This is a genomic window from Microbulbifer maximicatervae (SeqCode) (assembly GCF_056231245.1).
The window spans coordinates 2,152,312-2,209,982 of record NZ_CP174334.1 but is presented as its reverse complement, the minus strand read 5'-3'; the positions used below and the strand labels follow the sequence as shown (position 1 = coordinate 2,209,982).

Below are 57,671 nucleotides of genomic sequence, written 5' to 3'. Positions count from 1 at the left end.
AAATTCAAAGCGCCGCGTGCCTCCGTCATTAAGGAAGTACATGGAAGAGTTCGCGTTTGTAGATGAGATATACATCCGCCAATCATAGGCATCAGTTTCAGAATCACCTCCACTATGGAAGTCCAAGTAGCGTCCAATATCAGTCACACCACTGGAGCTTGTCCATACGACAACATTGTAATTGTTACCACTAGACCAAAGAGAGAGCCCGCCAAGCTTACTTGAATCAGCGGCTGTAGATGACTTTCCTAAATAGTTTGAGGGGGTGAAGTTTCCTGCATGCCAGATATCACTATTCTTATATGTGAAGCTGTTGGAATCGCAGTTGAAAGTAGACCCGCTACTCCCAACTTGAAGCGCTCCATCCGTCCTCAACAAACTTGAGCCACAATAAATACCTGAAGAGAAATCCCCTGACGGGTTTAAACGCAGCCAAGTATCGTTGCCTTGTAGAACATGCTTATTATCAGAACCTGCGTAGACACTACCAGCTACAGTGGACAGGTTATTCCGCGCAGCAACGTCATACCCTTCAATATTGTTGGAACCAACTGTACTTAACTTGCCATCAACACTTACATCGCCGGTAAAGGCCGCACCTGAAAGCAGTGCGTAGGATGTGCTTGCCTTACCACCTAGCTTCCCAGCATCCAGCTCACTACCAGCACCACCATTACCTGAATGCCATACCGTATAAGTTCCAGTGCCATCCTGTAAGTCAATCGCACTGCCTCGCAAGGCCAAGCGCAAAGATGTTTTGCCAACCAATACAGTATCGGTTTGTAGGATTCCAAGAATCGCATGAGCTGCACCAGAACTATCTTCGGCTTGTAGATACCGCGTATTTCCAAGCTTGATTACACCCCCATCGCCAACAGTCAGCAATGCACTCAGAGTGGAATTTTCACTGGAGGAGAGGCCACCAAGATCCGTTAATGAAAGATCTACATCCCCATCCTTACCGTTGATACTGCGGACCCTAGCTCCTCGCGGAACCCGATACCAAGCCTGCTCATCAATGCTCCAATAGATCTCATCACCAGCGTTATAAGTATCGCTGCCAATATCACCATCAATCGTCACATGGTAAAACCAGGACTTACTTGTATCGTCAGGGGTTGGGGGTGAACTTGTAGAAGACCACTCACCCAGCGGGATAGGGTCATTTGTCAGCGCTGACTGCATCTGGCTGACATTCTGCTCCATTGTAGCTACACGACTTTCAGCAGCCTCAGCAGCACTTTTAGCGGACTCAGCATCAGTTTTCGCTGAATTAGCATCGTCCTTGTAGCCTTCTGCTGTATCAACCTGTTGGTCAATATGCTGTCGGTCTGATGCAACCGCCGAGCGGTCAGTTGACACCTGACTACCAAGCGCATCAGCATCGTCTTTAATTTGCTCAATGTCAGACTTGTAACCAGCGATGGTCTGCTTATCAGCAGCGGCCTGAGTAGCGGCATTAACCGTATCTTGCTTCTTACTGGTTACATCACTTTGAATAGCCAGCAGGTCAGTCTCAATGGACTGCATATTGCCGTGAATTGTATCTATCGCGCCTTTAACATTGGCAACATACGCAGTGTCATCCTCAACGGTGTCGTACCACGTATTAATAGTGTCGTATTTGTCTCGTATCTCACTCAGATACTGCTGGAAGAGCAAATCTTTAGCATCTAGCTGCTCTTTATTTACAGCATCTCCGGCATCTACACCGGCTGCTAGGTTGTATATGTAGCGCCCTTCCATATCAATGGAACGGTCTGAGGTGAGGGCAACGATATCGTGTGTAAGGTCAATTGCCTCTTGGGCAACGTGAAAAACCTGTAAAGCAGATGTGTCTAAGTCATTCTCAGTGAGTATCGTAGCGTTCTCAAAATCTACGATGCGGTTCTGCACTGGGGTGATACGCCGCACCATTACAAACGCATTCTGAACTGAGTCATCAAGCTCAACTGTATTGCTGCTGAGCCATGAGAAAGGAACTTGCTCGCCATCTACTTCGCAGAATATGTGCTCAGGATCTATGTAATCAAAAGAGATACTGAGCGGACCAGTACCCGTGAAATTTGGGTACTCGTTACGTGCATAAAACTCGGTCATTTATTCCTTTTTTATTCCTCTGGAAGAGGTGTGTTATCAACTAGATTCCTCAACATCCCATCAATGAATGGAGCATTCTGCATAATCATCAGCCTCTTCAGTGTCATTAAGTCTTTCTCTGTGAATTCCTTATCATCACTTACAGCTGCCTCACCTATTGAGCTGGCAAGCTTTACCGCATTAGTGGCCCAGGCACCTGCTGGTGATTGCATAGGATTTAGTAAGGAGTTTTCTAGCCCGGTATAGCGCTGATTGAAGAGTGGTTCACCAAAGAAGTCTGCGCCTGTGTCAGCAAATGCTGGGAGCAGTGCAGCCCAACTAGCCCTTGCAAAGCCCGCCTTAATAACTTCCTCATTGGTTAGCTTTTCTTTTAGGTACTCTTCTCTATCTGGCCTACCAACGGCAGCTGTGTGTGTCCTCGCGATATAGCCCAGCGAAGCGAATAAGGAGCCGTACAACATCTTTGTAACTCCAAACCCGATATCACCATCCCTCAGCTGGTTGGCTGTGTTTAGCAGCTGCTTTGAATGGGCCGAAATAACGAACGTGCGAAATTGGAGTAAGAGCTTGGAAAGGGGTGAATCAAATGGGAGTAAATCACCTATGTCGTTCACCTGAACAGAACGCTCCCCCCACTTCCTAAGCAGGGTTGCAAACGCTTCTGCTGTTTCAGGTTCCCAGCTTTCCCAGTTCAGTTTATGAACATTCTCAGCCCCTTTGGCATGTTTACTCATCTCGCGCTTAATCGCAGAGAACTCCTCGGGGGTTATCCCGTATTCTCTCAACTGCCTTTCAGATAGAGCTGGGATGTTGCTGTGAATCTCCTTCCAAACTCTGTCCACCTGCCCCTTTACAGCCAGTCGCTGACTGAATGTAGTAATCAGGTTCATCCCTGAAATTGTTGCTACCCCACGATTCGCCTTATCCAAGCCCCTCTCAACTTTCCCTAATAAGCCATCGCCAATAGAGTCCATCATCTCTGGGTCGTAGTTAGTAGCCCTAGTAAGGAAGGCTTGTGAACCATAACCACCAGTAAATTCTTCCAGTTCAGCGGCAAGGTCATTACTTAGCTCACCATTCCGGGCTCTGAGCAGAATGCTTTTCCATTCTGGTATGGACTTGAAGAAGCCTTTAAAGCCCATGGTGGCTACCACGTTGCCAATCTCAGCTATCTGAGCGAATCCAACCATTCCCATCACATTACCAAAGGCCATCTTTCGCCCCAGTCGTGATGTGGTTGCTAAGAGGCTTTGACCATCGTGATTAGGTATTCCTAAGATGTGATTCAGGGATTTTTGGAAGGCGTCCATCTCGGCTTTCATGCGCCAATCAGCGCGCTTACCAGAGGCTCCTACGGCGTGGTACTGCTCTTCCAGTCTTTTGCGGAGAGCTGCTATCTCTGAGTCCCCGACAAGACCATGCCTTGCCAATGCCACTTTGCCCAACTGGCGGTTCATATAGGAGCGGAGTAAAACATCTGCATTACGCTGGAACAGCTCAGTAATAGCCGTGCCATCATCCAGGCGCGCATTCATATCCAAGTTGATTCGCTGCTTCCAGACTGACTCTTTCCCTGCCTTGCCTTCCTTCCTGTTTGCGCTTAGCTGTAGGTCTTTAGCCAACTCATCAATGGTCCTGCCATCAATGCCAGCCTCTTCCAAGTGGTACCGGAAGTCCTCTGCATCCATTTCAAACCACCTCCTCCAATCCTGCCCAGCGGTTTGGTATCGTCTGGAGGTGATAATCTTGACTACGTTCTTTGCGATACGCTGAGCAACGTCCTCAGTGACACCTGCAATCCCTCTTACCAACAGTTCTTGGGCCTTCCCTCTGCCCATACGCTCAATTCGCATATCGTCGTAAACATGTGGAAGGTACTTTGCATTCGCTTCAAAGTTCTCGGCACCGCGAACAGCAGCACCTCTCCCACCCTCCCTCTTCAAGGGATTCTTCTGTAGTTCACCAAGCTCCCTATAGATCCGGGCATGAACATCCCCCACGGCTTTAACCGCTGGGTGATAGTCACCTCCCACGCCTTCAATGTAATCAGAAACCTCCCGGTAGAATTTATTGCGGGCTTGGGTCTCCTTCATTGCACCAAAGCCATGTTCCTTCTTCCAGGCATTGAAGTGGGTGTGCTCAGCCTTGGCTATCTGTAACTCAAAGCTGCTTTGCTGGTGCCTTTTCCAGCCGCTTGCAGACCAGGCAGAAGTTGTCCCTCGCTTTGACCAGCCTGTTGAGATATCAACTAACTTGCTAGACCAGTGGCGTAGCAGTGAATTATCGGAACCAGCCATTAGCGAACCAATCGTGTAGTTCACCTTTGAGCCAAATGCCTTATCACTGTACTCATGCCCGTTAGAGGCAATATCCACTCTTTCAGTGGCTCCAATCTCAGTGGGCGTTGTTGCTGAGCTGGTTGAACTATGTCCGGGGTTGTCTAAGTCCAGCGGCTGCTCAACATCTTCAAAGCTCTTTCTACCCTCTTCAGTGAACTCACCAGCTTCCTTCAGCTGCTTGGCCTCTACTTCTCTGCTTACTTTTCCATAAGCTTTTGCGAGGTCTGGAGATACCTTTCCAAGGGAGCCTATCAGTCCCCCTAAACTCCCCGCTGTTGCAGTTGCTATAAGAACATCTTCATCATCCATCACAGGATCTATAGCATTTACCAAGCTCTCTATAGTTCCAACTTCGCCAGCTGTTATCGCACCAGCTGTAAACGCTCTCTTCACCCTACTAACCCGCGAGCCCCACATTGCTGCGGTCCCAACGCCACCAGTGAGAGTACCGGCAACAAGTGAAGTGGGATCTACAAGGTTCGCTAGTATCCTTGCTGACAGTGCGCTATCGCTCTGCATGAGTACTTGTTCTAGCTTTTGAGTAGCCAGTAACTCCTCACGCATATTCTCTGCATGTTCTAGGCTAGTGGCCTCTACCAGACTTGCCTTATGCTCATCTGCCAAGCCATCACCAAGCCTATGAAAATCACTTTGGGAGAGCGTGAAATCTCCCCCCTCTTCATACCCATCCAACTCACTCCAACGAGCAAGCCTACTGTGCGTCCAGTCCAGTTCAGCCGCCGTGCCAAAGGCTTCTATAAATCCTACTGAGTTTTCTTCAGCGGGCTCAGGCACTTCTAATGACTGCTCTTGCTCGGGAGTAAGTAAGGTAGGGTTCTGGCCAATGCTTACTGCATCTTTCTGTCTCTGCTTTGAAATTGCATCAGAGACTATTTCCTTTCCTACCAAATCCACTTTAAGTCTCTTTAAGTTGTTGCTTCAGCTGCTCCAGCTCACGTCGCTTGCGCTCAACTACCGCTGCGTCCACATTCATTCTGATATCACTCTCAATCTCAGCCTGCTTAGCAGCGATACTGTGTGAAAGTCCTGACTTCTTAATGCCACCTTTAACCGTATTTATTACCGGCTTCACAACACCACCAATAGCACCAGCAACGGCCTTAGTAGGCTTAACAAAGCTCTCATTAAATGCCTTAGCAGCACGCCTGCCGGTATCGCCTGCATCATGTTCTGCAAGTGCCTGGGTGTACTCATGCTCATCCATCAAGGCAGCTACTTCCGGTCTTCCGAAGTCATAGAGGTTTGCTATCGGGGCGTTATTCGCAATGAGTGGGCGGGCAATCATGGCGGTTTTTCGGTTTATCGCGAGTAGGTTGTTATCGGTTGGGTTATAGAAGAGAGCAATATCCTCTGGCTCCACCTCTTCCCCATCACCACGCATCTGCTCTGCATAACTTTCGCGAAGGAATTGGAAAGCGGCTTCAGGTGTTCTTCCCGTTTCCTGTTGAAAGCGAATCACCTCATCTTTCCGAATAGCCACTCCACTGACTTGAGTGAACTCATCTTCAACTTTGTTGTAAGCCATCTCTAAAGCGCGGTCTTGAGACACTCCCATCTGCATCAGGTAGGACGCTTCGCGCTCAATCAGTCCAATTACTGGCTTACTGTTGAAGTCCGTATCAAGATCTTTTGTCCAGCTGAACCAACCCTCACCAAACTTCTTGCTCAGGAATTCATCACGGCTTGCTACGGATTCTTTGCTCCACATAACCTTGGGAGGTGGCTGTGTAAGGTCCGTACTATTGATTCGCTGAAGGGCTTGGAGAGGTGTTTCATCAAGCAGCTGATGCTCATTGAAGGCCATTACCTTGCGCCTAGTATCATCAGGCAACATTCCCACATAGCCTGTATCCATAGCCATTGGTAAAACCTGTAGCATCTGCTTAGTTATAGGAGCCAGCTCTTTCGGGTCACTTACCTTTTCATCAAATGCTGCAAAGCCACCTGAGAAAACTTGATCCAGTGGCTTATAGCGCTCACCATTCTTTTTCAGGGCATTGAAGAAAGTCTTCATACCCACATCGCCTTGCCGTAAGAAGTGGTTGTAAGCGAGCCTTAAGGTATCCCCTTTTAATGTGCCTTCGCCCCTCTCCCACTGCTGCGCCGCAACTGGAAGTTCCTTGTTTAAGGTGCCTTCAAGGAATGCGTTTAGCAGGTAGTGCTTAGCAGTATCCCCTCCAGCTTTAACGCGCTCGCTGTTTATCATGTCCAGCAAAGAGTCTGCTTCAGAGCCAGTGATAACGCCTTTCTCAATGACACCCCCAAAGTAGTCGTATCCGGGTTCTGCCATCTGACCTGAAAGCACTGCTGGTATTACTTGGGTTTCCCAGTCATGTATAAAAGCCAGCTTAGCTTCCTGCTTCTGCTTAGTATTGAGGTCTAGGGTTCTCTGGCGAGCAGCTTTCATCCTTTGCTGAAGTGCATCACCACCAATCAAGCGACCTTGCGAATCCTTCCTGTCCAATACCAAGTCCGCTAACACGGTAGCTTGGAAGTCATTGTCAGTAATCTCTGGCATTGCTTGCACATCAGCCACAAGCTCCAAGAAATCCTGCTCACTTAATCCATCACTTAAAGCCAGCTGCTTTAGGGAACCAAGAGCAAAGTCCGCATCGTCAGGGGAATTATTGAAAGTCTGCTGTAACTCAGGGATTGAGCGGAGCACATAGTCCTTGTAGATCCCCTTCTTATCTTCATACCGTTTTGACTCACGCATCTGAAGCGCCTGCTGACGCGATTGCGCTCCCCAGGTCCGCTTAAGGCGGGTGGCATAGTCAGGGTTATGGACTCGGGAAGTATCTAAAAAATCAGCAGCCTGTTTTGAAAGTTCATCTGGCTCTAGATCCAACAGGGATGGATCGCGCTCAACAGCCTTTCTAAAGCTCTGCTCAGCGTCCTTGTAAGCCATTTCAGAAGCTAGGTAGCTCTCTGCATCCAGCTCCTTGTTGTATTTATCAGCCCAGCTATCCATGGCTACACCGCCCAATGAAATCAGCTGGTCCACTGTATCCGCCCCACTCTGTTTAGGGGCTACTGGTGTTGTCATAGTTGCGTAGTCAGCAACTTTTCTTTTAGTTCCTTGCCTACCGACTACTGCATCTAGTGTAACTCTGGCTATGTCGTACCTCCCCCGGAAGTTCCGGTAGAAGTCCCTCCAGAAGTACTACCCCATTGGACAGCACGACCAGAACCTCCATCGCTTGTGTAAGAACCAGCTCCAGCAATAGCAATATCCAGTAGGTTCTGCTTCCATCCTTTTGGCTGCTGGAGTTGGTTAATAAGATCCACCACACTGCGGTTCTCATTCCGCTTATTAATCATCAAGCGCGCACGGCTATCGTCCAAGTTTCTATCAATGTTGCGGACGTTCTGGTTGCCTTGTCCTTCAACAAATGACCTCAGACGGAAGATTGAGAGACCTCCCACTCCATTCTCAGCAGCGCTTAAAGAGACCTTATCTGCTTGACGCAGCATGGTGAGCTTTGCCTGCAACTTATCGTCAACAGACTTTTCTTGCTCAGTCTGAAATACACGGTTCATTTCCCGTATATTCAACGATGCACTTTCAACGGCAGCATCTCTCCGCTTTCTATTCTCTTTAGCTAACTTCTTGTCATTGCGATTAGCAATCAACATGTCAGCTACAACTGCGGCAGCAATTGCATACGGATTGCCCGTACTAGCAGCCGCAGAAGTTAATTCACCGGCCATTTAACCACCTGTATAAAACTGTGTTTGGACCCATTGAAGTTGGCTACCAATTCACATTCAGAAAAGCCTAATGCCCTCACATATCGGAGAGCTGATGTATTCTCTTCATGGATGTAGTTGTAGAGCAGTTCAGAGGAGTAATCAGCAAGCTTTTCGCGAGACTCCTGCATGAAGGCCCTAATATTTGACGGCCTCTCAGATGTTGGAACCATCCAAGGCAGTACGCCATGTTGGCCATGACGGAATCCAGAAAGCCCTATAAGCCTTCCGCCATCCCAGATAGAAAAGGCTTCGCCACTGCTCTCAACACACCTAGTCAACATCCCTGCAAAGCGGCTTCCAAATACCTCCAACTCGACTCTATATTGGGGGTGAACATCAGCCGCTACTTCCTCAACATCTCTATCTACTACGGGCTTCAAGTCATACATCACTACAATCGCCGTGCTCTGTATGAGTAGAACGCCTCCCATTGAGCAGACAGGAATACCGCATCAAAGGGGCTCCAATTAGAGATATGAATTCTCAGCCTATCTGCCTGCCCCATTACCGGGAAAGTAAGCTCACCCACCGCCACAGGTATCTCCCCAATGATGTTGTCAGCTGAGCCGATTACCCTTGCATTGAATTCCTGAGCGCGTATATCGCTTCTACCAGTAACTTCAGCAGCCACTACAAAGTGACTTGTATCTGCATAGTTCAAAATGATGCGACGGGCCTGGGTGCGTCCACCTACTAGAGGTGTTCCTGAGCTATCCCTGATTGACAGGCGAGAGAAAACATATCGCTGCTCATAAGGGAAACCTACAAAAGCGCGATCTTGGAATTGAAAAACAACCCGGCCATCCCAGTCCTCTAAATCCGAGCTACCAATCCCTAAGCCAGTGACTTCCTCGCGCCTATCAAGTAAGACAGGGTGGCCTAGTTCTTCTGCTAAGGGATCGTATGAGAGATTCATCCCCTCGTAGTAGTAAATGTAGGTGGGAGCTTCCATATCACCACCCTCGTTATATCTGGTCAGCAGTCGTAAGTAATTTGCCTCCAGAACTATATCAAGCACCTCAGCTGAAAATTCCCATTTCTGCCAAGCACTTTGAACTCTCTCATCCCTCTGCTCAGCCCAGTTGTAGACGTACATGAAGCCAATCGTATCCTCATGTGACAAGCGAGGAAGTACGAACAGAGTGTCTTGCGTAGAGTTACCAGCAAGTCTATGAACAAACCCTTCAATATAATTAGGGACATGCTTAGTAATATCAAAAGCACGCCATTTATCCCCTTCATAAACGTACTCCCAAATTGCGTTAAAGTTCCTCTTTCTGCTACAGAAGAAAATCTTATCTCCCACCCTGATTGGAGCCACATTCACATCAATTCTGTATCCCGTTGTTGGGACTACCTGAACCGTTTCCGCACTGAATATTTCACCCCCACTACAGCTGTATTGCTGATTTTCTGAGAAGAGAATTAACTCCTTTTCATAGGGGATCATGTGCTGAATCGGAGTGACTTTATTGTTGGATATCGCAATATCTATTGAGTCAGATTCAAGCGGCTGAATAACGGTGGTGGGAAAGAATCTAAAATGATTGCCAGCCTCACTAAACACCAAGTTCTCATCCGTTGCGAAAACGAGGCGATTCTTGAAATAGGACATACTTGTAATCGTGCGGATTGCTGAAAGCTGGCCATCTGAATTGATAGAGCTAGTAAAACTCGGGAAAGGCGCCGTTGCGTAGTCCCCTACTTCTCGCGCTGACCAAGGTGCATGAGAAAACTCAAAGTAAATTCCGTAAGGATTATCTTCATCCACATACTGAGCATCTTGCTTACGTGTCAGCAGATGAGGCATGGTATTTCGGTCCAACTGGTTAATCAGACCAGGGGCTACCGTTTCTTCCCAAGTACCCGTAGTTACTCCACCTTCCTTGTTGTAGACAACATGGTAAGCCTCACTTTCAGCATCAGGCTCCGGTAGTATCTTCAGACGGAACCCATCAGGCGCATCAGGAGGTAAGTCGGAAAAGTTTTGTGCCTTGTGTTTAAAGGCAAAGAAAGCCTTACCACCAAGGGAGTCAACAGCCTCAATGGTATAAGTATCTGCTGAGTGGACCGTTAAATACGTTCCATAGCTAGTAGCCGTACAACCGTGAGAGCCTGTCTTAGAGTTTATCGCTGAGACTATTGAACTGGTGATTACCTCAGTTGCCAGCCCTGCACGCGCCCTATCGGTGTCAGCTTCGGGCGTTTCGTATGAGCAGGAGTAGCCATTCAGCTTCAAGGTATATTTTGTTGCGTAGTCGGCTTGCTTCACATAACAAAGCGACCGATTATCCTCAAGGTAGCCCTCTTCAATGGAAGAGTTGTCAGTAGTATCCCAAGCGCCGAAGCCAAGACCAGCATCAGCAATCTCAGTAGATATTTCACCCGGCTCATAATCCCTTGTAGTAATTACAATTGAGTCAATGCTTTTCGTAGGTACTTTTGAACAATCAACACTCATGGTATATATGTCCTGATAAATGAATTCCTTGCACTGCTCCTGTAATACTTCCCGTATACACCACGGTCATCCAAGCCGGGTGGTCTTTGCCAAGTATTTGAATTCGTGTTCCCTAGCTTCTTTCTCTTCTGAACGCTGTTCTCAGTGATATCTAAATCACTACCGCGAGGGCGTATGATTGAAACCGTAGAACCTTTTACATGCACGGTGTATGACGGGTAATAGGTGCGTAATGATTCGCCTAGTGAACGCGCACACTTCTCAGCTGTAAGACTTTCATCAATATCCAAAGTCACTACTTCAGGGGAACTTAGCCCAACGATGTACTCAATCTTATTCATATCAGTACCACCGCACGCATGATGGGTCAGTGCTGCTGAAACAAAGCTGGGGATTGTTACTTCAATCGTTGTCAGTACATTTGAGGAGGCCATTAAGTTGTCTCCCGAACGTATGCCTGCTCAACCGGAACCTGCTTATTTAGGATGATTGAGGTATCTGCTGTTGTGAGCACCTGAAACTGATTCTGCACGTTCTCTTTAGACCTGTGCCGCAAGTACTCTTTATTAGCTTGTGCATTATCTACAACGGGATACTCAACCCCTGTGTCTGTGTTAAAAACACGTACTGAGCCATCTGTGATAACCATGATGTACCGCTCATTGGCATCACGCTCAATAAAATGAACACTCGCATCAGACGTATCAAGGTTTGTTAGTGTGCTTATAAGCTCAGTGGAAGGCCGCTTACCCATCCCATCAACGAGTGAGTTCCTACAATTTATCTGGTCCTCACATTGAGTTTCACTACGGAGCTTTTCTTCCTGCTGACTTACCCCACCAATCAGGTTTCTAATTGATTGACTTAGTAAAGACATTACTACCCCCAGCAAGAGTACATAGAAGCCAGGTAAGCATCAGCACCGCTAGTAGTCGTGCTACCACCACGCAACAGGCTCTGCATAAACTCTGAGTTCTCTTTGAGGTTGTGATGAGCGTTTTCTGACTCACTCTGTAAGAGAGAGATGTGAGCGGTACGTTCGGCTTCTTGGAGAAAGCTATCCAGCTGTTTAGATCCAACAGTAGCTTGCTGGAAACGGCGTGTAGCGGAAGTTAGAACAGCCATCATGGCTTCATGGGGAAGCTCTTCAAAGTCAATTTCAAGCACCAAGTGAACAACCAAATCCGACTGGAATTTCTTGGTCTTGTTCACGTTGTCGTATAGATAGAGCCCGCGTTGAACAACATCGGTAGAACCTGTATCCACACTGAGCGTCCCTTTGGGAAGCTTTAACTCTGTATAGAAGTTACGCGATAGCTTGTAGTTATTCTCTGTATTGAAATACCAACCCTTAGCCTGAACTGTGGTATTAGTCTGACTGAGGATTGTTTCGGCTATACGGGCATCTGCAAATGCCTCTCCAAGTTGGTTAACAGGGGCCTCCCCTATTCCGACCAACATGTAATTTACAGCATCTAATTTGGTCATTTAATCCTCTAAAAAAAAGGGAGTCTCCTAAGAGACCCCCAATTGAGCTAACAATAAATTATGCTTTCAGCAGCGGGATGGAACACTCAGGACGTAGAATGTCGTGGCCCAGTGCTTGAGTAGCCAGGATGGTATGACCAAGGCGCAGAGGCTCTTCCACTACCTTAGTGTTGATCCCCCAAAGCTCAGTAGTCGCAACTGCTGAACTAGAGAAAACCAAGCCAACTACGTTTGAGTAGTCACCGCGATATTTCGCTTCATTACCGGAACCAACAGTGACATCTGCCAGCGGCTCTGGGTCGCTGATACCTGCGCTTTCATCAGTGCTGGGAATATGGTTAGACTCATAGATTGGAGCACCGGCAACTTTCGGAACATAGCCTTCAGCAACGCTACCGGTACCACCTACATCACGGTTCAACCACACGGCATTGGCAACGGAAGGTACAGTCAGGAGGGCTGCATACTGGTCAGGAGGAAGTACTACTACTGGCTTCTCTTTAATATTCTTTTTACGAAACTCAGTAACAGCTTTCACAATAGCTTCATAGATCTTGGTGCCATCCAAATGGTCACTCGCACCAGACATTTGAATTGGCTGGGTATACTCTTGACCTGTAATCGCAGTCAAGCCAGCAGCAGTCATTGCAGTTTGGTCAGTAATCAAGCCTGCTTGTGTCACCATACGGAATACATTACGGTCAACAAGCTCGCCTAGTTGAGAGCCACACTCCATTGAATATTCAGAGCGAGTGTCAAAGTGGAGAATCTTCTCATCAATATCAGCAATAAATACTGGAGAGATAGCAACGTCATCAATAGTTACTGTACGTTCTACAGTCGGGATTTTTGATGCTTCAATCAACTTACCAGGGGTATGGTAAGAGGCGTTACCGCGCCCAAACAAAGGGAACTGGGCGGACTTACCGGATTTAATAGTTCTTTTACGGGTAAGCTTAAGTGCAATATTATTTGCGTGCCACGCACTCAAAACCTCACCTGAGAAAAGCTTCAGGCCCAGTGCGCGAGCATCCCCAGCGTTGTTTACCTGCAAGGGATTTGATACATTTTGGTCAGTAGGAAATGCCATTAAAAAATTTATTACCTTCTTATAGACATAGGAATCCCCTACACAGCTAAGTGCATTAGATTTATGTAGAGGACTTACTAGATTTTGTTAATTAATTGGGGAGGTTTTTAGAATGTGGAGAGAGCTACACGATGCTCCACTTCTTCCCTGTAAGCTGAGTCACTGTAATAACGCGGATCTGCAATAGCCTGATTCAACTCTGCTTGAGAGCGATAACCGCTCATGCCTTTAGCATTGTTTCCAAAGTTCAGAACCGGCTCTTGATCCATTGTGTTTTGATGGATAGCTTGCAGAGCACGTACAGCGAACAACATGCCTTCCTGATTACCTGAAGCCATCACATCGTTGAATGCTTTAACCTCACCTTCAGGTAGATTTTCTGAGGCCCAGTCAGTCAACTGGCTGTACTTATCTTCACCACCAACAGCTTTGAAAATTTCACCAGTGGTCAGGCGGTTTTGAAGGTCGCTTACCTGTGACTTAAGGTCATCACCATCGTTATCACTACCCTTTTCATCACCCTTAGGTGTGGTTTCAGGGCTCTGCTCTTGAGACCCCTTAAGTTGGGTATAAGCAGTTGCCAGCTCCTCAACAGAACTGAAACCCTCTGGTAATTGAGGCGTAGTGCTGTTGTTGTCACCCGCTGGTGTGGCTTGCTGAGCGGGATTGTTACCGCCATTATTGTTATTGCTCTGGGGGTCAGAACTTACCGTAACCCCAGTATTGCCTTCGGCCATTTAAGTCGTTTCTCCTTGAAACTGTTTCATTAAGTCTGGCGACATTTGTTGTAGCATCTGACTTAGTGCTTCCTGCTGTTCGGCTTTCTTTATCTGCTCAGTTGTTTTAACCAAGTCATTGGTATCCAGATGCAAAGCAGCTCCAATGCGCTTCACAAACTCATCAACATGGGTATATTTCTGTACTAGCTCAGGAGATAGAGCCTGCATAAAGCTCTGTAGGACACGCAGCTTTTCTAGTTCCTGTGACCGGCCAAGCGCCTCAATACCAGTTAAGACCTGTGGCTCAATGTCACCTTTCTTTATTTGCGGCAGCCGTCCTTTTCGCTTAAGTCTCTCCATAATGATTGAGACAAGAGGCAGCTGAAGCTCCAGTGCTAGTAACGTATAAACCCCACCAATGGCTTGCTCTAACTCAGCAGCCATAAAGCGGATTTCCTCAGCGGTCACACGCTCAGCGTTACGTTGAACAGAAGTGTTTAATAGGAATGCGTTAGAAAGCTCCCTATTGATTTGGCTAATCGTTTCGGAAGCGATTCTAAAATCGTGGAATTTGTCTAGCTGAATGGTAGTCACATCCTCTTTCTTACCCCTGAGAATGTCCATATTGCGTGCTTTCTTAAACGCATCGGGTGATAGTATTGATCCCTGCTCAATCAGGAATATCACCCTTGCAGCTGCTTGTGAGCCGTCCACGATTGCTTGTGAGAGCTTTTCAAGGGACACTAAATCCCCTAGATGCTCTTCTACATAGGAGCGTCCGTAGTCCTCACCATCTACCCTTATCATCCGTAGGGGCAACCAGGGCAAAGTATCTTCTGAATACTTACCACGGGATTCAGGTACAACAACGCCTTTGATTTCTTGGTAGACCCTGAAGCGCTTTCCAGCACGCCTAATAACTGTGTATTGATTAAGCTCTTTTTCTGGGTCGGGATTAATCTGAGTTGGGCCTAGCACAGCGTCTCTGACTGAAGCTGGTATGTCATCAGGAGTGATAACTTCTTTGATAATGCACTCACTAATGCGACCCAAACCGTCACGCTTCAGTACATACTTGTCTAGCCTATAGCCCTTCACACCCTCTGGACCGAAGTACAGAAGATAATTTCCAGCCACCATTAGTTGTCTTATGGCTTCATATAACCGGCTTCTAAGCTGGCTGGATTCAATCTCTTTCTTGATGATTGATTCCATCATTGAAAGAGCTTTATCAACCTCCCCTTTCGTACCTTCAGCATCTACTTCTTCAGATAGAAGCAGCTGAAAGAAGGGAGTATTAGGTGGCAATAACGCCATTACTAATTTGTTTGTTAGATGCTTTACACCACGACTACCAAGGCCCTGATAAGGAGTTTGCAGTGTTTCTGCGTTCCCATTAACAGGGAATAGCGAGGGTATTGTCAGCCCTGCACACTGCTCAGCACGTTTGATATACGCACTGCGAGTTGATTCAAGCCTTCGGTATCGTGATTCGGCATCAAGACTTCTACTTGATTTGTTTTCCATTAACTCTTTGTCGGGATATTAAGACCCGCACCACCAGCCTGCGCCCCATTGATATTCAGCGCACTCAAATCCTTACGCAGACCCGCCTTATTAGACTTACGACGCTGGCGCGCAGTCTTTCGCTTCTCAGCTACTGCTTTAATCTTTAAGTCGGGTGCGTTCTGAGGTGGGGGTGCGGGAGGAGGCGGAGGTGGCGGTGACTCGGGTGGGTCGTCACTCATGCACACTAGGTAAGTGGTCCTCTTGCTTTGGTTCTAAAAGGTTTTCTATGTACTCAAGGAGTTCAATCTTCCCTATCCTACGACCATGCTCAAAAGGGTCTATAGGTCGTCTAGGGATCTTCTGGTCAATCTCCTTTCGTAGCACTGTCAGTAAATCTTCCATGCTTATGCCTTAAGGCAACAAAATTAGCGGACGGGAATTACTTCCATTAAGCGAAAAGCCTTCCAACTGAATCCCGTAGGAAGCTTCCCAGTTGAAGGAGCTTGTACACAAACACGGTCCAAAAGCTTTTCGCCCGACTCATTACACGGGATGTAAACGACTGCTGCTTTGACTGGAGATTCTTTAGAAGATCCCTTAGTCTGCTTTGAGCTGTCCTTTGTCTCGCCGCTCTTCTTGCGTGGGCGGCCCTTCTTTTTATCCGCTGCTTCATCCGAAACATTGCCCTGCGTTTGTGCAGGGGTTTCTGCTTGTTCTTTTTCATCAGCAATTTCTTCCTGCTCTACCGGATCTTTGTCATCGGGCATACCTGTTAATCCTTGAGTTGTTTTAAGGCTGGCTTACAAACTATTCGCCGATAGCAGCCTTAAAGGTTGATATGTATTTGCTCACCGTACTGGTGGAAACTTTTACTTCCTTCGCGATCTTGCCCTGAGAAACACCCTCTTTATGGAGGCGTTCAATATGCTTAATCTTGTAAAGAGGTAGTCTGGTTTTCTTCACGGTCATCACCTTTATGTGAAGTGTTGGTTGTTAAATTTGAGAGAGGCTTACATCAGCAGGTAAGGGACAATTACCAGGGAGAAAAGGAGTATTACCAAGGTCGTTGCAAGGACTCCAACACCTACCACCAGCAATCTCCAGCCACCCGTTTCAATTGAAATACTCACCCAGCCTTTTTGATTTGACAGTATTAGGAAATAGATAATGCCTAAGAGGCATGATGCAAAACCTGATACTGCCGCTAGAAAATCCATAGTTACTCCATGGCATTTACTACCCACTCAGCATCCTCCTCCAGCCAAATTCAAGGCGAGCGAAGGCAGCCTGAAAGATATAACTTTCAAGTGAATAAGGAGGTTTAGGAGGATTTTCTGAGTAGGTAGAGGGGGCTTTAAAGAGGACTGAAAAGAAGGTTATGAATCTGCTTCTTCCAGGTCTACTTCAATTTCTGGGGTATCGTCAGAGGACTCTGCCCGCTTTTCATTTAACTCAAGACAAATATCATGGGAGCTACTACGAAGTTTCTCACGTACAGCATCAGATTCTGTAAACCTATCTAAAAGCTTATGTAGCAAAGGGCTTACAAGAAATTGAGGTGTTCCCGCATCTAATGCCCCAAGAACAACATGAGCGATCATTGTTGACGTAGTAACGAAGTCAGGAGAACTCTCTCCTTCAGCTGTTAAATGGACCGCATCAGCATCATACTTACCTTCATCTATCGCAATACCCCGATCTCTACCAGCCTCAAACAGGTTCGTTGCATCATCTTTGGTATCTGTCGCGTCATAACAAACATTAGATACTGCCTGCCTAGCAAGGGCCATGGGCATCCCCATGTCCTTCATAACAAGAAGGGCATGGGCAATAACAGTAACCATGACTTCGCACATAGCAATTTCAGCTTTATCTTGAGACATTTTGAAAGTCCTCTTTAAAGGTTTAGAGATAATGCTCCCCAGGAATAAGGGAACAAGGTTTGGCAGATCTCATCCAACTTATTAGAAACCTGCCGAGATTCTTTGGAACAGTCACTCACTGGAAATGTGTGATGCCTTACATAGGCCATGAACTCACTAACATCACCTGTCCATAACCACGTCTTACTCTGTGATGCTTCCGAGGAGTTGAGTCGGGTCATAATGCCCATACCAAGCTCTAAACAACTCACATACACATCAGGGGGTGCGGTTACAATAACGCTCAGCATTGTGTGTCCGAATACCCCCCATTTCTTATTATCAGCGGCATCAGCTATACGATCTCTTCCAGCATCACCTAAAACGGGGGTCAAAATTGGCTTATCTGGGGCGTATACCCAATCCTCCAAACAGTTCCAGAACTCAGGTTCAAGTTGCGTAGGACCAGCGGCATTAGCAACCGTTAAGTCTGTTCCCATGTGATGTACATATTTCACTTCAATGTTCATTGATAGGCTCCCATAGGATTACTTTTTTGTTGTCAAAGTCGTAGTCAGATGCGCGTAAAATCCTCGCAACCTGTGCTTGTGATAGTGCATATTCCTCAGTTAAACCTTGCTTCGCATAACAGCTAACAACGCCTTCCCAAAGATCTTCACAAGGTATCTTTCGCCAGCGCTCTTCAGTCTTTCCTTTCCTAGGCCCAGACTTGAAGGTATGTTCGTATTGCTCCCACTGATAAGGCTCAGCAATCAGCTCTTCAGCACCTGATAAGCCCATTCCAGGGCAGCCGGTATAACCATCCGTAACATCACCAGCAATGGACTGAGCCATGTGCCAGCTGTCAGCCTCCTCCTCAGTAATCAGACGAGGCTTAGTGTCCTTATCAGGGTTGAAAACAAGTGCAGGGATGGTCCGAAGGTCTTTATCTTCACTGACAATAATCTTCTTGAACTTGGGTTTATAACCGGCATGAGTAGCGAGAATTCCCATCACGTCATCAGCCTCCAGGCCGGGGCGTAGAAAGGACTCATACTGCTCACAGAGAGCTACCTTCACCTCAGGCAGCTTCATGGGTTTGCGAGTCCCTATACGGTTTCGCTTATAGGTAGGTAGAACGTCTTTTCGCCAGTTGTCGTCATCAGTCAGGCAGAGCACGACTTCATCAGCCTTTAAGCGCTCGCGAATAGATTCAATACGCTCAACAGCGTTATTGAGAGCCACCTCAAAGTTTGTTGCTAGGAATGTCCAATCACCAAAGTCACATTCAAACTCAGCCTTTGCACATGCCTTGTATGCAACAATATCGGTATCAATCAGGAGCAGTTTCTTCATGCTGGGAACCGCCCTGTTCTTAAGAGGTAAACATTGCGTTCACCACGTTCCCCAACCTGCCTATACCAGCGGGAGTCTTTAGCCTGTTCAGCAGCCTCTTCCCAATCATGTGCTTTAGCAGCAGCAATCATCTTCTTGAAGCCTTTAAAGCGTCCATACCCCAGGTTGTACGCCATATCCAATAGCGCACAGTAGCGGCCATACTGATTCTCTTTTAAGTCAGAAATGAAGATCCAACCAAAGATATGGAAGAGGTCTTTCTCAGCGAGTTCAATTGCAATATCTAGCAACCGCTCAGCAATCTCTTCAGGAATGCCGTTATCTTCTATGTTCCAGCCAAAACCAATAGTCCACTTATCACCAGTACACTTATACAGTGTTAAAGACTTCCCCTCGCCTAACTTGATATTTTCCCTATGATTCATCATTAATGCGTATCCGCCCAGCTCTTGCCGATATTGAAGTCGGTATCTAGCTGGCAGTTAAATTTGAAAAATTCTTGGGTGATTCTCATAGCCTTCTGAGAGAATTCACCTGCCTTCTCGGCGATTTCTTTTGTTCTGCAAGCAACCTGAATCTCATCATGTACCCAGGCAGACAATACAAAGTCCCCTTCCCAGCCCAGCTTGTATCCAGCTGACTCCATCAGCTCCATGAATACACATAGCCATTTCTTGCACACCAGGGCTCCATCAGATTGGAGTAATAGATTCACCGCACTGTGCTCACTACGCGAGTGAAGCCAGCGGCCATCAAGCCCTTTAATCTTTTGTTTAAATTTAGTGCGCTGCCCTGCAACGGATTTACGGAGGGCTGTAATGGCTGGGATAGCTTTTAAGAAGCGTGCTTTAGTCGCTGCTCCAATTTTCTTCTGTTGGTTCGGGCTTGCAGCGGGAGCTAGTAGTGCCCCGATTCCTTGGTCGCCGGACCCATATAGAAAGGCGTATATAAATGTCTTTGCTTCATCCCGCGTCTTAAGCCCAGCAGCTTGCTGGTTAGCGGTATGTATATCGCCTTTTAAAATCTCTTGAACGTATGCCCCACCATCCCAGTGGAAAATACGATTGGCTAGACAACGCAGTTCCAAACCTGATGCGTCGCTGCCCATCAAATACCAGCCATCAGGGACAGTAAAAAGGGTTCTTGACTCCTTCCCCTTATATGCCCGCAAGCTCGGCACTTGAGCTAAATTCGGTTTACTATGACTTGCCCTGTGACTTACAGTCCCCAAGGCGTTTACGTGGCAGTGAAGCCGCCCTTCTCTCTCCAGCTTTAGCCACGCATTGTCGCCCTCTGCAAGCTGACCCAGGAGCTTATTGTTGCGGAGATACTGAGCTGCTAGATGCGCCTCCTCATAAGGAAGAGCCTCCAGCACAGTCTCATCAACAGTTATATTTCCTTTGTCAGTAAATACCTGAGGTTCCCATCCATACCGCTCAATAAGCCCTTTAGCGATGTGGTCACGGCTCCCAGGATTGAACTTGATTATCTCTATCTTGGTGTAAGTCGCCCCCGCAGTACGGTCTGCTTGCAAGGGGTTCTTACGATAGTTAATCGTCTTCTTGGGAGTTACTTCTTTGCCGCGTTTAACAAAGCTTCCGAAGGTGCTTATCAGCTGCTGCTCAAGTTCATACTTCTCCTGAACAAGCTCAGCGTAAAGCTCAGATGCACCGGCCACATTGAATGTGAAACCGTACTGCTCAATCTCAGCCATACGCCAAGCTACTTCATGCTCCAGGTCTAAAGCCTTCTGAGTAGTGCGTTTAAACTGGATACTCTTAAGCAGCTTTATCGTTACCTTCACATCCTGAATACAGTAATCCAGCATCTCCTGTGAGAATGGAATTGTGAGCCACGTATGGGGTTCACCAGTTTCTGGATTGGTATAGTTTTCAGGTTTGAAGTCACCCTTATAGTTGCCAAGACGGTGGCCCCACGCCTCTAATGAGTGCCTGCCAAGGAGCTTCTTAGGCAGTAACCCACGCTGAGCGAGCTTTATATCTTCTTCTAAGGGGTCGTTATAGATAAGCTGAGTACAGACAAGAGTATCCAGTACCGCCTTACGGTCTGGCTTAAAGTCTGGGAATAGCTTTTGGATTGCGGGAACATCAAAGTTAATACCGTTGTGAGCGACTAAAAGCTCCGCTCTTGAAAGCATCTCTACGCCCTGCTCAATAGCTGAGCCTGTGTAGATGTACTCCTTTCCGGTATCTATGCAGATTGCAACAATGCAATGGATTTTGGTGAGCTGATGAAGAAGGCCATTTGTTTCAATATCAAAGGCCAGTCTCAAAACTTACAATGCTTCTCCATATTTCTCTTGAGCCAGAAGTTCAAGGGTGTGGCGAGCCTTGCGAAGGTCTGCAATACCGGCCTTGTCCTCATGGCGAGTTACATATTTAACGATGGTGTGCTGACAGGCATCCAGGCCATTAGCCATGGAATACTGCATGGGCTGAATAGCTAACTTCTTGTAGTGCGAGCCGCCTTCCTGAACAACATAAGCATCACTTGAGGTATCACTTGAAGCGTCACTTTCAGGAGAAGGTGCAGATTCAATACCACGTACAGAACGTGAAGCTGTATCCCACTCCTCTGGAGAGCAGTCATCAAGGGTTTTGCAAGGTGCTGGAGTAGGTTCAGGGGAGGCTTCAGTGGCAGTGACCAGTTCCAAGCAATGGCTAGGAAACCAACCTATATTCAAGCGGACGGTAGAGTCGTCATCATCAATTCCTGCCACTACATAGGGCTTATCATCCCCAACCATTGACTCTTTTACGCTGTCCCAAAGCCAGTAACCCTCCCCAGAACGTACTACCTTAACTTCATCACCAGCCTTGAACTCGGGCTTAGGAACCTCTTCCACTACCTCCTCAGCGACCAGCTCCAAACACTCTGCCGGGTAGTTCTTACCAAAGGGAGTTAAGTGAAAGTCTCCATCCCGATTCACCCTATTAATAGTGCCCTCACGACCAATTGTTTCATCCATGCAGGACACCCAGCGGTCGCCATACCATTCAAGCACTTTATGGGTAACACGTACCTTGTCACCGACTTTGAAAGCAAGCTTCTCAGCTACTTCCTCAAGGACTTCTGATACAACCTCGGCATCGTCTTGAACCAACTCAAAGCACTCTGCGGGAAAGTCATAACAGGAACCTTCCACCCGGTATCCACCGCGACCGTGAGACTTTACTGAGGTTGTTTTGCCTATCATGGAATCCATATCAAACACCCAGCAATTTCCCACCCAGCGAGGGACTTTATGGGTAATACGAACCTTGTCACCGACTTTAAACTCAGGCTTAGGAACCTCTTCAACCAATTCCAAGCAATGGCTAGGGAACCACCCCCTCTCCAAGCGAACAGCTGGTTCATTATCATCAATTTGTTCCACTACATAGGGCTTGTCATTCCCTACTAGCTCTTCTTTTTCACACCCCCAAAGAATGCAACCCTTCCCAGAACGTACAACCTTAACTTCATCACCTTTATTAAAACGCATAACGCGGTTCCTCTTCCTCAGTGCTAGTAGATGGCTCTGTAAAAGTTTCCTGCTCATACAGAAGGCCGGTTTCAAAATCGTATCCAAGCTTTATCGTTACCCCGGCAGCGCGCCCGGTATAACGGTCCTTCAAAATTCTGAACGTCGTTGTCTGACGCTCTTCTTCATCAGCGGCTTGCTGATTCCTTTCCAGGCCGAACATAAAGTGAGCCCAAAAACCGATTGCCCGTGACCCTTTAAATTGCCTGATAGTCACGCGCGCGCCTTCCTCATGAGAACCATGCTCTGGTGTTGTGAGGTGGCTAATAACATGGAGGATTAGGCCGTAGCGTTTCGCCAGCATGGCCATATCAGCAGTGACTCGCTCTAGCTCTTCTTTTTCACTTTTCTCAGAGCCGGTCGCCAAGGCAGTTAGATGGTCTATGTAAAATAGTTTTACGCCCTGACTAGCGAGATAAACGATGTGCTGCTTAATGCTGTCCCACTCGGTCACTCCGAATGAGTCAAAAAGAGTTACCCTGTTTTTTAGTGAGGGCTGTTGGATCGTTTCAACCAGCTCCTCTTGAGTCCATCCTGTATCAGGGATATGGAAGGTTTTCTTAGCAACTTTCCCAGCAATTCTTCTAGCGGCTTCAACTGTGCCCATTTCCAGATAGAACACGCCAACTGGTTTATTCAGCGTCTCAACATCAAAAGCCATTTGCTGAGTGAACAGGTCAGTCTTACCCATGCCTGTCCCTGCGCCAAAGAAGTACACCTCACCTGGGCGGCGTCCGTAGGTGTGTTTGGTGAGTGTTGGGAGGAACCAATCAAGACCGACTTCAACGGGCTTAATAACATCCTCAACCAGTGAATCTAATGTGACCAGACCATCTGGCCTGTAAGGTTCAGCATTCCATACTGCCCTTACCAGCTCCTGTACTAGCCCCTTCTTAAGCATTTCGTTGGGGTCTTTCTCAGGGAGATTCATAACCCTGACGTTGTGATCCATGAGCATCAAAGCAGCTTCAGCCACTGCATCTCGCCCAGGCTCATCCATATCAAAACAGAGAACCACTTCTTCAAAGTTGGCGAGGTATTGAAGGTTGTTGCCAATGGCTTTCTTAACGGACTTAACACCATTTGGAAGAGACACTACAGGGTATTTATTCCCCTGCACCTGACTTAGAGTCAGCATGTCTATTTCACCTTCAGTGATGATGATTTTCTTACCGCCGCTGAAAAGGTGGGCACCTATAAGGGACTCAACTACTCCCTTACCAAGGGTTTTGAATTCCTTGTCCTTGAGCCTTATCTTCTGTCCTATAAGGTTCCTATTAGGGTCTTTTACATCACAAATCTGAGCGGGCTGCCCATCGTAATACCCGACTCTATACCCGTACTTTCTGCATGTATCTGCTTGGATTCCACGGGCTTCAAGAAATATGTAGTCGCCTTGAATAGGCGTGATAGTGGAGGCTGCTGAGCCCCCTTTTGACTTGGCTGGGGATGCCTGACCTGAAAGCTCTTCCTCACTGAAGTAGCTATCGCATTTGAAACAAAACCCAGACTCATCTTCATAAATTTGCAGCGCGTCACTGGAGTCACCACAAGGGCACGGCTCCTTCCTTACGCACTCACCCATCACCGACCTCCCTAGCCCAGGTCAACGCATTCCGTAGGGCTTCAGTCAGTGCTGCTACAACATCTCTCGGGCATGAAGCTGTCTGTATTCCTTTGCTACAGGATTCGCTGAGCTGCTTCTTAACAGCCTTGAATCTCTCTTCAGGGTCAGCTTCATACCTTGCAAAGCCGCTTTTCACTGTGCCGTCATAGACAGCTTTCATTGCGTGCTCTGTTCCTTTCAACTCATGGATGACTGCTGCCAGCCGTGTGATTCCAAATAGTTGAAATGCTTTGTGAGAATCAATTGATCCCCACTTTTCTACGAACTCAATAACTTGTTCTTTCTGGCTCATCCACATCCACCATGAATGCAGGCCCAGCCTCTGGAAACTTTTCCTGAAGGTAATCCACCAGTCCGTTTACAGCGCCCGCTTGAGCCTTTGTGAATTTATCTGTGCCCACTAGCAGGATTAAAATTGATTCCTTATCTACTTGGTGCTCGCCTGTGCAGCACACCTCATCAATCTCTCTACCCTTCTCAACATCACCGTTACGTCTGATGATGTAGTGAGACCTGATTCCCAGCGCACCTTTACTTCTATCAATGCCTTCCATGTCCCACGCTGATTTGTCTTCTGAGTTAGGCGTGAAAGTGGCATCAACCAAAATTGCTCTGGTTACTTTTCTTTTTCCGAACATATTTCTGCGATATGTACTACGACACATCCTCCCAATTCCTTTTCAATCCCCGCCTTAACCAAGCGGAGGTCCGTTACCAAATCATCGTCAACCCAAATTCCAGCAGCCGTTAAAGCATCCAGAAGAGCTTTATTAATGTTGTCTATATCTCTCTTGCGGCGGTCAGGGAGGAAAACTTCAATCCAAACTCTGAGCTTTCCTTGAAGGGGCTGGAGGTTATAGGGAGCAAGGGCAGCTTGAACGGTAGCCCTAAACTCCTTACCGGGCTTTTTGATGTAGACCGAACCAGTGCGGGTGCGGCCATAGTAGTTATTTACTGAGGGTGGGTAAGGCAACTTAAAGGAAACGATATGCGTAGCGTCTTGCTTGTATCCTTTAAAAGTTGAAATTAGGCGCACCCTCATCAGAACCTGAAGGTTCACCCCCAGCGTCATCACTAGCTGAGTCAGGAGTTGACTCATCAGAACTGGCAGCGCCTTTAAAGCCGTCTTCAAATACACCAAAGGCATCAAGAGCGGAGTGCCCGGTTGCTAGTTCATGGATCTGCACAGCTTCTATGTAGCAAGTGAGGTAAAGCTTGCCTTGCACCATTGAGACATTTGGGCGGAACGCTACAACCAGCTTGGAACCGGTATAGAAATCTCCTGTTTTCACAGGGTTCTTAGCAGTATCAATCAAAGGCAATGAACGCTTCTTCATCTCCCCTGTTTTCTTTTCCTTATACAAGGAGTACTGCTTCATCTTCAGAACAAAGTTACCGTTAGGGGTATAGGTTTGCTCCTCACCTTCTCCCTCAACATCGTAATCTTCTTCAATAGGGAGGATTACTTCTGCTTTCTTAGCCTGTGCAGCGGGCTTGCCTCCCTTCTTAACAATCTCTGCACGGAAGTCTTCAACAAGCTTTGCACCCTGCTCACGGAAACGCTCAAGCCAAGCAACATGCTCATCATTCTCCATGTCAAAGACTTGCTTGGTTTCGTAAGTCGGATTCTCCTTGTTGAAGTGGTCATTAGGGGTTACAAGGTGCGGAAATTTCGCCGCTGTAACCGGTGTTAGAATAGTCTTAGCCACTCTTTTTATTACCTGTCATTGTGAATTGAGAAACATTGATACCCGCCTTCATAGCGCGCTTTAAAACTTCAGCGGGGATAGGCAGGCCCTTATCAATGAAGTGTGTGTAAATAGCCGTAAGTGGTTTCATAGAGTCACCTGTTGGTTCAGCTAAATTTTTCTGTGCCTAAGGGCAACAAATCTGCGGGGCACTAAACTTCTGTGCCTAAGGGCAACAAAACACCCCGCTTGTATCGCTTAGTAGACCTGCTAGGCAAAAGCATAGGCGGACTTGTGGATTGCTTCTAAATCCAGACTCCCTTCTTCTGGTAGTTCCGGTACATCCTCTCTGTATTTAGGGGCAACCTGGGCAGTAAGCTGCTCTTTAAGTCGCACTAAGTAGTTCTCGCGGTAAAGCTCAACGAAAGCACGGCGGATTAACCCGAAGAGCTTATCGGTATCTGCTGCATGTGTTCCAAAGGAGTCGTGGATGAGTGCAAAGCTGTTGATACCCTCTTGAGCTGACAGCCCTACCACCATCATCAGGTGACTTGCATCTAGGCTATGTACTACGTTCGGTGAGATGGCGTTTGCTGAAGCGCGTGTATCGGGTTTATCAGTTGCCTCTGCAAGCCTTGGCCAATACGTCTCACCACAAAGAGTTGTGCGTATCCTCCTCTCTTTCATTTCAAAGTATCTTTGCTGAACCGGGAAGCCTAAAGGAGTGGTCCAACTTATGGTGCGACCAGACTTAGTAACCAAGCGAGCTGTCTGCTGCATCCAATCCATAGCCTCAGCGGCTTTCACAACTGTCGCAGTTACCGCAGAGTAAATCTCATCAGCAAGAACATTAGCTGCTAAGTGCCCTCTCCCAGTGAAAGGCCATTGCTCTTCATATTCCTGCTGTGTGATTTCACCCTGCTGAAGTTTGGTGGAAAGCTCCCTGTAAGTTGGGATAAGAATGTCCTCCATAAGCTGCTCTTTAAAACCGAACTTCTTGGAGCCATAAGGAAAAGTCATCACGGCTCGCTTAGTAGTCTTGCGAGTGATACCAAACTTCAGCCAAGCCCATCCTTCCACGACACGGTGATAAATGCTTCGCATCTCCTTGGAAGCCTCACTCAACTTATCTCGCGGGCAATCACTAATCGCTTTCTCTATGGCATTAGTCATTCTCTTGGGGGTGGTGATGCCGTGGTCAGCTGCAATTAGTTTCATCAGCTCCTTAGCTGCTTTTATCGCTGCCTCCTTGTCGCACTTAGTAGGGCTGACGGACGCAATAGACGCAATTACCCTGTCTGCAACCTTCTGGTAGATATCAGCGGGCTTATCAGCAGGCAGTAAGTTTACCTCCCTACCCGTGTCTTCACACCGCAAACAAGCTCCCAGGTTCTGGAGCCCTGAACAAGATCCATCCAAAGCGACTGGTATCCGGCTGGCAAAGCCCACTCCCTCTCTATCCACCCCCACCAGTTCAAAGCAGACTGCCAGTGCTTGCCAAGGTTTATCAGCCTCAGTCCAAAGCAGGTTTGCCAGTGGATCTTGACCGCACCTTATGAACTCACCCCAGTTCTCATTAACGTAAGCAACCCGCTCATCAAAGCTCACTTTATCCACCCCCATAAGATTCGCCATGTGAACCTTAAGCCAGTACAGACCACGCTCACCCAAAGGCTTAGCCTCTGCAAAGTGCAACAGCCCCTTACTGAAGTCAGCCCCTTGCGGTGACAGCGAGCCATTAGTAACTGAGTAAAGACGCCCTCTGAAGTCCAGTTGGTAAGGAAAGTAGATATTCTCAAACCCCCTGTAGCGCTGGGCACATGTGAGCGTCCCCACAAACTGAATGCGGCGGCCTTTGTTAGCCCTGATGCGTTGGAACTGATTGCGACGGTCCTGCCTGTACTCATCAACTTCTTCTTCAGTGGCATTCTCACGGGGCCTTGGAATCGGGTCTTCATCTATCCGCAAAGGCAGCTCAGCCATACCATTGTTCAGTTCATAAGCCTTCTCCATGATTTCCAACACACCCAGGTTAATCTTCCAAGGGGTTTCCTGAGCCGCGTTCAAAGCTGCTCTTATCTCCTTCAACTCCATGTGCGCGAGGTCTGAGAGGTAGGCTTCATTCCGTGTCTTGACCATGTGCAACGGCTTAATCCAGGGAGAGATATAACCACCTCCCTTTGCACTGCCCTCTTCCCATTTATTAGGCGGTACAACCATGGGCTGGTAGCTCACACAAATCTCACTCATCATTTCCACATGGTTCTCAATGGCATCCAAGCAGGCTTTAGTGGGCAGCAGGTACTTGCAGGACTTGTGCCTCTCTCTAGTGTTCTGGATGTAGAAGAGTCCAGTCTTCTCAATGATGATGCTAATCATCTTCGCACCCACAACCACTTGAGTGTCGGTATCCCAACGGTCAGTCTTAAAGTCCTCAGCACTGTTCTGGAAAGTTCTGAAGAGTTCGCGTCTGTAGGTATACCCAATACGCTTTGCAGCCTGAGCTTGCAGCTTCTTGCCAGTCTCCTTGAACTGCTCCCGGTAAGCCTGCCCATTGACCTCATCCATAACGGCTTGGCCAATTTGCCTGCACAGTGTCTGAAGCTGTCTTCCAGCGCTGATGCCATTGAAGAGGAAGCGCATTGCAATGAATATGAGGGGCCTTAGCTCACCCTTCCTGAGATATTTCAGAGCCTTGTTGTGCCTACCAACAGCACTACTATCACGCTCCATCTCCTCCTTTAGAGCCTCTTCACAAATAAGTAGTGAGCGCTTGATGAGAGTCTTGCCGTAACTCGTGTCAGCCTCCTCACCATGCTGCTTGCGGCGCTCAATGGCTTTCAAGTATCGGTGGACACCGTACTCTCTCATTCCCTTTTCAAGCTGCTCTTGCACAAGCACCAAGTCTTCCATAGTAGTTCTCCAGGCAAAGGGGTGGCCGGGTCGCTATTGACCAAGCTTTAAAATCTGTTGGGGGTGTTAGCTAGCTGGGCAGAAGAGCCCGCTTAGAAGTGTCGTGTTGTCATGGCCTGCATCCTTTCTTGAAAGTCCGTGCCTAAGGGCAACATAACTACCCTTGTCTCTCTTATCAGGTCTACTTTATGCGACCTGAAAGGGAAAATAAAGCCCACTGGTGGCGATTGTGGGCGTCATTCCTTTGGTACACGGAACATATTTCGGTACAGTACCGAATCAGGCTTGGCCAAAATGGCAGGATTGAATGACCCTAGAGTGGCCAGAATACCCACCAAAAAATAGAAATCCCTTATGTATCAATGAGTTATAAGAGACTTAAAATCTCCCGGCTTCACGGCCGTGCCGGTTCAAGTCCGGCCCCGGGCACCAATCAGATCTTTGAAATCAATAAGCAACTCCCCACTTCGTGCAAATCTGGCGCACCCCATTTTTAAAGTTAAATTTCTTCCACTGATACACTAGTAGTTACCGTCCCGCTTGCGCCACCAATCAAGCTACACCGAGCTTTGTCGCTAGATAGCTTGAGATCCATCGACCCTCAAGTTTCATTTATAGAGCTACTGAGCCACTAAGCATCAGCACCACCTGGTTGATTATTTCGCGAACATGCAAGACGAAAGAGTGCATGGCTGAAATAAGCTTTAAAGGGCGCGAGGTCTGCAATCTGGTAGTCACCGGAGGAGTCGCACTCTATAACAATCAGGCCGGCTGCTTTTTACCTACCTTCGTTACAGCACCTCTCATTATCGGGATACCCTCTTAGCAGCCAACGGCTTAGCCTTTGAGCTTCTCATGCCTTGGCGCTCAAAGGTGGCACCCCAGCATTTTAAATAAAATACTTATCCACGATGCAGTGAAAATGTGTATGTAGCCAGAACTCCCTGACCTCACCTTTAGTCACCGTCGCAGCTGAAGAGGCTAACCCCACATTATTGGAAACCTATAGGGCAACTAAGAATGTTTTAAAATGGAATTCATTTATAACGAGAGCAGCAGCCTCGAGCTTCCCAGCACCTTCCTTAACAGCCTGAAAAATAGCAACTTACTTAGTCAATATTGGCTGACTTGCAAGTAAATCGCCATTACTACCGATGCAGCAAAGAGAAAAACTCATTGCGTGTAGCTTGGTTACTGCGAAAGGTACCGAGCATAGCCAATGTTCTCATCATTGAATTTTGCTTTTGAGGCCCGCGCATCATCATGCATGTGTGCCCGGCCTCAATAACTACAGCAACTCCGGTAGCACCAATGACACCTTGCAGGGTCTCAGCAATTTGAGTAGTAAGCCTTTCCTGGATTTGCAAGCGACGCGCAAACATATCAACAATACGCGCTAACTTGGAAACACCTAAAATCTTGCCATTAGGGATATAAGCCACATGACTGTGACCTATAAATGGTAGCAAGTGATGCTCACATAAGGAATAAAGCTCGATATCCTTAACTAGCACTATCTCATTGCTATCGAAAGGAAAAATCGCATTGTTGACTACATCTTCGATAGTTTGATCATAACCACGGGTTAGGTATTTCATAGCAGTGGCGGCGCGGTCGGGCGTGTCCTTGAGACCTGGGCGCTGTGGATCCTCACCTATTTCTTCAATAATTCGTGCGTAGTGTTCTTTCATACCATTTCCGCAACATCTTCCAGTCAAGTATGTATTAAAGCTACCACCCACCCTGCTCACTCACAGCCCGGTATCAAGAACCACATAACTCCTGATAAAACCGCCTATACTTAAGGATAGACTCTTTCAAAAAAACTAAAATATAACTGGAATTTACACTGCTTTGGAGAACAACAAACCAACTAGATTATAAATAATCCGCTATCTGAACAATCAAAAGTATATCCCTTAATCATGTTTACCCTCAGACCCCAAGTCGATTAAACAATTTGAAAACAGACCTTTGCCAACTGCATAAACCACACCTAATAAAACTTAATTTTTCATCAGAAAAAATTGAGCAGAGTAATTTTCACTCGAATTCGGGCAGGAAATACAAGAAGAATGAAAAACCACCAGAATCGAAATAATATAAGAATTGTTGTGGTCAACTCCAACCGGACACTTCTTTAAGCACATTTCTCAAATTCGATAGGGGCTAGGTCTCCCAGTGTTGTATGTATTCTGCGTGAGTTGTAATAAGCAATATAGGCTCTTACATCTGCTACCGCATCCTCCCTTGTCGGATAAAGGTTTCCCGTTACCCACTCCCGCTTCAGGCTGCTGAAGAAACGTTCAGTCGGTGCGTTGTCCCAACAATTTCCCTTACGGCTCATTGAACACACCATCCCATGCTGACTCAATAACGTTTGGTAGGTATGGCTGGCATACTGACTGCCACGATCAGAGTGATGCAGGAGACCTTTTGGGGGCGAACGCAAATTGACAGCCATCATCAACGCACGAGTTACCAGGGCCGTTTCCATCTTGCGATCTAGATGCCAACCAATAATCCGGCGCGAATAGAGATCAATCACTACCGCCAAGTACAACCAGCCCTGCGAAGTCCAAATATATGTAATATCAGTCGTCCAAACTTGATTTTTAGCGCTCGGTGAGAACTCCCTATTCAGAAGGTTCTCTGCGACCGGCAGGTGATGTTTACTGTCTGTCGTCAGTGTAAATCGCTTCTTACGCTTTACTGCCAAGCCTAGCTTTTTCATGAGCTTGCGGACTCGATAGCGCCCGACTTCAAAGCCTTCTTTACGTAACAGCTTCATTAACCGACGACTTCCCAGGCTCTGTCTAGATTCTGCAAATAGGGCCTTCAAACGATGGCATAGTTGCCATGTTTGAGCATCTATTGAGCTATTACCACGGCAACACCAATCGTAATAACCAGTTTTACTTACTTGCATTACCCGGCAGAGCACCCTAACAGGAAAGCTGCCTTGCTGTTTTTCAATAAAGCTGTACTTTATTTCATTTCTTTCGCAAAGAAGGCGCTGGCCTTTTTTAGGATTTCTTTCTCCATCCGCAACTGCTTATTTTCACGTCGTAATCGCTCTAATTCTGCGCGCTCACCTACATCCAACCTCACACCGTCTTCTTCCTGCTTCAGTTCCTTTATCCAGCGTCGCAGGTTATTGGCTGTTGTTCCTACAACCTCTGCTGCTTTAGAAATTGAATACCCTTGCTCAGAGACTAGCGCTACGGCGTCTTTCTTAAATTCCGGCTTGAAATGCCGACGTGTACCTTTTGTTGTCATACTTCACCTCGCTTGGTAGTTTTACCATCTTAGCGAAGTGTCCGGAAGGATTAGACCACTACAAATTACAACAAATAACAGATCGCATTTATTCTCAGCAATTTAAAACTCGATTTACGATATAGAATATAATCATTAAGTACACTTTATTTTTTTGTTGTTTTTTATGGTCAGCCTTATATTAGGAATAGCTATATGGCATATCAAATCACAAAAACATTTAAGTTAGACATGGGCCATCGAACATGGAATCAGGACATGCGCAAAGGACGCGGCAAAGAGTTCTACTCTGATGATATGCCGTATCCTTATAACAAATGCGCAAATCTACATGGCCACTCATTGTTAGTTTCAGTGACCTTATCTAGTGAAACAGTAGATCGCCAGAACTTTGTCATGGATACAGACCTGTTTAAGGCACCTTTTCAAAAGATTATTGATCAAATGGATCATTCATTTATTGTTGATAAAAATGACCCACTATACCCAGACATAAAAAAATTGTGGAGAAGGACAACTTAAGATTATATGTTGTCGACTTTTCCCCTAGCTTTGAGGCTTTGGCCAAATACTTTTATGGGTGTATGAAGGATATTATTGGCAAAACTGAACACGCGGGAGAAATTGAAGTACGCGAGGTAACAGTTACTGGTGAGCATATGACGGTAGAAGCAAGATACGGTATTAGTTAAAATTTTTGGAATTTCATAGCGCCCCTGCTATTTCTATAGACACAGAAATACCAGTCACTGCAATGATACTTTAACCCACCCTCTAAAGGGGCCGAAACATACACCAAAGATACAAACCAATATCCGAATCAATCCTACCATTTCGGTAGCTCCAGTATCCGAGCCAACACTTCCGGAAGGGAGAATTTGAGGCAATACATCTCCCCTATCACCATAACTTTAATTCCGACCTTTATTGGACGACCAGAGGTTCTAAGCAGCACCTCCATGCCTGTACACCCAAAAGCACAGAAAAAAGAATCAAGCCTACCCCCTCAATGGCCAATGTATGCCATACGCTCATTTAACTACCCTAAACTAGAAATGAAATAAACCGACCAAGGAAGAATAAAAAAAACCGGCTTGGGGGCCGGTTCAAGAAAGGATGGTTGCTGCATGAAAACCAAAGCAGCTGTGAATATATTACCCCTCATACTAGAGAGCTGCCAATATATACAGCTGTATGAATATACAGCATTGGATGACATGCACGCCAATTTGAGAATCAGGCTTTGAAGCATTTAGTTTCGAGCGTTTCCGTTCTTTTGATGGTTGCTTAAAGAGGGGCATATCACTTCCCTAATTGAGTACTCAAGTTTAGCCAAGATCCTAGCAAATCTATATTTCTACAACGACATGTGTGTGTTGGTTTCAATTAAAAGAGATCGGTCCACTCAACACAACGCTTAAGCTCGATTGGCTTAGGGAGAGAATAGCGCACCCGAATAGCAGCGCTACCGAGCCAGTCATTCCAGAGTACTATTGTTCAATAATCCAGCAATGTTAAAAGTGGCACTCAGGTAAGCAATGGGATTAAGCTGCTCATAATACAAGAAAACTCTCGCATTCATCGCTGTCGCCAATGCGTATAAATTAGATACAAATTGCAGGTATAATCACCACCCAATATACCCTTTAGTACCTTAATTCAATTAGCTCGCTCCAGCTGGTTATACTCAACTAAAGCGAAGGTGGTTACTCAAAAGTTCCAATACACACTTGCTCCAAAAACCCATCTAAGTTTTTTGAGGTAATCACCAAGAACAAAAAGTGATCGACCGCAAGATACACAGGCCCCAGCTTTTATGAAAAACTTACAAAAAAAGATTCCAATGAAGATAAAGACATCACCTATAAACGCATTAATTTCTGCACTTTTCACTATTACGCTTTCCAGCTTCAGCCATGCAAAGGAGGCTGAGCAGGTTGAATTTCTGAACCCAACAGGATCAGCCTCTAAGCTACCGTTTTCAGAGGCTGTAAAAGTTGGCAACCAGCTATTTCTATCTGGCCAAATAGGGCTTTCACCGGAGACTAAGCGGTTAGCCCAAGGGGGATTCGCTGCGGAGACCAAACAGACTCTAGACAACATAAAGCAAACTCTAGAGCGCTACGACTACGAAATGAAAGATGTCGTTAAATGCATGGTCATTTTAACAGATATCAAGAATTTCCCTGAATTCAACAACATCTACCAGAAAGCTTTTGCCTCCCCCTACCCTGCAAGGACTACCTTTGCAGTGGAGTCCCTAGCGCTGGACGCCCAAATTGAAATTGAGTGCATCGCTGCCAAGTAGCTATTAGTTGAGATCTGAGGTGGTAAAATCATCCACCTCGGATAGTTCGCGTTTAATTCCGAAGGTGTTTGAGGCAAGCCATATAGCGCCTTCATCAAGCCTGATTAGCCACGCGTAAGCTCAATTGTTTCCAAAATTCTTTTAAAGCTCTCTGTTATCCTGGCCATATCTTCATTCGTGGAATTAACAATAAGCCAATAAGCATCTTTCCTTCCAACAACAAGGCTCAACATTTGAACGGATTTATCCCCTTCACTAAACCATTCTACAGTCTTGTAGCTCACCTTTAACCCTGACTTTGTTGTCAACTCCCCTTCATTTGAAGTTTTTACTTTTTTTTGGCCCGAAGACTTCTGGAACTCCTTTAATATCATTCGCCAATATAGTTCATGCTTCTGCCCTCCTCGCTCACGATCAGTAACAACCAGGTAGTCCAGCTCATCGCCATTCCAGCTCAGAAGAATTTCTTCATCAGGACTATAATCAGGCACAACCTGAAAAGTTAGATCCATCTCTGAAGGTGGGTTAACTTTAATATACTCTGCAATTTTCAGCTCTTCCGCTTGAGACGCATAGGAAGTAATACAAAACAATACAGCAATGAATATCCGCTTCACCAAATTTACCCTAAACAAATGTAAAACCACACCGTATATCTATGACAATACAGTTACCTTCTATGAGCTTAATTATTAAAAATAAAGGAATCAACTTCTTTGCGCACGGAGCCACTCATTTGTGATTACATCATACATCCGTAACTCTGACACCCCCTCGCAAATGGTACGATATAAATATCACAGGGTCGCCTAAACGACCCTGTGATACCTCAGGAAATCAACAACCCGGCTTACTTATCTAAAAGTTGAAATCATCCAGCTTCCACCAGCAGTGCCCATCGCCAGGTATATCAAAGCCAGCTGATGTAATTCGGCCTTAAAGCGGTTGTATCCGTTAAATACAAAGGAACCAAAATTGGGGTCAAAAAGTCTCCAGGTATTACCATTCTGTACTTGAATTGCAATTGCATGGCCGCTGTTGGGGCCCAGGAATCCTATCAATGCAAAGCCTTGATTAAGGCGGGCCATCCCCTGCCGTATCCATCGCAAAAATGTGGAAAAAGGCTCAAACGGGTTCAACTGATGCCCACGGGCGATACAGTGCTCGGTATACCCATCTGTCCGACAAATCGTCCTTAACCCTGACGATATACCCATCACATTTCCCTGGATCTGCTGCTGTGCGGAAATTGCCCTTTGCATTGTATAGATAGGCTGCCCAAAGGTGGTGGTCGACCCGCCAACAGCCCTTAAAAACATACCTGGAGCTGCTCTGTTGAGGGCGTTTCCAATTCCCGTATTATGGTAACGCTGTTGCAGTCCTGCCTGGAGGTGCATATTTATATGGCCGCCGGGTTGCAAGCCGAGTCTCACCCACATGTAGGATAATGCGTAACAAACTCCGCGCCTTACGTCATTGTGGACACCGGGTTGGATGTAATTTGCTTGATCCAATAGAAATTCTGTTTCTGTTAGTTTCGGATTGAACATGGAGGTCTCCCTATTCTTTAGAGATAGTGGACTTTTGCCTATCCGCGGTATCGCGGCCCATGTTCTATTTTTCTCACCTACAGTTTTATCTCTATCAATTTTCTTGTGGCTCTTTTAGCTTTAAGACATTTTAAAAAGTAAACCGGAATTTGATTACACTTAATTTCAATTAGCTTTTCAGGATGTTAAGGTCAAAATATGATACAAATTTCCATTTTAAACTGCGTTTGGATAAGTGCAGAAAGTAAATTTAGTTTAATCATATGCGTGTGCAAGTATTGCGCTGGTAATAACAAACCCATCAGAACAGTGAGCTATCAAATACCAGCGCTAATATATCTGTTGAGAAGGCTGCAGAATCTAAATTCAACCTTCCTATATGATATTAACTGGGAAGTTGAGTAAGGAAGAAATCTCTCAGGTTCTCACCCATTACTTTTCGGATCTCTTCTTCAGTAAACCCTTGCCGAAGCATTTCTGCGGTAAGCACGCCCAGTTCACTTACGTCAAATGCAACCTTTACACTGCCGTCATAATCTGACCCCAATGCGACATGATCCACGCCCAGTGTATCAATGGCATAACGAATGGATTTAACAATGCTCTTGGGGCTTGTATCGCAGACAGCACCAGGCCAGAAACCAATTCCAACCAAGCCTCCTTTACCCGCTATCTCCTTCATTAGCTCGTCACTGATATTCCGGCGTGAGTTACACGCCCCTTGAAGCCCGGTATGGGAAACAATCACTGGGCGCTCGGCAATATCCAAAACTTCGCGGACGACCTGCTCGGAGGAGTGGGCGACGTCAATCACAATAGAGCGCCTTTCCATCTCCTGCACTGCTTCCCGGCCAAATGCGCTCAAACCCTGCCCGCTTTCTCCATGCAGGGAGCCACCCAGCTCATTGTCAAAAAAGTGTTGCAACCCCATCACCCGGAAACCAGCATCGTATAGGTGGCCGATGTTTTCGATCTTCCCTTCCAAAGGATGGGCACCTTCAGTGCCAAGGAGTGCAGCCAAAACCTCTTCGCCCTGCTTCCTTGCTGCAAGCACCTGTTGTAAATCTGCCGCACTTTTGACGATACGTATTTGGTCAGGCGCAGATTGCTGTAGCGCATTAACACGCTCTGCATGATAGAGCGCCCGTTCATACAAGCTGCCCCACGCCTTTACTGGCCACGCCTGAGCAATGGCCAATAAGGTTATATTATCGCCAGCTTTGCTGGAATTCTTTTGATAGTTCTGCCCCCGGGGAGACTTGGTAACTGATGTGAAGACCTGGATACCCAGGTTACCTTCTCGCGCCCGGGGAAGGTCCAGATGACCATAGTCGGCTCGCTTCCTCAAATCCCTGGCCCACAGGAAACTATCTGCGTGGAGATCACCTACCAATAGACTTTGGTGTAGTGCTTTAGCCTCAGGTGACAGCGCTGCAATTTTGCCAGGCTCTACTTTGTTCATCGACTTTTCAATAGCCGGAAGCAAAAGCCATTTCCAGCTGGCGAACAATATCACCACCATTGTTGTCAGAAGAATGAACCACTTGCTCATCTATTGTCTCCATTAGTAGAAATCCATGGGAAAGTTTGCACAGAGGCAACAACCTTCTTCGATCCATCAGGATCGCAGAATGAAGCAATTCGAGGGGCTGCTCAATAAGCAAGCAAGAGAAATAAAACTGTGGTGGTCGTGGAATAAGCGCTGGGACACCAACCTCGTATTTATCAGAAGAGAGAAAAATGAAGGACAAGCAGTGATCAAACTTTTACAACTGAACTTACTCGTATTATTCGCTCTATTCATGGGTGGTTGCGCCGCTTTATCGCCCAATTTTCAGCAGCCCGAGGTTGAGATTATTGGGCTGGAGCCGCTTCCTCCTGCCGTCGGCAGCGATCTGCGCTTCAGAATCCATTTGCGCATTTTCAACCCTAACAACCAAGAGCTACCCCTCTCCGGGATCTACTACAAGCTCAGTCTTGCCGGCCACAAAGTGATGACAGGAACCTCAAACAACTTATTGCCCATTGCCCCCTATGGCCAGGATGACATCTCGGTGGACGCAACTGCGAGCTGGATGGGGTCTCTATTCGCCGCCGCTGAATTAGCGAATAGAGGGCAGCAATCGGTACCCTATGAACTTCAGGCAAAAATTGGCCTGAGCAGGTCCATTGTGCCTTCCATTACAGTGCAGCGAAGTGGCGAAGTTCGACTGAATCAGAATCCGGGCCTCTACCACTAGTCCAAGCCTACTCACTTTGGATATAGCGTTTTAATCTCCCCAGTCGCCGACCTTGTCGGCACCGGGGATCTGATACTCGAGATAGTCTTCAACAGTGAATGGCATCTCACTGATGACTGCGCGCACGCGCTCACCAATAGCCTGTGTCTCAGGGCGCGCATTGGCCAGCCCGGTATAGGGTATGCCTTTGCCGCTGGCTACGTCTGGATATTTACGTTTGAATAAACGGTGGCGAGCCACCATATGATTGAACTGGCCCTGGGTGTAAATTAACGGCACCAACTGCGGGGACTCCTCCCGGGGGTCCATATATAAATCGTAATAAGCCTCCGGCATCCCCGACCCTGCCACCTCCCCCGCTCCCAGCCAATGCCTCTTATATCGCCCCTTTACTGTTGCCCCCAATTCCTTACCCGTATAAATAAATACATAATCCCGGCGGCCATGAGTATCGCCGTTTAGGAACAGAGCGGTCTGGTCGAGGCCATCAACGACGCGATCCGTGGGAATAGCATCAGTTGCTCCACCCAAGCGAGCGAAAGTCGTATACAGGTCAGTGATATGAATAATATCTCCTGCCGTTTGTCCCGCTTCGATAGTTCCTGGCCACCAGGCAAAAGCAGGTACGCGAACGCCGCCCTCAGTAAAATCCCCTTTGCCACCCCGATACAACATGGGCAGCATTCCCCACCCCGCCGGCGGACTGTGGACCATAGGACCGTTATCCGCCATTGCAACGAACAAGGTATTTTCAGCGAGCCCTAAGCTTTTCAATTCTTGCATCAGCACCCCGACAAAGTTATCCATCGCCGGGAAGGCATCGGCAACCATCAGCCCGGCTACCGAGCGCTTGGGGTTATACATCGCCATGAAATTAAGGAGATTGGGCCAGTAGGCAACGAAAAACGGTTTCTTCTGCTCTGCACTGCGACGAATAAAGGCCAGCGTTCTCTGTTCTGCTTCTGGATCAAACTTGGCGAAGCACTCGTTGGATGTTCCGCACCATTCCCTCCCGGGTTGTCCCTTTTTCCCTTCAATATTCATTACCCAGCCAGCGGGAATCAGACCAGGGCTGTCCAACTGATAGGGGTCAGGTGGATAGATTTCGGGGAACATGCCCAGCACCGCATTTGCTACATTTGCCTGGGGGTTAAACAGGGAGGTAATCTGGTTCATCGGAGTGAACAACGCCTCATCGAACCCCTGATTGTGTAAATAACTCTCCTCGATATCTCCAAGGTGCCCCTTGCCGAAAAAGCCTGTCGTATAACCCGCTTGCGAAAGTACCTCGGCAATAGTGACTTCTTCTGCGCGTAGACCAGAAAACTCATGGGGCATACCCACTTCACCCATGCCATAGCGCACCGGTAGCCGTCCGGTGAGCGCAGCAGCGCGGGTTGGTGTGCATGAGGGCTCAGAGTACATGCGGGTAAAGTTGATACCCTCTGAAGCCATCTGATTTAGATTTGGCGTTGAGTAGCCAAAGTTCTTTTGTAACGCAGGAAAGCCAACAGCTCCAAATGCAGTGTCATCCCACAGCAGGAATACGATATTCGGTGGCTGTCCATATTTCTGCCGCAACTGCTGTAAGCGTTGCTCAAGCTCCGCATCCTCTTGATCCCAACGTTCGCCGTTTTGCATCTTGAGAATATAAAACTCGGCATCGTGTACAACTTGCCCCTCGACATTGAGAGTGATGCAAAGCAGCCAGATCATAATCAGGTGGCTTTTGACGGACATGAGCTTCCTATAGATCGCAGAAAAGTATCTAACAATTTAGAGGAGCGCAGGGGCTTGGAAGAGGAAGAGCGAGTTTAAGCGGGGTAAAGAGCGCCTCGTTTTCCAGCAAATGCCAGAGTCGAGGCGCCAATTTCGTGAGAGAAGTAACTCCCCTCTATCTACTTATCCCGGCTGTCGGCCATAAGGGCCGGCCATGCGGCGCGCAAGTACATCACCATCGTCCACAAGGTGAGGCCGGCAGCGATATAGAGCAGCAGGTATCCAATAGTTTCCATCACCGGAAACTCTCTAACATCGAAGGCAAGCAGAACAAGAATTGCTGCCATCTGTGCGGTGGTTTTGACTTTGCCTACATAGGAAACGGCAACACTGCTGCGCTGCCCCAGCTCAGCCATCCACTCCCGCAACCCAGAGACCGCGATCTCTCGACAGATGATCACCGCCGCAGCAATCGCAAACAGCGGATTGTCATGCAGTCCCACCAGCAAGACCAATGCCGTAGCCACCATTAGCTTATCGGCAACCGGGTCCAGAAAGGCACCGAGGGCAGTACTCTGATTTAATTTTCTGGCGAGATAGCCATCAAGCCAATCGGTAATTGCGGCAACTGCAAAAATTGCAGCAGAAGCAATGTAACTCCACTTGTACGGCAAATAGAAAACCAAAACAAAAAATGGGATCAAAGCAACACGTAGCAGTGTCAGTTGATTGGCGATTGTCATACTTTTCTCTATTCTTGCGGAGGGCGTACGTTATCAAGCCATCGCGCAAAATGAAACGCTTTGGAAAAAACTGGCCATTTAATCGCCAGCTCAATCCTGTTCTACTCGTGGTGTAGTGCCGAGTATATATCCTGAGCCAATTTCCGGCTGATACCATCCACGCTGGCAATCTCCGTTACTGTTGCGCGCTTTAGCTCCTGCAAACCTCCGAAATGTCGCAGCAGCGCCCTGCGGCGAGTGGGCCCTACTCCAGCGATACCTTCCAATGGAGACTCCCTGCGTTTTTTATCCCGTTTTGCCCGGTGGCCAGCGATAGCAAAGCGGTGCGCTTCGTCTCGCACTTGTTGAATTAAGTGCAGCGCTGATGAGTCGGCGGAGAGTACAAGCTCTTTGTTACTGGAAACCACATGTAATGTTTCAAAGCCCGCTTTTCGTGTAGTTCCTTTGGCAACACCAATAATTTGCACTCCGACAATGCCCAGCTCATTCAGAGCTTCGACCGCTTGTGTAACCTGGCCCTTCCCCCCGTCAATCAACAGGATATTGGGGAATTTGCCCTCGCCACCGGAAAGGCGCGTATAGCGCCGCTTTAGCGCCTGCCCCATTGCCGCATAATCATCGCCCGCCTGGATACCCTCAATATTGAATCGGCGATAATCCGACTTCACCGGGCCTCCGGTATCAAATACAACACAGGACGCAACCGTGGCCTCACCGGAAGAATGGCTGATGTCAAAGCACTCAAGCCTCTCCGGGAGCTGCTCCAGTTCTAATACTTCCTGTAGCTTCTCGAAACGGTTGTAGAGTTTTTGCTGGGCTGCAGTTCGACTAGTCAAATTCTGTTGTGCTGCCTGTTGCGCCATCTCAACCCAAGTGGCCCGCTTGCCACGCAACTTATGGGTGATACCAACATCGCGACCACACTGCTCGCTAAGAGCCTGTTGAAGTGGTTCGAGATCCTGTAAGGCCTCTGACACTAAAATCTCACGGGGGATCTCTCGGGGACTGCCCAGGTAAAATTGCGGGACAAATGCGGAAAGTAGCTCTGGCGGTGTGAGTCCCAGGCGCTCACTGGGAAAATAACTGCGACTCCCCAGAATTCGCCCCTGCCTGACAAACAGAACGTGTACGCAACAGCTACCGCCCTCACTGGCTATCCCCAACACATCCACATCGCCACTTGCCCCCTCAGCTACCTGATCCGCTTGTAGACGACGCAGCGCGGAAATTTGGTCCCGCAGTCTCGCGGCTTTTTCAAATTCCAGCGACCGGGATGCCTCATCCATTTGATCGGCCAACTCCTGGATAATGCTGTCACTTTTACCCGTGAGAAACATCTCTGCGTGACGAACATCCTGGCGATAGTCTTCGGGAGAAATAAAATCGACACAGGGAGCGGTGCAGCGCTCTATCTGATATTGAAGGCAGGGCCTTGAACGGTTGCGAAAAACACTGTCTTCACAAGAGCGGATTCGAAAAGTTTTTTGCAAAAAGTTCAGGCTGTCGCGAACCGACGATGCATTTGGAAAAGGTCCGAAGTATCGGCCTTTCTTGCGCTTGGCACCACGGTGGAATGCAATACGGGGAAAAGTGTCATTGCTGGAAAGAAAGATATAAGGATACCCTTTATCATCCTTCAGCATCACATTGTATGGGGGCCGCTGGGACTTGATCAGGCTTTGTTCAAGCACCAGGGCTTCGGTTTCACTGCGCGTAACGGTGACTTCGATGTTTCCAATACGCTGCACCAGCGCCATGGTTTTTGTCGTTAGTCCGGAGCTCCGAAAGTAGCTCGACAACCGATTGCGAAGGTTCTTGGCTTTCCCTACGTAGAGGATTTTATTTTCGGCGTCGAACATCTGGTAGACGCCGGATTTGCGAGTTACTGTCGCGAGGAAACGCTTGCTGTCGAACATCTGGCAACCGGCCTCAATATTTTAAGAAATCAGCCACTTTTCAATTAAAGTGCAGCATCTGGGTCAAGGATTTGGTGTTTAACAGCGAGGATCGTCAACTCTACATCACTATTAATATCCAACTTCTCAAAAATCCTGTAGCGGTAGCTATTCACCGTTTTGGGGCTTACCGAGAGAGACTTTGCAATATCCGCAACCTTGGCGCCATTGACGATCATGTCTGCAGTCTGCAATTCCCTTTTAGATAATTTTTCAAACGGAGATTGCTGATCATCCTGGCCACTGACACTGCGCATCGCCATTTTGGTTGCCATGGAATTACTGATAAAAACACCACCTGAAATAACCGTCCGTATCGCTCGAACCATTTCTTCAAGGTCCGCGCCCTTAGTCACGTAACCCATTGCCCCAGCTTGCATCAAGCGGCCCGGGAATAAATCATCATCGAGTGCACTAACGGCAACAACCTTTGCCTCCGGGCAACGCTGCAGCAGTTTTCTAGTTGCTTCAAGGCCACCCATTCCTGGCATTTTTACATCCATCAGAATGACATCAACATTAGACCGGCGAACGAATTCCAGGGCCTCCTCGCCACAATTTGCCTCTCCGGCGACTTCTATATCCTCAACATCACCCAGCATGCGCGAAATACCCATTCGCACAAGATCGTGATCATCCACCACTAAGACTTTGATCAAGCTATCCCCAACTACGGATAAGTGCAGTGGCTACGCCGCGTATACATCCTCAACGCACGAGCTCTAGAAACTGCGTTCTTCTTTTTAGCTCACGGTGAAACTACCCCGTGTAGGTCCCCCCGGAACCCAACCGCAACATACCAGACAAAAACGCTACTGCAAAGCAGAAGCACCGTTTCAAATGCTGCTGAACAGACATTTGACCACAGGATCTTGCTGCCTTTATAACATTTAATTATAGCGTAAAAACGTACCAATTAATTTTTCTGCGATCAAGATGAGCACTTCCGCAAAATTTGCGATAGAAGATTCATTTTATCGCAGAAAATATTTATGAAAGAAATCGGAATATGAGAAAATGTGAGAGGTTGAATTCGTTATAACAAAATAATCGTCAACAACTAGAACAATTCTCTACTGAAATTCAGGCTGAAAACTGCCAACCTCACCCAATAACTTGCACTTTCTATTGGGTACTTCCTAACTGTAATTCAGTGAAGAATAAAAGAAGGGATTGTCCGCACCCTCATGCAAGGGTTAAGGGTAATAGCGCGGCTCAGGCTCCAGGGTAACACCAAACTTAGCCTGCACATCAGAAGCGATAGCGCGAGCCAATCTTGTCACTTCATCACCTCGGCCCCGGCCGGGATTAACCAAAACCAATGCCTGCTGGTGGTGAACACCAACCGCTTCTTGCCGCCTGCCCCGCCAACCAGCGCGATCAATTAGCCAGCCCGCCGCCAGCTTCCAACCTTCACCGCTGGCATAAGCTACTAAATCGGGATGTTCCGATTTTAGGTTTTGGTAAATGTCCGCATTCACCACAGGGTTTTTGAAGAAGCTCCCCGCGTTGGGAATTTGATCGGGGAGCGGCAATTTACTGTTGCGAATATCGATAACCGCAGCGGCAATTTGCGCGGGTGTTAAGGAGCCACAATCCCATCCTTGCTGGTCAATAAATTGCTGCAGTGCCGGGTAAGCTACCTTGGGCTGCCAATCTTGCGCAAGGCGAAGATTAACCTGGGTAATAATAAATTGATCGCGCAACTGCCCTTTAAACACACTGTCCCGGTAATCAAACTCACAGTCCGACACGGAAAAGTTATGTAGTGCACCGGTAGAAATTTCCATGGCCTGCAAACTGTAAAAACAGTCGCGCAACTCTACACCATAGGCGCCTATATTTTGGATTGGGGCTGCACCCACTTTACCTGGAATCAGCGCGAGGTTTTCCAAGCCTCCAATACCCTGCTCGACAGTAGACATAACCAGCTGGTGCCACCCCTCGCCGGCCGCCGCCTCGATCGTACCGCCACAACCATTGGGAGCAATTGTTAGCCCTCGCAGCCCCACCTGAATGGCAAGCCCGGGAAAGTCTCCCGTTAATACGATATTACTGCCCCCACCCAACGGCAGAATCGGCAAACGCTTCTGCCGCGCAAAACTCAAAGCCTCACGCAATTCATCCAGGGTTTCCACACGCGCAAAGTAAGCGGTGTTTGCTGAAATTGCGAGAGTATTGTGGGGCTGTAAATCGATATTGGCTTCAATCATTAGGTTCTACATCAGGCCAGGGTTTCTCGCATACGCTGAAGATCCTGCTCAGTATCTACGCCACCGGGCACTTCTGCGCAGGCATCTGCTACGTGAATCTCTTGGTCGTGGTAAAGAAAACGCAGCTGCTCCAGAGCCTCGAACTTTTCTAGCGGGGCCATAGGCCAGGAGACAAACTGGCGCAATAGCGCAACACGGTAAGCATAGATACCAATATGGCGACGGGGTTCCAAGCCCTCTGGTAGTTCACTGCTATCCAACGCGAAGGCATCTCTGGGCCATGGGATTGGCGCTCGGGAAAAATACCTGGCCAACCCGGACTCTGTTGTCACTACCTTGACGACATTCGGGTTGCGAAAATCCTCCACTGAGGTGATGGGTTCCGCCAGGGTTGCAACTCCGGCTCGCTTTGTAGCTGCCAGGTTTTCAGCCACTTGATTTATTACCTCAGCGGGTATCAAGGGTTCATCGCCCTGCACATTAACCAAAATGCGGTCCTCTGCAAGGCCCAGGTTCTGAGCCACCTCCTGTAGTCGGTCAGTTCCCGAAGCATGCTCGGCAGATGTCATACACACCTCCGCGCCGAAGCCGTGGGCCACCTCTGCTACACGCATATCATCGGTGGCGATAACCACCCTCTCAGCATCGCTCTCACGGGCACGCAAATAAACATGCTCCACCATCGGCTTGCCACCGATATCAGCCAGGGGCTTGCCTGGCAGGCGGCTGGAACCATAACGCGCGGGAATAATCACATCAAAAGAAGAGTTATTTTTCATTTTCACTAAACTGTTGCAGGTGCTTGTGCACCTTTTGGTAAAAAAGATCTGGCAACTTGGCCCGCACCTCGAGCGCCCACCAGTGACTCTCCCAGAAATCGCGACATTTCACCGCATCTTTCATGGTCATGATCACGGGGGTTTCCCCATCGAAGTGCAGTTCCTGGGGGCTGAATTGATGATGATCGTCAAAAGGTTGCTCTGTCACCTCGAACCCCAGCGCTTGCAGTGAACGGAAAAACCGCTTGGGGTTACCGATCGCTGCCACCCCGTGGCAAGGCCCGACTTCAGGCCCTGACGGCAGGCGCAATGTGGAGGTTTGGTCGAGGTTAAACTGGTGCCAGCAGGAAGGCTCGAGCGTCATTTCAAACTCTAAAAGCCCTCCGCACTGATCCCTGACCTTGGCTTCTGGCTCTCCATTACTTACCAGCATGTCGACGCTTTGCAGGCGTGTCACCGGTTCCCTCAAAGGCCCTCTGGGCAGCATATGACCATTGCCCAAACCGCGATGACCATCAACCACACAAATTTCGTAGCTCCGCCACAAACTATAGTGCTGCAGCCCATCGTCAGACAAAATAACATCGCACTGGTGATAGTCGATCAGGGCCTGCGCCGCCTCGGTGCGATTGGGAGAAACCATCACCGGCACACCAGTGATCAAGTGCAGCATCAGCGGCTCATCCCCGGACTCCAGGGGGTGGGATTGGGCAGTCACCTGATAGGGATATTTTTCTGCGCGACCACCATAGCCACGGCTGATAATCCCCGGATTGCGACCCCGCTCCTTTAGCCAGCGAGCCAGCTCCGCCACCAATGGCGTTTTACCCGCACCGCCAACGGTGATGTTACCAATGACGATGACAGGAACTGATAAGGGCTCCGGTGGAGTGCGAGAACTCATTACCCGGCGCCGCTTGCTCACCCCCCCATAAAGTAATTCCAACGGGGTAAGCAGGGAGAGCGAGCGACCTTCACCCTTTTCGGGGTACCAGCGCTTGTTAAACCAGTCTTCCAGTGACATCCAGGTGCCCTACCCCATTGTTTGCTGCTGTAACAGAGATGCGTATCGACCACCCTGGGCGAGCAGCTCTGCGTGATTCCCGCTCTCTACAATTCGACCTTTCTCCATCACCAGAATGCGATCGGCATTCTCGATCGTACTCAGGCGATGGGCGATAACAAACGTAGTGCGGTTTTTCATGACTTCAGCCAGAGCCGCCTGAATATGGCGCTCCGACTCATTATCCAGTGCTGAGGTAGCCTCATCCAAGATCAGTATGGGCGCATCCTTAAGCAGGGCACGGGCAATAGACAAGCGCTGGCGCTGGCCACCAGAGAGCATCTGCGCATTATCCCCCAGAACCGTATTCGCCCCCTCAGGTAGCTCTTCAATAAATTGAGTTGCATGTGCCTGCTCCATAGCACGCAGAACATTTTCCTTGGGTGCATGTTCCAATTCACCGTAGGCAATATTGCGATATACAGTGTCGTTAAACAGCACGATATTTTGGGAAACCATACTGATATGGCGGCGCAACTCTTTAAGTGGCACCTTGGAAATATCACCCCCATCGACCAGGATACGTCCACCTGTCGGCTCGTAAAATCTAGCCAGCAGACTTACCAGCGTGCTCTTGCCGGAGCCAGATGCACCCACCAGGGCCACCGTTTCTCCCGGATTTACCGCGAAACTGATGTCGGAGAGTACTTTGGGTGCTGCCGGGTCATAGCTAAACTCAAGCCCTTCAAAAGCTACTGTGCCATTCACAGGCTTAGGTAGCTGAGCTTCACCATCCTGGGGCTCTCTGGGAGCATCCATTACTTCAAAGATACTCTCCGCTGCCGCAATACCCTTTTGGATATCGGCAAAAATTTCGGAAAGGCTGCGCACCGGCTTGGCCAGGGATGCAGCCGCACCAATATAGGCGGCAAAAACCCCAGCAGTCATGGACTCAACCATACCCGGTGCCAGAGCCAGCCAGACAATAGTTGCGGTAGACAAACCAACCAGTATCTGAATCACAGAAACACTGGCATTGTTTGCTACTACGAGCTTCATAAACTGCCGACGGTTATTGTCACTGGCAGAGAGGAAGCGGGATTTCTCGTAATCCTGCCCCCCATACATCCGCACCACTTGATAGCCATTGATCGCCTCCTGAGTGACATGGGTAACGTCGCCCATGGAATTCTGGATGCGATGGCTTAATTTGCGGAAACGCTTACCCACGATACGCACAATAAAGGCGATCAAGGGGGCAAAAAGGAAGAAGGTTAAAGTCAGCTTCCAGTTCACCAGTAACAGGTAGGTCAAGAGACCGATTACCGTAAACGACTCCCGGAAGAGTACCTTCACCGCCTTGGTGATGGAGTTGGTTACCTGCTCAACATTGTATGAAACCTTTGAGATCAGGTAAGCGCCGGTATAGCGGTCAAAATAGGAGCTGGGAAGCTGGCCAATTCTCTCAAATAGCTGTGTTCGCAACTCGTGGATCACTGCACGGCCCACATAGGCCAAACCATAGCTGCCGACAAAATTGCCAATAGCCCTAAGGACAATAATCAGCAACATTGCAAGCGGTACAAGCCAACGAGCAGTCTCCTGGGGCATTACTCCATCGGGGTAATAGGATGCTACAAACTTTGAGAGAAACCCGCGACTCTCTTGGATACCAGCTCCCACTGCATCGAGCAACAGCTCGGTCACAGCAATCAGGCTGACGCCCATGATCGAAAACAGGAAGAAGCCCAGTACCGCAACCCCGAAAATCGCCATGTGCGGGCGGGCATAAGTGAGCAATCGACGGTAAGTTTCCGCCCCATTTTGCGGTTTGCTGGGGGGCGCTTTTACTTTCTTCATACAGACCAATGAATGGACTCGCCCCAACTGGGGCGAGTGGGCACAGAAACCGAAGGTGAGTCAGCTCCCTACAGGGTTCCGCGCTAGTTTTCTTCCGGCTGCCGTGTAGTAATGCTTAGGTTGACAAAGCCTAGCTGTCCAGCGGCATCCATTGCCCGAACCACGGCTTGGTGATGAGCGGTGGCGTCGGCGGTTATCACAAGCGGGCGATTGTACTCGCCTGCGGAAACTTCCGACAGCGCAGATTTGAGGGTGTTGATCTTCTTGTTGATCAAAGCTTGTCCATCTACTGAATAAGAACCATCAGCACTGATCAAAATCTCTACAGATTTAGGTTGGTCAACAGACTGAGGACCTGCTGCTTCAGGCAGGTTCAGCTTAAGATGGCTTTCCTTGGTGAAGGTTGTAGACACCATAAAGAAAATCAACAGCAGGAATACCACATCGATAAGTGGTGTCAGGTTAACCCCTTCCTGCTCTGTGGCTTGGCGGCGGAATTGCATTGCTTGCTACCCCGCTCAGGCCGCATCTTCGATTTTACGATCACTGTGCAGAGCATCCACAAGCTTGACAGCTTCCTGCTCCATTGCCACAACAATCGTGTCAACGCGACGCTGGAAGTATCTGTGTGCCATTAACGCAGGAATAGCGACAGTCAGGCCAGCGGCAGTGGTGATCAATGCCTGGCTAATACCACCGGCCAGTACGCCTGCATTACCGGTACCTTCCACCATAATCGCGGTAAAGACCTGGATCATACCGATCACAGTACCCAGCAAACCAATCAGCGGTGCTACGGCAGCAATCGTGCCCAAAGCACCCAGAAATCGCTCCAGTTCATGCACAACCTGGCTGGCAGTTTCCTCGATGCTATCTTTCATTACTTCGCGACCGTGACGGGAATTGGACAGGCCCGCAGCAAAAATTTTTCCCAGTGGGCTGGAGTCGCGCAGCTCCTTCAATTTTTCCGCATTGACCTGGTTATTTTTAAGCCAGCCCCATACCTCACCTAATAAAGTACGTGGTGCAATATGCTGCGAGTGCAAAGTCCAGAAACGCTCGACACAAATAGCAATAACCGCTACAGAGCAAAACAGGATTGGCCACATCAGCAGGCCGCCGGATTTTATTATCTCAAACACTTTCTTAGCCCCAGAAAACCAGAGGGAATTTTTGGAAAATTATTACTGCGTCCTCGACGCAGAGCAGCACTTTATCACAGCTGGTGCCGGCGGCTAAGTCCTCCCACGCATCCTTATTCCCTGTTGTGACTCGCATACCAAAACCGTGGTGCCAAACGAGCCTGTAAAATTTGCGGCTCTTGTTCTCCGGCTCGCCAGAAAAATTCTACCGCTCCGCTCTCCGCAGTACTGAAAATGCTGGCACCGAAGTTTTGGTAGCGCTTCACAACATCGGTGTGAGGGTGGCCAAAGTGGTGTCGGAAACCGGCACTAAATACAACCCGTTTAGGCCTGGCCCATTCGAGCAAAGCGACCGATGAGGAAGAGCGGGAACCATGATGGGGCGCAATCAGTACGTCAACAGCGGGAAATTGTGGATACATTTTAGACAGTTGATATTCAACCTTACGACTGATATCCCCAGTAAGCAGTAAACGCACCCCCTGCCACTCAGCCAAAATTACACAGCTGTGATCGTTCTCCTCACCATCCAGTAATTCCTCTCCCTGTGCCGTTAAGGAAGGCCATAACCATCGAAATGATATATCTCCCAGTTGCTCTTCCGTTCCTGCCCGACACTGCTCAGTAATCGTGGCTGGCGATAATGGTAAATTGCTAGCTAAAGTCCCCGGAGCATAGAGCTTTTTTGCTTCAATGTTTCTAAGTAAACCCGCCATGCCGCCGGCATGATCCCTGTCGCCATGGCTGACGATCAGCACATCGAGTTCACTACCTCCGCTACTCATCAAGTAGGGAGCCACTATCGAACCTCCCGCGCTCCAGCCCGAGGGGATTGAAGGCCCTGCATCGTAAACAATACGGCTTTTTCCGGTGCTGATAACTACTGACAACCCCTGACCAACATCCAGCACTGATAATTTCAAACGCTCATCTGCCGGTGCCAATGTAGAAAGCCAGGGCTGAGCAACTGGAAGAAAAAATAACCAGCCCAACTTGCGCCCTGGCAACCCTTTAGGCAGCAAAAGTAGCACCGCGCCAAGCCCGGCAATGACTATCGCCAATGCAGTGGAGGCAATCACAAAACCACGAAACCCCGGTATCGAATGATCGACAATATTGAGCGCAGTCATCAGCAGATCCAATTGCCAACCTGCAAACTGCAGCAGCCAAACACCCAGCTGAGTATCAATAAATACAGCACCTAACATAAGTGATGGCAAAATAGACAGGCCCATCCAGGGAATCGCTACAAGATTGACCAATACACCTGAAAGGCTAAAGCCTGAAAAATATATTATCGATGGAATAAACAGGCCAATTGCAATCAGCCACTGGCTTCGCAACAGCTGCCATAACGATAATTGGGAAAACCGGTGCTGCCATGAGGTTACAGCACCAGAGGCCTCAGCCTTCGGCCTCCATTGCGGCTCTCGACTTAAGCTAATTCGCCCACTAAACCCCAAAAGCAGACTCCCGACGGCCACGAAGGACAACCAAAAACCAGCACTGTAAAAAGCCAGTGGCTGCAGGGTAAGCACTATTGCCAGTGCCAATGAGAAAGCAAAACCCGCTCCCAGTCTGCGCCGCCAGTGCCACCCCAGCAACAGCACCCAGGTCATTACAAGCGCACGTTGCGCGGATAGAGGAACGCCGGCGATCAAGGTATATACAAGGCTCGCCACCAAGGCGAGTCCTATCGCAATACCAAAACGGCTGGTGCCCGTAAAAAGCCCAATCCCTTTTGCCAGTACGGTGCCCATCAACAAAATACAACCGGCTACCATGCCCACATGTAAGCCGGATATGGCAATAAGGTGGCCCGTACCTGTCCTTTTAAGCAGGTCGGTATCACCTTCGCTCAACTGACTGCGATCCCCAAGCAATAGCGCAGCTATCAGGTCCGGTCGTTGGATCGGTAACTGACTAATTAGGGAGCGCAATTCATCCCTTAACCCGATAATGCCATTCCCCTGCCCCAGCCACTGAGGAGGATAATCGCGGGGGCGAACATACCCTGTTGCCGTAATTCCCTCTCGCAAAAGCCAGCCTTCATAGTCGAATGTATGTGGATTAACGCTCCCCCTGGGAGTTCTCAATCGCACAGGCAATATCCATTGAGAGCCACCCCGCAGGCGAGCCAGAGCCTCATCGTCAACTCGATACCAGGTTAGGTTGAGAAGGCTTCCGATAGGTAGCTCTGGCGGTGCTAACTGGCCACCCTCTTCACCTAAAGAACTGGAAACAATATCCACAACTCGAGCGCGAAAACGCACCGTTTGTGATTCTGAACTAGCGCCAAACCCTCCCCCCTCAGTTAATTCAGGCAGCGAGACCAGGTTCAACTGAAGTACGAAGTCCGCACCATGTGCACCGAGGGGGAGCCGGCGATCCAGCGATGCTTCATGAGAGTGGAGTGCCCAGGTCGCACCAATAAAGGAGAGAAAGATCAGAGCAAGGGGGCGCCAGCGGCGTATTACCACCCAGGCAAACAAGGCTAGAGAGAGATACAGTGCCCACAGAGTGCTTTCAGCGGGTAATCGGGCAAGACATCCCACTGCGATAATAGATAGCGAATAGACCCAAAGATATATGCTGGGCCCCATGTAGACGACAATGCCTCTCGCCTTAGCCAGCAGGCGAGAAAGCCCGTAAATTCTCTCCCGAAAACTCCATAATTCCATCCCCAGCGCCATCCCTTACACCATCTTTTTGTTCAACTATTGACCACCTTCACTCAAATCAACGATGATTGCGAACCGCCGCTTCAGGCGCCTAAAACCTTAATATAGCTAGCTAACCTGCCATTCATAGCACTGACCAGTCACATATTTTTAAGAAAAATGCCATTTTTAACATGTTTGTCATATTCAAAACGCAGAATCCGCACCAAATCGAAAGGCAGCCAACTAGGACGACACGGAAGGCACCTTTCAACCCAAAACCATAAACTGTGCGAGACGATTATGAATAAGACCGCTCTCTCTCTGGCCATCATTGCCATGGTACCTGCTCTGGCCAACGCCCAAGATGAAGGCGATGTACTCGACTTTTACGGCAAAGCCAACGTCACCTTCCAGGCTGCCGACGAAGGTGACGATTCCGTCACTGACGTTCAGAGCAACGCTTCCCGCCTGGGCGTGAAAGGTGAAATCGCCCTGACTGAAGGCGTTAAAGGTATCTACCGTATGGAATACGAAGTAGATATGGACGGTGACGCTGACGATACTTTCTCCCAGCGCAACATCTACGCAGGCCTGGAAGGCGGCTTTGGCCAGGTCATCGCTGGTAAGTTCGATACTCCCCTGAAAGTTGCCCAGAAGAAAGTTGACCTGTTTAACGACCTCGAAGGCGATATCAAGAGCCTGATCACCAGCAGCGATAATCGCGAAGAAGACGCACTTCAGTACACTACTCCTTCTTTCGGTGGCTTCAAAGCTTCTGCGGCTTTCATCAGCAACAAAGAAGAAGTTATTGACGAAACTACCGGCGAAGAACGCAACAACGGCGTTTCCATGTCTGTCGCCTATGACAACAACGGTGTTTACCTGGCCTACGCTATGGACCAGGACGTTGAAGGTCAGGACGTTGACGTTCATCGTTTTGTAGCTCAGTACAACATCGGCCCTGTACAAGTAGGCGCCCTGTTCGAAGAGCAAGATGCTGACGGCGGCGAAACTGTCGACGGCTGGATGAGCTCTGTTGCTTACAAGCTGGACCAGTGGACTCTGAAAGCCCAGTACGGCCAGTCTGATATCAAAGAAGAAGGCGGCGAGACTTTCAGCCTGGGCGCAGACTACAAATTCAACAGCGCAGCCAAAATTTTCGGCTTCTACACCGACGAAACTGCTGACGAAGACTACGATCGCAGCTACGCCGGTATTGGTGTTGAATACAAGTTCTAATCATTCCTTAAATGTGGCGGTCCAAATTGGAAAGTGCGACTCTGCCGCTTGGGGAAGATTGAGCAATGAAAAAGGCGGCCTTTGGCCGCCTTTTTCACTCTGGGGAATTTCCTAAGGAGCCTCTAAATAACCAATAGATCCATAAAGCGATTAACTGACAACTGCTTTAACCCTTGAAGATCATTAATAGCTGCAAAAATTTTATTAGCCCGCCCTTGAGGGAATCGCGTAGCTAAATTACTACGGAACTTATCTTCCAATAACGGAATCCCCTCCCGTCGGCGACGGCGGTGTCCCATCGGATATTCAACTTCAATCTTTTCTGATGCGTCACCACTTTTAAAAAATACTTGTACCGCACTGGCTATAGAACGCTTATCTGGGTCTAAATAATCTTTTGAGTAACCTTTATCTTCTATCACTTCAATCTTGTCCCGCAAGATATCGATCTCTTTGTGATCGCGATGAAAATCATCTTCATAAAAACCTGGCTGTAAGTCACCAAAAATAAGCGCCACTGCAACAATATATTGCAAACAATGATCCCGATCTGCCGGATTATTTAATGGACCTGATTTAGTGATGATGCGAAGGGCTGATTCATGTGTGGTCACTACCACCTTGGTAATATTATCGATACGGTCTGCAACCTGTGGATGTAAAATAATTGCCGCCTCACAAGCTGTTTGACCGTGAAACTCAGCCGGATAAGAAATTTTGAATAAGATATTCTCCATGACATAGGAGCCAAAACTTCTGGGGAACTGAAAATTGCGCTCTGATGGTGGTTTCAGTTGCTGCTCAGCATTTGTCTTGCTAAACAGGACATCATAAAACCCCCATTGTTTCGCCGTAAGTACTCCGGGCACTCCCATTTCTCCACTTATCGCCAAATCAGCCAAGCGAACACCACGGGAACTCGCATCACCTGCAGCCCAGGACTTGCGTGATCCAGTATTCGGGGAATGCCTATAAGCCCGCAATGCTCCACCGTCCGCCCACGCCTGAGACACCGCCGCCATTACTTCCTCCCGCCCAGCACCTTTAAGCCAGGCAGCCACAGCGGCAGAAGCAACCCGCACCAGTAGTACATGATCGAGCCCAACCCGATTAAAGCTGTTAGACAATGCCAAGACACCTTGAATCTCGTAGGCTTTGACCATTGCTTCGAGTACCGCGCCCATTTTTATTGGGCTTCCCCCTTTAACTAATCGCCCTTGCGACAGGTGGTCACAAACGGCCAATATTGCCCCAAGATTGTCAGAGGGATGCCCCCATTCAGCCGCCAACCAAGTGTCGTTGTAATCGAGCCATCGAATTGTACAGCCGATGTCCCATGACGCTTTTATCGGGTCCAAGCGAAACCGGGTGCCAGGTACCCGGGCCCCATTCGGCACCCATGTCCCCTCCACCCAGGGTCCTAACAACTTTGTACATTCAGGGAAACTCAACGCCAGAAAGGCACACCCCAAGGAGTCCATCAGGCTTAACCGTGCTGTTTCCCAAGCATCACTGGAACCCACTTTGAAATGAAGCACATAATCTGCGATATCCTGTATCACCTGATCGTAATCGGGGCGGATATTCGGAGCGGGGTCAGCAATCATGATTGAATAGCCCGTGAAATTGTCGGAGGGCAAAACAGATGGAGTAAGATTAGCTGCTTCCTAAACTTCAGATAGCTAAACAAACGACCGAAGAATTCTATATTGTTAGGAATCTCTAAAAACAGGAATCAACCCACTTGCAACGAACTAGCGACCCAATAAAAACACTTCGATTCCTCAAAGAAACGGTATTATTCCGACAAGGGGATTCTGGTCCCCAGATTTATTTTATTCATGCCGGCTACGTCCTTATCCAAAAAGTGGACTACTGCGGCAACCTAGCCATTGTCGATCTCTATGGGCCCGGATCATGGTTTGGACCAGGTCTAACTGGGAAAAACCTGGATATTCAAGCAACCGCCAAATCTGGCAGTGAACTGGAAGCTGCTTCCATTCAACATGTAAACGCCATGATGGCGCGCCAATCACAGACCTTCGATGAGCTGTTGCAACAACTAGCCGCAAGGGAGTCTCAGCTTCAGCAACGTCTTTTCCTCCACATCACCGCCCCCTTACCGGTCCGGTTGGCCAACCTGTTAGCACAACTATTTAATTACCGGGGACAACCCTGTGGCCATGGACATCAACTAGACATCAAGTTGACCCAGTCCGAACTGGCCGCCATGGCCGGTGGCAGCAGGCAAACAGTCAGCCAACAGCTTAAACAGTGGAAGTCTGATGGAGTTATCGACTATACGCGCCAATATATCTGCCTTCTCGATCAAACCGCGTTAAAAGGCCTGGCAGAGAACCAAATATATGCGCCAGTGTCAGCCAGCTGACAGTTTTACCCTTCCCGCCTTCATATACTTTCCAGCAGCTGAAACCCGGGTATAGCTCTCCCACATCAACAGCAATGGAAAAGGATTATGCGCAGCGCCTACTTATTAACCTCTTTAGTTCTGACACTCGTATTGGGTATTTCTGCAAAGGCCGATGAAAACCTCAATTCAACCTATAAAAGCATGGTTGATAGCAAGGGGAATATTACTTTGCCGGATAATTACCGCCGGGAATGGGTCTTCCTGGGCTCCTATCAGGTAAAGTCCTCGAGTGGCGATGGATGGGATACTCATAATGTTTATACCCAACCCCAGGCAGTAGAAGGGTATCGCAAAAAGGGGAAGTTTCCCGATGGGACAGTTTTGGTAAAGGATGTTAATAGCACCCAATCGGAGCCCTTAACCACAGGGTTGGCTTATTACTCCTCAGACCTTCAATTCACTTTTATGATGGTAAAAGACGATAACAACCGCTTCCCAGAAAACCCGGCTTGGGCAGAAGGCTGGGGATGGGCTTTATTTAAGCCAGGAATAGCCAAAAGTGAAACTGAAACCTGGAAAGGCACCGGGCTTAACAACTGTTTTGGATGTCATTTGCCTGCCAAGAATAATGACTGGGTATACACACAGGGTTATCAGCAGGTCCTGCAGAACTAAAAAGTAAACAGCAAAAATCAGAGGTTAGAGGTCTATTATTCGGCTAGAGTAACAGCATAGATTCCCTCCATAACAGCTTATCACCCCCACCCCAGCGCTAATTGATTTATATCAATTAGCGCGATCTTGAATACCGTTAACATGCGGCCGCGTCCGACTATTCCACTATGAGTTTTTCCGTGTTTAAACCTGAGTTACTGTCCCCCGCAGGGACTTTAAAAAATATGCGATATGCGTTTGCCTATGGTGCCGATGCCGTTTATGCCGGCCAGCCCCGCTACAGCTTGCGTGTGCGCAATAATGAATTTAAAAATATTGAAACCCTGCGCCTAGGCATAGAAGAAGCACACCAGCAGGGAAAACAGTTCTATATCGCATCTAACATCGCCGCTCACAACGACAAAGTTCGCAGTTACCTGCGGGACCTGGAAGAAATTGTAGAAATGGGGCCTGACGCCCTGATTATGTCCGACCCAGGCCTGATAATGATGGTAAGGGAGCGTTGGCCTGATCTGCCAGTTCACCTATCCGTACAGGCCAATGCGGTAAACTACGCGACCGTAAAGTTCTGGCATCGCCAGGGGTTATCTCGGGTGATACTTTCCCGGGAATTATCCCTGGATGAGATTGAAGAAATTCGCCAGAGAGTGCCTGAAATGGAGCTGGAAGTCTTTGTCCACGGTGCGCTCTGTATCGCCTATTCCGGGCGCTGCTTACTATCCGGTTATATGACCCATAGAGATGCCAACCAGGGCGCCTGCACCAACTCCTGCCGCTGGCAATACCAAGCTCATGAAGCCAAAGAGAATGAAGTTGGCGAGTTGATTCATGTGCAAACCCAGGAACCCACCAAGCAACCCACCTCCGCCAGTGACAGTACTTCTCAGGCCTTTTTACTACAGGAAGAAGGTCGCCCTGGAGAATATATGCCGGCCTACGAAGATGAGCACGGTACCTACATCATGAACTCCAAAGATCTGCGGGCCGTACAGCACGTCAAGCGCCTATCGGAAATGGGCGTTCACTCTTTAAAAATCGAAGGTCGCACCAAATCCCACTACTATGTGGCTCGTACTGCTCAGATCTATCGTCGCGCGATAGACGATGCTGCAGCAGGAAAAGACTTTGACATGAAGATGATGGACGAATTAGAAACCCTCTCGAACCGAGGCTACACGGAAGGTTTCTACCGTCGCCATCCACCAGCAGAATACCAGCAATATGAAAAGGGGTTGATATCAACTCCGGGCCAACAGTTCGTAGGCGAGCTTATTGACGGCAGTCCTGAGCATTTGACGATTGATGTTAAAAATCGCTTTGAACGCGGTGATCAATTGGAGTTAATGACTCCCAGCGGTAGCTTGTTCTTCCCCTTGGAGCAAATGGAGAATACGGAAGGTAAGGCTATCGATGTGGCTCCGGGATCCGGGCATATCGTGCAAATACCCCGACCAGAGGGGGT

The 57,671-nt window shown here is 48.2% G+C and carries 51 protein-coding genes (2 of these 51 only partly in view); 7 read left to right on the top strand and 44 right to left on the bottom strand.

The features are described 5' to 3' along the window. The 29 genes from ACJJIS_RS09535 to ACJJIS_RS09395 all read right to left on the bottom strand — a co-directional run. Positions 1 to 2,100: the 5' portion of a phage tail fiber domain-containing protein gene (locus ACJJIS_RS09535; protein WP_475710117.1), read on the bottom strand. 426 nt of this gene lie to the left of the window's left edge; 2,100 of the gene's 2,526 nt are visible here — the first part of the coding sequence; the start codon lies at positions 2,098 to 2,100; its stop codon lies off the left edge, out of view. An 11-nt stretch (positions 2,101 to 2,111) separates the two neighbouring features. Further along, positions 2,112 to 5,354, bottom strand: coding sequence for a hypothetical protein (locus ACJJIS_RS09530; RefSeq protein WP_475710116.1), 3,243 nt, complete (start codon positions 5,352 to 5,354; stop codon positions 2,112 to 2,114). Position 5,355: 1 nt separating this feature from the next. Then, positions 5,356 to 7,464 (bottom strand): hypothetical protein, encoded by a 2,109-nt coding sequence (locus tag ACJJIS_RS09525; protein ID WP_475710115.1) that lies wholly within the window; start codon positions 7,462 to 7,464, stop codon positions 5,356 to 5,358. A 110-nt stretch (positions 7,465 to 7,574) separates the two neighbouring features. Further along, entirely contained in the window at positions 7,575 to 8,171 is a 597-nt protein-coding gene (locus tag ACJJIS_RS09520; RefSeq protein ID WP_475710114.1) for a virion core protein, T7 gp14 family, read from the bottom strand. After that, entirely contained in the window at positions 8,156 to 8,602 is a 447-nt protein-coding gene (locus ACJJIS_RS09515; RefSeq protein WP_444957602.1) for a hypothetical protein, read from the bottom strand. Before ACJJIS_RS09515 ends, ACJJIS_RS09520 begins: the two co-directional genes overlap by 16 nt. Positions 8,603 to 8,604: 2 nt before the next feature. Beyond that, positions 8,605 to 10,674 (bottom strand): phage nozzle protein, encoded by a 2,070-nt coding sequence (locus ACJJIS_RS09510; protein WP_444957601.1) that lies wholly within the window; start codon positions 10,672 to 10,674, stop codon positions 8,605 to 8,607. 433 nt (positions 10,675 to 11,107) lie between these two features. Next, a complete protein-coding gene (locus ACJJIS_RS09505; protein ID WP_475710113.1) occupies positions 11,108 to 11,551 on the bottom strand; it encodes a phage nozzle protein in 444 nt (147 codons plus the stop codon). A 2-nt stretch (positions 11,552 to 11,553) separates the two neighbouring features. Continuing rightward, entirely contained in the window at positions 11,554 to 12,162 is a 609-nt protein-coding gene (locus tag ACJJIS_RS09500; RefSeq protein ID WP_444957599.1) for a phage tail tubular protein A, read from the bottom strand. A 58-nt stretch (positions 12,163 to 12,220) separates the two neighbouring features. Next, positions 12,221 to 13,252 carry a major capsid protein gene (locus ACJJIS_RS09495; RefSeq protein WP_475710112.1) on the bottom strand — a complete coding sequence of 344 codons (1,032 nt, stop codon included), beginning with the start codon at positions 13,250 to 13,252 and terminating at the stop codon, positions 12,221 to 12,223. A 107-nt stretch (positions 13,253 to 13,359) separates the two neighbouring features. Further along, positions 13,360 to 13,989: a capsid assembly protein gene (locus ACJJIS_RS09490; RefSeq protein WP_475710111.1), complete on the bottom strand. Its 630-nt coding sequence runs from the start codon at positions 13,987 to 13,989 to the stop codon at positions 13,360 to 13,362. Beyond that, positions 13,990 to 15,498 (bottom strand): portal protein, encoded by a 1,509-nt coding sequence (locus ACJJIS_RS09485; protein WP_475710110.1) that lies wholly within the window; start codon positions 15,496 to 15,498, stop codon positions 13,990 to 13,992. A 407-nt stretch (positions 15,499 to 15,905) separates the two neighbouring features. Continuing rightward, positions 15,906 to 16,247, bottom strand: coding sequence for a hypothetical protein (locus ACJJIS_RS09480; protein ID WP_475710109.1), 342 nt, complete (start codon positions 16,245 to 16,247; stop codon positions 15,906 to 15,908). Positions 16,248 to 16,287: 40 nt separating this feature from the next. Continuing rightward, on the bottom strand, positions 16,288 to 16,443 hold the full coding sequence (locus tag ACJJIS_RS09475) for a helix-turn-helix domain-containing protein (RefSeq protein WP_371839833.1): 156 nt from the start codon (positions 16,441 to 16,443) through the stop codon (positions 16,288 to 16,290). A 47-nt stretch (positions 16,444 to 16,490) separates the two neighbouring features. Then, the gene (locus tag ACJJIS_RS09470) at positions 16,491 to 16,697 is read right to left on the bottom strand and encodes a hypothetical protein (RefSeq protein ID WP_475710108.1); all 207 of its coding nucleotides are present in this window, start codon (positions 16,695 to 16,697) and stop codon (positions 16,491 to 16,493) included. Between the two features lie 159 nt (positions 16,698 to 16,856). Then, positions 16,857 to 17,363 (bottom strand): hypothetical protein, encoded by a 507-nt coding sequence (locus tag ACJJIS_RS09465; RefSeq protein WP_475710107.1) that lies wholly within the window; start codon positions 17,361 to 17,363, stop codon positions 16,857 to 16,859. Positions 17,364 to 17,377: 14 nt separating this feature from the next. Continuing rightward, a complete protein-coding gene (locus tag ACJJIS_RS09460; RefSeq protein ID WP_475710106.1) occupies positions 17,378 to 17,872 on the bottom strand; it encodes a hypothetical protein in 495 nt (164 codons plus the stop codon). Then, entirely contained in the window at positions 17,862 to 18,698 is an 837-nt protein-coding gene (locus ACJJIS_RS09455) for a hypothetical protein (protein WP_475710105.1), read from the bottom strand. Before ACJJIS_RS09455 ends, ACJJIS_RS09460 begins: the two co-directional genes overlap by 11 nt. Then, complete coding sequence (locus ACJJIS_RS09450) at positions 18,695 to 19,126, bottom strand: glycoside hydrolase family protein (protein WP_475710104.1); 432 nt, start codon at positions 19,124 to 19,126, stop codon at positions 18,695 to 18,697. Before ACJJIS_RS09450 ends, ACJJIS_RS09455 begins: the two co-directional genes overlap by 4 nt. After that, positions 19,126 to 20,991: a DNA polymerase gene (locus ACJJIS_RS09445; protein WP_475710103.1), complete on the bottom strand. Its 1,866-nt coding sequence runs from the start codon at positions 20,989 to 20,991 to the stop codon at positions 19,126 to 19,128. Before ACJJIS_RS09445 ends, ACJJIS_RS09450 begins: the two co-directional genes overlap by 1 nt. A gap of 3 nt (positions 20,992 to 20,994) precedes the next feature. Continuing rightward, entirely contained in the window at positions 20,995 to 22,203 is a 1,209-nt protein-coding gene (locus ACJJIS_RS09440) for a hypothetical protein (protein WP_475710102.1), read from the bottom strand. Next, positions 22,193 to 23,827, bottom strand: coding sequence for a DnaB-like helicase C-terminal domain-containing protein (locus ACJJIS_RS09435; RefSeq protein ID WP_475710101.1), 1,635 nt, complete (start codon positions 23,825 to 23,827; stop codon positions 22,193 to 22,195). The genes ACJJIS_RS09440 and ACJJIS_RS09435 overlap by 11 nt, the downstream gene beginning before the upstream one ends. Continuing rightward, the gene (locus ACJJIS_RS09430; protein ID WP_475710100.1) at positions 23,820 to 24,161 is read right to left on the bottom strand and encodes a helix-turn-helix domain-containing protein; all 342 of its coding nucleotides are present in this window, start codon (positions 24,159 to 24,161) and stop codon (positions 23,820 to 23,822) included. Before ACJJIS_RS09430 ends, ACJJIS_RS09435 begins: the two co-directional genes overlap by 8 nt. Continuing rightward, a complete protein-coding gene (locus ACJJIS_RS09425; RefSeq protein WP_371839845.1) occupies positions 24,136 to 24,507 on the bottom strand; it encodes an N-acetylmuramoyl-L-alanine amidase in 372 nt (123 codons plus the stop codon). Before ACJJIS_RS09425 ends, ACJJIS_RS09430 begins: the two co-directional genes overlap by 26 nt. After that, positions 24,486 to 24,905 (bottom strand): RusA family crossover junction endodeoxyribonuclease, encoded by a 420-nt coding sequence (locus ACJJIS_RS09420; RefSeq protein WP_475710099.1) that lies wholly within the window; start codon positions 24,903 to 24,905, stop codon positions 24,486 to 24,488. Before ACJJIS_RS09420 ends, ACJJIS_RS09425 begins: the two co-directional genes overlap by 22 nt. Further along, the gene (locus ACJJIS_RS09415; RefSeq protein ID WP_475710098.1) at positions 24,883 to 25,578 is read right to left on the bottom strand and encodes a hypothetical protein; all 696 of its coding nucleotides are present in this window, start codon (positions 25,576 to 25,578) and stop codon (positions 24,883 to 24,885) included. The genes ACJJIS_RS09420 and ACJJIS_RS09415 overlap by 23 nt, the downstream gene beginning before the upstream one ends. Continuing rightward, on the bottom strand, positions 25,571 to 25,708 hold the full coding sequence (locus tag ACJJIS_RS09410) for a hypothetical protein (protein ID WP_444957581.1): 138 nt from the start codon (positions 25,706 to 25,708) through the stop codon (positions 25,571 to 25,573). Before ACJJIS_RS09410 ends, ACJJIS_RS09415 begins: the two co-directional genes overlap by 8 nt. A 119-nt stretch (positions 25,709 to 25,827) precedes the next feature. Next, positions 25,828 to 28,470, bottom strand: a complete 2,643-nt coding sequence (locus tag ACJJIS_RS09405) for a DNA-directed RNA polymerase (RefSeq protein ID WP_475710097.1) — start codon at positions 28,468 to 28,470, stop codon at positions 25,828 to 25,830. A 1,148-nt stretch (positions 28,471 to 29,618) separates the two neighbouring features. Then, on the bottom strand, positions 29,619 to 30,161 hold the full coding sequence (gene folE, locus ACJJIS_RS09400; RefSeq protein WP_475710096.1) for a GTP cyclohydrolase I FolE: 543 nt from the start codon (positions 30,159 to 30,161) through the stop codon (positions 29,619 to 29,621). A gap of 449 nt (positions 30,162 to 30,610) precedes the next feature. Beyond that, positions 30,611 to 31,749 (bottom strand): IS3 family transposase gene (locus ACJJIS_RS09395; RefSeq protein ID WP_475708187.1). Its coding sequence is split into 2 segments (ribosomal slippage): positions 30,611 to 31,500 and positions 31,500 to 31,749, totalling 1,140 coding nucleotides; the frame shifts between segments, so codons are not numbered across the junction. 195 nt (positions 31,750 to 31,944) lie between these two features. Between ACJJIS_RS09395 and ACJJIS_RS09390 the strand changes: the two genes are divergently transcribed. Together ACJJIS_RS09390 and ACJJIS_RS09385 are read left to right on the top strand one after the other, a co-directional pair. Continuing rightward, entirely contained in the window at positions 31,945 to 32,271 is a 327-nt protein-coding gene (locus ACJJIS_RS09390; RefSeq protein ID WP_475710095.1) for a 6-pyruvoyl trahydropterin synthase family protein, read from the top strand. A gap of 1,294 nt (positions 32,272 to 33,565) precedes the next feature. Further along, on the top strand, positions 33,566 to 34,057 hold the full coding sequence (locus tag ACJJIS_RS09385; RefSeq protein ID WP_475710094.1) for a RidA family protein: 492 nt from the start codon (positions 33,566 to 33,568) through the stop codon (positions 34,055 to 34,057). A 104-nt stretch (positions 34,058 to 34,161) separates the two neighbouring features. Here ACJJIS_RS09385 and ACJJIS_RS09380 read toward each other — a convergent pair whose 3' ends face one another. From ACJJIS_RS09380 to ACJJIS_RS09370, 3 genes are all read right to left on the bottom strand, one after another. Next, positions 34,162 to 34,674 carry a hypothetical protein gene (locus ACJJIS_RS09380; protein WP_475710093.1) on the bottom strand — a complete coding sequence of 171 codons (513 nt, stop codon included), beginning with the start codon at positions 34,672 to 34,674 and terminating at the stop codon, positions 34,162 to 34,164. Positions 34,675 to 34,911: 237 nt separating this feature from the next. Next, complete coding sequence (locus tag ACJJIS_RS09375) at positions 34,912 to 35,607, bottom strand: YopT-type cysteine protease domain-containing protein (RefSeq protein ID WP_475710092.1); 696 nt, start codon at positions 35,605 to 35,607, stop codon at positions 34,912 to 34,914. Positions 35,608 to 35,992: 385 nt separating this feature from the next. Then, on the bottom strand, positions 35,993 to 37,159 hold the full coding sequence (locus ACJJIS_RS09370; protein WP_444905357.1) for a dipeptidase: 1,167 nt from the start codon (positions 37,157 to 37,159) through the stop codon (positions 35,993 to 35,995). A gap of 79 nt (positions 37,160 to 37,238) precedes the next feature. On the opposite strand from ACJJIS_RS09370, the gene ACJJIS_RS09365 reads away from it, so the two are divergent. Next, positions 37,239 to 37,847: an LEA/WHy family protein gene (locus ACJJIS_RS09365; RefSeq protein ID WP_444905358.1), complete on the top strand. Its 609-nt coding sequence runs from the start codon at positions 37,239 to 37,241 to the stop codon at positions 37,845 to 37,847. 30 nt (positions 37,848 to 37,877) lie between these two features. On the opposite strand, the gene ACJJIS_RS09360 is transcribed toward ACJJIS_RS09365, so the two are convergent. The 11 genes from ACJJIS_RS09360 to ACJJIS_RS09310 all read right to left on the bottom strand — a co-directional run bounded on the left by ACJJIS_RS09360 (position 37,878) and on the right by ACJJIS_RS09310 (position 51,942). Further along, the gene (locus tag ACJJIS_RS09360) at positions 37,878 to 39,587 is read right to left on the bottom strand and encodes a sulfatase-like hydrolase/transferase (RefSeq protein WP_475710091.1); all 1,710 of its coding nucleotides are present in this window, start codon (positions 39,585 to 39,587) and stop codon (positions 37,878 to 37,880) included. A gap of 158 nt (positions 39,588 to 39,745) precedes the next feature. Further along, a complete protein-coding gene (gene pgsA / locus ACJJIS_RS09355; protein WP_413665675.1) occupies positions 39,746 to 40,309 on the bottom strand; it encodes a CDP-diacylglycerol--glycerol-3-phosphate 3-phosphatidyltransferase in 564 nt (187 codons plus the stop codon). 101 nt (positions 40,310 to 40,410) lie between these two features. Further along, positions 40,411 to 42,225: an excinuclease ABC subunit UvrC gene (gene uvrC / locus ACJJIS_RS09350; RefSeq protein ID WP_475710090.1), complete on the bottom strand. Its 1,815-nt coding sequence runs from the start codon at positions 42,223 to 42,225 to the stop codon at positions 40,411 to 40,413. A 44-nt stretch (positions 42,226 to 42,269) separates the two neighbouring features. Further along, positions 42,270 to 42,923, bottom strand: a complete 654-nt coding sequence (locus ACJJIS_RS09345; RefSeq protein WP_413665673.1) for a response regulator — start codon at positions 42,921 to 42,923, stop codon at positions 42,270 to 42,272. A gap of 537 nt (positions 42,924 to 43,460) precedes the next feature. After that, positions 43,461 to 44,477, bottom strand: a complete 1,017-nt coding sequence (gene murB, locus ACJJIS_RS09340) for a UDP-N-acetylmuramate dehydrogenase (RefSeq protein ID WP_475710089.1) — start codon at positions 44,475 to 44,477, stop codon at positions 43,461 to 43,463. 11 nt (positions 44,478 to 44,488) lie between these two features. After that, on the bottom strand, positions 44,489 to 45,256 hold the full coding sequence (gene kdsB / locus ACJJIS_RS09335) for a 3-deoxy-manno-octulosonate cytidylyltransferase (RefSeq protein WP_475710088.1): 768 nt from the start codon (positions 45,254 to 45,256) through the stop codon (positions 44,489 to 44,491). Further along, positions 45,246 to 46,280: a tetraacyldisaccharide 4'-kinase gene (gene lpxK / locus ACJJIS_RS09330; protein ID WP_444912975.1), complete on the bottom strand. Its 1,035-nt coding sequence runs from the start codon at positions 46,278 to 46,280 to the stop codon at positions 45,246 to 45,248. Before lpxK ends, kdsB begins: the two co-directional genes overlap by 11 nt. A gap of 9 nt (positions 46,281 to 46,289) precedes the next feature. Next, on the bottom strand, positions 46,290 to 48,119 hold the full coding sequence (msbA, locus tag ACJJIS_RS09325) for a lipid A export permease/ATP-binding protein MsbA (RefSeq protein ID WP_475710087.1): 1,830 nt from the start codon (positions 48,117 to 48,119) through the stop codon (positions 46,290 to 46,292). Positions 48,120 to 48,202: 83 nt separating this feature from the next. After that, complete coding sequence (locus ACJJIS_RS09320) at positions 48,203 to 48,622, bottom strand: ExbD/TolR family protein (RefSeq protein WP_444897173.1); 420 nt, start codon at positions 48,620 to 48,622, stop codon at positions 48,203 to 48,205. Between the two features lie 15 nt (positions 48,623 to 48,637). Beyond that, positions 48,638 to 49,261, bottom strand: coding sequence for a MotA/TolQ/ExbB proton channel family protein (locus tag ACJJIS_RS09315; protein ID WP_413665667.1), 624 nt, complete (start codon positions 49,259 to 49,261; stop codon positions 48,638 to 48,640). Between the two features lie 113 nt (positions 49,262 to 49,374). Then, positions 49,375 to 51,942 carry a DNA internalization-related competence protein ComEC/Rec2 gene (locus ACJJIS_RS09310; protein ID WP_475710086.1) on the bottom strand — a complete coding sequence of 856 codons (2,568 nt, stop codon included), beginning with the start codon at positions 51,940 to 51,942 and terminating at the stop codon, positions 49,375 to 49,377. A 282-nt stretch (positions 51,943 to 52,224) separates the two neighbouring features. Here ACJJIS_RS09310 and ACJJIS_RS09305 point away from each other — a divergent pair, with 282 nt between their 5' ends. Next, on the top strand, positions 52,225 to 53,163 hold the full coding sequence (locus ACJJIS_RS09305; RefSeq protein WP_475710085.1) for a porin: 939 nt from the start codon (positions 52,225 to 52,227) through the stop codon (positions 53,161 to 53,163). A gap of 122 nt (positions 53,164 to 53,285) precedes the next feature. On the opposite strand, the gene ACJJIS_RS09300 is transcribed toward ACJJIS_RS09305, so the two are convergent. Beyond that, positions 53,286 to 54,770 carry a bifunctional 2-methylcitrate dehydratase/aconitate hydratase gene (locus ACJJIS_RS09300; RefSeq protein ID WP_475710084.1) on the bottom strand — a complete coding sequence of 495 codons (1,485 nt, stop codon included), beginning with the start codon at positions 54,768 to 54,770 and terminating at the stop codon, positions 53,286 to 53,288. A gap of 137 nt (positions 54,771 to 54,907) precedes the next feature. Between ACJJIS_RS09300 and ACJJIS_RS09295 the strand changes: the two genes are divergently transcribed. From ACJJIS_RS09295 to trhP, 3 genes are all read left to right on the top strand, one after another. Continuing rightward, the gene (locus ACJJIS_RS09295) at positions 54,908 to 55,552 is read left to right on the top strand and encodes a Crp/Fnr family transcriptional regulator (protein ID WP_475710083.1); all 645 of its coding nucleotides are present in this window, start codon (positions 54,908 to 54,910) and stop codon (positions 55,550 to 55,552) included. Between the two features lie 87 nt (positions 55,553 to 55,639). Then, the gene (locus ACJJIS_RS09290; RefSeq protein WP_475710082.1) at positions 55,640 to 56,209 is read left to right on the top strand and encodes a cytochrome P460 family protein; all 570 of its coding nucleotides are present in this window, start codon (positions 55,640 to 55,642) and stop codon (positions 56,207 to 56,209) included. A 179-nt stretch (positions 56,210 to 56,388) separates the two neighbouring features. After that, positions 56,389 to 57,671 carry the 5' portion of a prephenate-dependent tRNA uridine(34) hydroxylase TrhP gene (gene trhP / locus ACJJIS_RS09285; RefSeq protein WP_475710081.1) on the top strand. 49 nt of this gene lie beyond the right edge of the window, so only the first 1,283 of its 1,332 coding nucleotides appear in the window; it begins with the start codon at positions 56,389 to 56,391; its stop codon lies beyond the right edge, outside the window.

Bases quoted from the DNA above. Each gene is read 5' to 3' on its own strand.
- ACJJIS_RS09425 (WP_371839845.1), bottom strand. From the start codon at position 24,507: ATGTTCGGAAAAAGAAAAGTAACCAGAGCAATTTTGGTTGATGCCACT.
- ACJJIS_RS09470 (WP_475710108.1), bottom strand. From the start codon at position 16,697: ATGGATTTTCTAGCGGCAGTATCAGGTTTTGCATCATGCCTCTTAGGC.
- pgsA (WP_413665675.1), bottom strand. From the start codon at position 40,309: ATGACAATCGCCAATCAACTGACACTGCTACGTGTTGCTTTGATCCCA.
- folE (WP_475710096.1), bottom strand. From the start codon at position 30,161: ATGAAAGAACACTACGCACGAATTATTGAAGAAATAGGTGAGGATCCA.
- ACJJIS_RS09305 (WP_475710085.1), top strand. From the start codon at position 52,225: ATGAATAAGACCGCTCTCTCTCTGGCCATCATTGCCATGGTACCTGCT.
- lpxK (WP_444912975.1), bottom strand. From the start codon at position 46,280: ATGTCACTGGAAGACTGGTTTAACAAGCGCTGGTACCCCGAAAAGGGT.
- ACJJIS_RS09485 (WP_475710110.1), bottom strand. From the start codon at position 15,498: ATGGAAAACAAATCAAGTAGAAGTCTTGATGCCGAATCACGATACCGA.
- ACJJIS_RS09320 (WP_444897173.1), bottom strand. From the start codon at position 48,622: ATGCAATTCCGCCGCCAAGCCACAGAGCAGGAAGGGGTTAACCTGACA.
- msbA (WP_475710087.1), bottom strand. From the start codon at position 48,119: ATGAAGAAAGTAAAAGCGCCCCCCAGCAAACCGCAAAATGGGGCGGAA.
- ACJJIS_RS09480 (WP_475710109.1), bottom strand. From the start codon at position 16,247: ATGCCCGATGACAAAGATCCGGTAGAGCAGGAAGAAATTGCTGATGAA.
- ACJJIS_RS09510 (WP_444957601.1), bottom strand. From the start codon at position 10,674: ATGAGTGTTGATTGTTCAAAAGTACCTACGAAAAGCATTGACTCAATT.
- ACJJIS_RS09375 (WP_475710092.1), bottom strand. From the start codon at position 35,607: ATGTTCAATCCGAAACTAACAGAAACAGAATTTCTATTGGATCAAGCA.
- ACJJIS_RS09410 (WP_444957581.1), bottom strand. From the start codon at position 25,708: ATGAAACCACTTACGGCTATTTACACACACTTCATTGATAAGGGCCTG.
- ACJJIS_RS09450 (WP_475710104.1), bottom strand. From the start codon at position 19,126: ATGATGAATCATAGGGAAAATATCAAGTTAGGCGAGGGGAAGTCTTTA.
- ACJJIS_RS09505 (WP_475710113.1), bottom strand. From the start codon at position 11,551: ATGTCTTTACTAAGTCAATCAATTAGAAACCTGATTGGTGGGGTAAGT.
- ACJJIS_RS09365 (WP_444905358.1), top strand. From the start codon at position 37,239: ATGAAGCAATTCGAGGGGCTGCTCAATAAGCAAGCAAGAGAAATAAAA.
- ACJJIS_RS09440 (WP_475710102.1), bottom strand. From the start codon at position 22,203: ATGCGTTTTAATAAAGGTGATGAAGTTAAGGTTGTACGTTCTGGGAAG.
- ACJJIS_RS09490 (WP_475710111.1), bottom strand. From the start codon at position 13,989: ATGGCCGAAGGCAATACTGGGGTTACGGTAAGTTCTGACCCCCAGAGC.
- ACJJIS_RS09515 (WP_444957602.1), bottom strand. From the start codon at position 8,602: ATGTATGACTTGAAGCCCGTAGTAGATAGAGATGTTGAGGAAGTAGCG.
- ACJJIS_RS09370 (WP_444905357.1), bottom strand. From the start codon at position 37,159: ATGAGCAAGTGGTTCATTCTTCTGACAACAATGGTGGTGATATTGTTC.
- ACJJIS_RS09435 (WP_475710101.1), bottom strand. From the start codon at position 23,827: ATGGGTGAGTGCGTAAGGAAGGAGCCGTGCCCTTGTGGTGACTCCAGT.
- ACJJIS_RS09300 (WP_475710084.1), bottom strand. From the start codon at position 54,770: ATGATTGCTGACCCCGCTCCGAATATCCGCCCCGATTACGATCAGGTG.
- kdsB (WP_475710088.1), bottom strand. From the start codon at position 45,256: ATGAAAAATAACTCTTCTTTTGATGTGATTATTCCCGCGCGTTATGGT.
- ACJJIS_RS09405 (WP_475710097.1), bottom strand. From the start codon at position 28,470: ATGGAAGACTTGGTGCTTGTGCAAGAGCAGCTTGAAAAGGGAATGAGA.
- ACJJIS_RS09290 (WP_475710082.1), top strand. From the start codon at position 55,640: ATGCGCAGCGCCTACTTATTAACCTCTTTAGTTCTGACACTCGTATTG.
- ACJJIS_RS09455 (WP_475710105.1), bottom strand. From the start codon at position 18,698: ATGAAGAAACTGCTCCTGATTGATACCGATATTGTTGCATACAAGGCA.
- ACJJIS_RS09430 (WP_475710100.1), bottom strand. From the start codon at position 24,161: ATGAGCCAGAAAGAACAAGTTATTGAGTTCGTAGAAAAGTGGGGATCA.
- ACJJIS_RS09390 (WP_475710095.1), top strand. From the start codon at position 31,945: ATGGCATATCAAATCACAAAAACATTTAAGTTAGACATGGGCCATCGA.
- ACJJIS_RS09465 (WP_475710107.1), bottom strand. From the start codon at position 17,363: ATGTCTCAAGATAAAGCTGAAATTGCTATGTGCGAAGTCATGGTTACT.
- murB (WP_475710089.1), bottom strand. From the start codon at position 44,477: ATGATTGAAGCCAATATCGATTTACAGCCCCACAATACTCTCGCAATT.
- ACJJIS_RS09310 (WP_475710086.1), bottom strand. From the start codon at position 51,942: ATGGAATTATGGAGTTTTCGGGAGAGAATTTACGGGCTTTCTCGCCTG.
- ACJJIS_RS09385 (WP_475710094.1), top strand. From the start codon at position 33,566: ATGAAAAACTTACAAAAAAAGATTCCAATGAAGATAAAGACATCACCT.
- uvrC (WP_475710090.1), bottom strand. From the start codon at position 42,225: ATGTTCGACAGCAAGCGTTTCCTCGCGACAGTAACTCGCAAATCCGGC.
- ACJJIS_RS09460 (WP_475710106.1), bottom strand. From the start codon at position 17,872: ATGAACATTGAAGTGAAATATGTACATCACATGGGAACAGACTTAACG.
- ACJJIS_RS09500 (WP_444957599.1), bottom strand. From the start codon at position 12,162: ATGACCAAATTAGATGCTGTAAATTACATGTTGGTCGGAATAGGGGAG.
- ACJJIS_RS09360 (WP_475710091.1), bottom strand. From the start codon at position 39,587: ATGTCCGTCAAAAGCCACCTGATTATGATCTGGCTGCTTTGCATCACT.
- ACJJIS_RS09520 (WP_475710114.1), bottom strand. From the start codon at position 8,171: ATGGCCGGTGAATTAACTTCTGCGGCTGCTAGTACGGGCAATCCGTAT.
- ACJJIS_RS09495 (WP_475710112.1), bottom strand. From the start codon at position 13,252: ATGGCATTTCCTACTGACCAAAATGTATCAAATCCCTTGCAGGTAAAC.